The organism is Vandammella animalimorsus, assembly GCF_002285265.1.
In the GTDB taxonomy this organism is placed as follows: domain Bacteria; phylum Pseudomonadota; class Gammaproteobacteria; order Burkholderiales; family Burkholderiaceae_C; genus Lampropedia.
In genome coordinates this window covers 1-56,065 of record NZ_NSJB01000007.1, presented here as the reverse complement: position 1 = coordinate 56,065, position 56,065 = coordinate 1, and the positions used below count along the sequence as shown (strand labels likewise).

The 56,065-nt window shown below is 66.8% G+C and carries 50 protein-coding genes, 1 tRNA gene and 1 other RNA gene (1 of these 52 cut by a window edge); 26 read left to right on the top strand and 26 right to left on the bottom strand.

Annotation, left to right across the window (positions count from 1 at the left end):
• Both gshB and CK625_RS09625 read left to right on the top strand, forming a co-directional pair.
• Positions 1-442, top strand: the final stretch of a protein-coding gene (gene gshB / locus CK625_RS09630; protein WP_095540104.1) for a glutathione synthase. Its footprint begins 518 nt before the window's first position; the window shows 442 of its 960 coding nt (coding positions 519-960); the start codon falls outside the window, past its left edge; it ends in the stop codon at positions 440-442.
• Positions 443-703: 261 nt separating this feature from the next.
• Positions 704-1,477 carry a ferredoxin--NADP reductase gene (locus CK625_RS09625; RefSeq protein WP_095540103.1) on the top strand — a complete coding sequence of 258 codons (774 nt, stop codon included), beginning with the start codon at positions 704-706 and terminating at the stop codon, positions 1,475-1,477.
• A 63-nt stretch (positions 1,478-1,540) separates the two neighbouring features.
• Here the strand turns inward: CK625_RS09625 and CK625_RS09620 are convergent, their stop codons facing one another.
• Positions 1,541-2,695: an aminotransferase class V-fold PLP-dependent enzyme gene (locus CK625_RS09620; protein ID WP_095540102.1), complete on the bottom strand. Its 1,155-nt coding sequence runs from the start codon at positions 2,693-2,695 to the stop codon at positions 1,541-1,543.
• A 370-nt stretch (positions 2,696-3,065) separates the two neighbouring features.
• Here CK625_RS09620 and tkt point away from each other — a divergent pair, with 370 nt between their 5' ends.
• Entirely contained in the window at positions 3,066-5,105 is a 2,040-nt protein-coding gene (gene tkt / locus CK625_RS09615; RefSeq protein ID WP_095540101.1) for a transketolase, read from the top strand.
• A gap of 188 nt (positions 5,106-5,293) precedes the next feature.
• Here tkt and rfbC read toward each other — a convergent pair whose 3' ends face one another.
• The 14 genes from rfbC to CK625_RS09550 form a co-directional block, all read right to left on the bottom strand.
• A complete protein-coding gene (rfbC, locus tag CK625_RS09610) occupies positions 5,294-5,848 on the bottom strand; it encodes a dTDP-4-dehydrorhamnose 3,5-epimerase (RefSeq protein WP_095540100.1) in 555 nt (184 codons plus the stop codon).
• A gap of 15 nt (positions 5,849-5,863) precedes the next feature.
• Positions 5,864-6,751, bottom strand: a complete 888-nt coding sequence (gene rfbA / locus CK625_RS09605; RefSeq protein WP_095540099.1) for a glucose-1-phosphate thymidylyltransferase RfbA — start codon at positions 6,749-6,751, stop codon at positions 5,864-5,866.
• Positions 6,752-6,799: 48 nt separating this feature from the next.
• The gene (gene proC, locus CK625_RS09600; RefSeq protein ID WP_095540098.1) at positions 6,800-7,630 is read right to left on the bottom strand and encodes a pyrroline-5-carboxylate reductase; all 831 of its coding nucleotides are present in this window, start codon (positions 7,628-7,630) and stop codon (positions 6,800-6,802) included.
• Positions 7,631-8,186: 556 nt separating this feature from the next.
• Positions 8,187-8,360 (bottom strand): hypothetical protein, encoded by a 174-nt coding sequence (locus tag CK625_RS13930; protein ID WP_172425134.1) that lies wholly within the window; start codon positions 8,358-8,360, stop codon positions 8,187-8,189.
• 217 nt (positions 8,361-8,577) lie between these two features.
• Positions 8,578-9,126 (bottom strand): crossover junction endodeoxyribonuclease RuvC, encoded by a 549-nt coding sequence (gene ruvC, locus CK625_RS09595; RefSeq protein WP_095540097.1) that lies wholly within the window; start codon positions 9,124-9,126, stop codon positions 8,578-8,580.
• A 13-nt stretch (positions 9,127-9,139) separates the two neighbouring features.
• Complete coding sequence (mtgA, locus tag CK625_RS09590; protein WP_095540163.1) at positions 9,140-9,904, bottom strand: monofunctional biosynthetic peptidoglycan transglycosylase; 765 nt, start codon at positions 9,902-9,904, stop codon at positions 9,140-9,142.
• A complete protein-coding gene (gene aroE, locus CK625_RS09585; RefSeq protein ID WP_429001309.1) occupies positions 9,904-10,779 on the bottom strand; it encodes a shikimate dehydrogenase in 876 nt (291 codons plus the stop codon). Before aroE ends, mtgA begins: the two co-directional genes overlap by 1 nt.
• Positions 10,780-10,855: 76 nt before the next feature.
• Positions 10,856-11,740: an energy transducer TonB family protein gene (locus tag CK625_RS09580; RefSeq protein ID WP_429001307.1), complete on the bottom strand. Its 885-nt coding sequence runs from the start codon at positions 11,738-11,740 to the stop codon at positions 10,856-10,858.
• A 34-nt stretch (positions 11,741-11,774) separates the two neighbouring features.
• Positions 11,775-13,865, bottom strand: coding sequence for a ribonuclease catalytic domain-containing protein (locus CK625_RS09575; protein WP_095540095.1), 2,091 nt, complete (start codon positions 13,863-13,865; stop codon positions 11,775-11,777).
• 51 nt (positions 13,866-13,916) lie between these two features.
• Positions 13,917-14,567, bottom strand: coding sequence for an alpha/beta hydrolase (locus tag CK625_RS09570; protein WP_095540094.1), 651 nt, complete (start codon positions 14,565-14,567; stop codon positions 13,917-13,919).
• 57 nt (positions 14,568-14,624) lie between these two features.
• Positions 14,625-15,518: a UDP-2,3-diacylglucosamine diphosphatase gene (locus CK625_RS09565; RefSeq protein WP_095540093.1), complete on the bottom strand. Its 894-nt coding sequence runs from the start codon at positions 15,516-15,518 to the stop codon at positions 14,625-14,627.
• A 10-nt stretch (positions 15,519-15,528) separates the two neighbouring features.
• A complete protein-coding gene (locus tag CK625_RS09560) occupies positions 15,529-16,026 on the bottom strand; it encodes a peptidylprolyl isomerase (RefSeq protein ID WP_095540092.1) in 498 nt (165 codons plus the stop codon).
• A gap of 27 nt (positions 16,027-16,053) precedes the next feature.
• Positions 16,054-16,602 carry a peptidylprolyl isomerase gene (locus CK625_RS09555; protein ID WP_275250571.1) on the bottom strand — a complete coding sequence of 183 codons (549 nt, stop codon included), beginning with the start codon at positions 16,600-16,602 and terminating at the stop codon, positions 16,054-16,056.
• Positions 16,603-16,814: 212 nt separating this feature from the next.
• Positions 16,815-17,444, bottom strand: a complete 630-nt coding sequence (locus tag CK625_RS09550) for a tetratricopeptide repeat protein (RefSeq protein WP_172424649.1) — start codon at positions 17,442-17,444, stop codon at positions 16,815-16,817.
• 178 nt (positions 17,445-17,622) lie between these two features.
• Between CK625_RS09550 and cysS the strand changes: the two genes are divergently transcribed.
• From cysS to CK625_RS09525, 5 genes are all read left to right on the top strand, one after another.
• Positions 17,623-19,005: a cysteine--tRNA ligase gene (gene cysS / locus CK625_RS09545; RefSeq protein ID WP_095540161.1), complete on the top strand. Its 1,383-nt coding sequence runs from the start codon at positions 17,623-17,625 to the stop codon at positions 19,003-19,005.
• A gap of 144 nt (positions 19,006-19,149) precedes the next feature.
• A complete protein-coding gene (locus CK625_RS09540; protein WP_095540089.1) occupies positions 19,150-20,133 on the top strand; it encodes an acetyl-CoA carboxylase carboxyltransferase subunit alpha in 984 nt (327 codons plus the stop codon).
• A 20-nt stretch (positions 20,134-20,153) separates the two neighbouring features.
• On the top strand, positions 20,154-21,227 hold the full coding sequence (tilS, locus tag CK625_RS09535) for a tRNA lysidine(34) synthetase TilS (protein ID WP_238945612.1): 1,074 nt from the start codon (positions 20,154-20,156) through the stop codon (positions 21,225-21,227).
• Positions 21,228-21,318: 91 nt separating this feature from the next.
• The gene (locus CK625_RS09530; RefSeq protein WP_095540087.1) at positions 21,319-22,620 is read left to right on the top strand and encodes an aspartate kinase; all 1,302 of its coding nucleotides are present in this window, start codon (positions 21,319-21,321) and stop codon (positions 22,618-22,620) included.
• Between the two features lie 60 nt (positions 22,621-22,680).
• Positions 22,681-22,773: transfer RNA gene (locus CK625_RS09525), tRNA-Ser, on the top strand.
• Between the two features lie 392 nt (positions 22,774-23,165).
• Here the strand turns inward: CK625_RS09525 and CK625_RS09520 are convergent.
• On the bottom strand, positions 23,166-23,786 hold the full coding sequence (locus tag CK625_RS09520; protein ID WP_143326252.1) for a hypothetical protein: 621 nt from the start codon (positions 23,784-23,786) through the stop codon (positions 23,166-23,168).
• Here CK625_RS09520 and CK625_RS13740 point away from each other — a divergent pair.
• The 3 genes from CK625_RS13740 to CK625_RS09510 all read left to right on the top strand — a co-directional run bounded on the left by CK625_RS13740 (position 23,785) and on the right by CK625_RS09510 (position 26,419).
• Complete coding sequence (locus CK625_RS13740; RefSeq protein ID WP_143326251.1) at positions 23,785-23,973, top strand: hypothetical protein; 189 nt, start codon at positions 23,785-23,787, stop codon at positions 23,971-23,973. The genes CK625_RS09520 and CK625_RS13740 overlap by 2 nt on opposite strands.
• A 713-nt stretch (positions 23,974-24,686) precedes the next feature.
• Positions 24,687-25,451, top strand: coding sequence for a DUF3944 domain-containing protein (locus CK625_RS09515; RefSeq protein ID WP_095540085.1), 765 nt, complete (start codon positions 24,687-24,689; stop codon positions 25,449-25,451).
• The gene (locus CK625_RS09510) at positions 25,448-26,419 is read left to right on the top strand and encodes a hypothetical protein (protein WP_143326250.1); all 972 of its coding nucleotides are present in this window, start codon (positions 25,448-25,450) and stop codon (positions 26,417-26,419) included. Before CK625_RS09515 ends, CK625_RS09510 begins: the two co-directional genes overlap by 4 nt.
• A 378-nt stretch (positions 26,420-26,797) precedes the next feature.
• On the opposite strand, the gene CK625_RS09500 is transcribed toward CK625_RS09510, so the two are convergent.
• From CK625_RS09500 to ompA, 6 genes are all read right to left on the bottom strand, one after another.
• Positions 26,798-27,349, bottom strand: coding sequence for a tyrosine-type recombinase/integrase (locus CK625_RS09500; protein WP_238945611.1), 552 nt, complete (start codon positions 27,347-27,349; stop codon positions 26,798-26,800).
• 95 nt (positions 27,350-27,444) lie between these two features.
• Positions 27,445-27,817, bottom strand: a transfer-messenger RNA (tmRNA) gene (gene ssrA, locus CK625_RS09495).
• Between the two features lie 15 nt (positions 27,818-27,832).
• Positions 27,833-28,510, bottom strand: a complete 678-nt coding sequence (gene gph / locus CK625_RS09490) for a phosphoglycolate phosphatase (protein ID WP_095540083.1) — start codon at positions 28,508-28,510, stop codon at positions 27,833-27,835.
• A gap of 22 nt (positions 28,511-28,532) precedes the next feature.
• Entirely contained in the window at positions 28,533-30,257 is a 1,725-nt protein-coding gene (locus CK625_RS09485) for a hypothetical protein (RefSeq protein ID WP_143326249.1), read from the bottom strand.
• A 243-nt stretch (positions 30,258-30,500) separates the two neighbouring features.
• Entirely contained in the window at positions 30,501-31,226 is a 726-nt protein-coding gene (gene ubiG, locus CK625_RS09480) for a bifunctional 2-polyprenyl-6-hydroxyphenol methylase/3-demethylubiquinol 3-O-methyltransferase UbiG (protein WP_095540081.1), read from the bottom strand.
• Positions 31,227-31,368: 142 nt separating this feature from the next.
• A complete protein-coding gene (gene ompA / locus CK625_RS09475) occupies positions 31,369-32,058 on the bottom strand; it encodes an outer membrane protein OmpA (protein WP_095540080.1) in 690 nt (229 codons plus the stop codon).
• A gap of 236 nt (positions 32,059-32,294) precedes the next feature.
• Between ompA and gyrA the strand changes: the two genes are divergently transcribed.
• The 13 genes from gyrA (at position 32,295) to CK625_RS09410 (ending at position 48,404) form a co-directional block, all read left to right on the top strand.
• A complete protein-coding gene (gyrA, locus tag CK625_RS09470) occupies positions 32,295-35,039 on the top strand; it encodes a DNA gyrase subunit A (protein WP_095540079.1) in 2,745 nt (914 codons plus the stop codon).
• A gap of 83 nt (positions 35,040-35,122) precedes the next feature.
• Entirely contained in the window at positions 35,123-35,770 is a 648-nt protein-coding gene (locus CK625_RS09465; RefSeq protein WP_095540078.1) for an FMN-binding negative transcriptional regulator, read from the top strand.
• Complete coding sequence (locus CK625_RS09460) at positions 35,760-36,566, top strand: alpha/beta fold hydrolase (protein WP_095540077.1); 807 nt, start codon at positions 35,760-35,762, stop codon at positions 36,564-36,566. The genes CK625_RS09465 and CK625_RS09460 overlap by 11 nt, the downstream gene beginning before the upstream one ends.
• A gap of 39 nt (positions 36,567-36,605) precedes the next feature.
• Positions 36,606-37,724, top strand: a complete 1,119-nt coding sequence (gene serC / locus CK625_RS09455) for a 3-phosphoserine/phosphohydroxythreonine transaminase (RefSeq protein WP_095540076.1) — start codon at positions 36,606-36,608, stop codon at positions 37,722-37,724.
• Between the two features lie 64 nt (positions 37,725-37,788).
• A complete protein-coding gene (pheA, locus tag CK625_RS09450) occupies positions 37,789-38,886 on the top strand; it encodes a prephenate dehydratase (protein ID WP_095540075.1) in 1,098 nt (365 codons plus the stop codon).
• 46 nt (positions 38,887-38,932) lie between these two features.
• Positions 38,933-39,802, top strand: a complete 870-nt coding sequence (locus tag CK625_RS09445) for a prephenate dehydrogenase (RefSeq protein ID WP_095540159.1) — start codon at positions 38,933-38,935, stop codon at positions 39,800-39,802.
• Between the two features lie 101 nt (positions 39,803-39,903).
• Complete coding sequence (locus CK625_RS09440) at positions 39,904-42,054, top strand: bifunctional 3-phosphoshikimate 1-carboxyvinyltransferase/cytidylate kinase (protein WP_238945610.1); 2,151 nt, start codon at positions 39,904-39,906, stop codon at positions 42,052-42,054.
• A 160-nt stretch (positions 42,055-42,214) separates the two neighbouring features.
• The gene (gene rpsA / locus CK625_RS09435) at positions 42,215-43,903 is read left to right on the top strand and encodes a 30S ribosomal protein S1 (protein WP_095540074.1); all 1,689 of its coding nucleotides are present in this window, start codon (positions 42,215-42,217) and stop codon (positions 43,901-43,903) included.
• Positions 43,904-44,078: 175 nt separating this feature from the next.
• The gene (locus CK625_RS09430) at positions 44,079-44,420 is read left to right on the top strand and encodes an integration host factor subunit beta (protein WP_095540073.1); all 342 of its coding nucleotides are present in this window, start codon (positions 44,079-44,081) and stop codon (positions 44,418-44,420) included.
• A gap of 96 nt (positions 44,421-44,516) precedes the next feature.
• The gene (locus CK625_RS09425) at positions 44,517-44,870 is read left to right on the top strand and encodes a lipopolysaccharide assembly protein LapA domain-containing protein (RefSeq protein ID WP_095540072.1); all 354 of its coding nucleotides are present in this window, start codon (positions 44,517-44,519) and stop codon (positions 44,868-44,870) included.
• Positions 44,871-44,872: 2 nt separating this feature from the next.
• Complete coding sequence (locus CK625_RS09420; protein ID WP_095540071.1) at positions 44,873-46,138, top strand: tetratricopeptide repeat protein; 1,266 nt, start codon at positions 44,873-44,875, stop codon at positions 46,136-46,138.
• An 89-nt stretch (positions 46,139-46,227) separates the two neighbouring features.
• Positions 46,228-46,824, top strand: a complete 597-nt coding sequence (locus CK625_RS09415; protein WP_095540070.1) for a hypothetical protein — start codon at positions 46,228-46,230, stop codon at positions 46,822-46,824.
• Between the two features lie 41 nt (positions 46,825-46,865).
• Positions 46,866-48,404, top strand: a complete 1,539-nt coding sequence (locus CK625_RS09410) for a hypothetical protein (RefSeq protein ID WP_095540069.1) — start codon at positions 46,866-46,868, stop codon at positions 48,402-48,404.
• Positions 48,405-48,852: 448 nt separating this feature from the next.
• On the opposite strand, the gene CK625_RS09405 is transcribed toward CK625_RS09410, so the two are convergent.
• The 4 genes from CK625_RS09405 to lptA form a co-directional block, all read right to left on the bottom strand.
• A complete protein-coding gene (locus CK625_RS09405) occupies positions 48,853-50,085 on the bottom strand; it encodes a THUMP domain-containing class I SAM-dependent RNA methyltransferase (protein WP_429001308.1) in 1,233 nt (410 codons plus the stop codon).
• Between the two features lie 89 nt (positions 50,086-50,174).
• Positions 50,175-51,800, bottom strand: coding sequence for an RNA polymerase factor sigma-54 (gene rpoN, locus CK625_RS09400; protein ID WP_095540067.1), 1,626 nt, complete (start codon positions 51,798-51,800; stop codon positions 50,175-50,177).
• 9 nt (positions 51,801-51,809) lie between these two features.
• Positions 51,810-52,631 carry an LPS export ABC transporter ATP-binding protein gene (gene lptB / locus CK625_RS09395; RefSeq protein ID WP_095540066.1) on the bottom strand — a complete coding sequence of 274 codons (822 nt, stop codon included), beginning with the start codon at positions 52,629-52,631 and terminating at the stop codon, positions 51,810-51,812.
• Positions 52,632-52,644: 13 nt separating this feature from the next.
• Positions 52,645-53,316 (bottom strand): lipopolysaccharide transport periplasmic protein LptA, encoded by a 672-nt coding sequence (lptA, locus tag CK625_RS09390; RefSeq protein ID WP_095540065.1) that lies wholly within the window; start codon positions 53,314-53,316, stop codon positions 52,645-52,647.
• Positions 53,317-53,551: 235 nt separating this feature from the next.
• On the opposite strand from lptA, the gene metG reads away from it, so the two are divergent.
• Both metG and CK625_RS09380 read left to right on the top strand, forming a co-directional pair.
• Positions 53,552-55,690 carry a methionine--tRNA ligase gene (gene metG, locus CK625_RS09385; RefSeq protein ID WP_095540064.1) on the top strand — a complete coding sequence of 713 codons (2,139 nt, stop codon included), beginning with the start codon at positions 53,552-53,554 and terminating at the stop codon, positions 55,688-55,690.
• Between the two features lie 130 nt (positions 55,691-55,820).
• Positions 55,821-56,065, top strand: a 245-nt coding sequence (locus CK625_RS09380) for a transposase domain-containing protein (RefSeq protein WP_172425133.1), incomplete at its 3' end; no start/stop codon positions are given.

Sequence of the window (56,065 nt, the reverse complement as noted above, 5' to 3'; positions counted from 1 at the left end):
CTTCCGTGTCGGCCCCGATGGGCTGAACCTGGGCAGCATCATCGAAACCCTCAACGCCCATGGCAGCACCTCCGTCATGGTGCAGCGCTACCTGCCCGAGATCCGCCAGGGCGACAAGCGCCTGCTGCTCATCGACGGCCAGCCCGTGCCCCATGCGCTGGCGCGCATTCCGCAGGGCAGTGAAATCCGCGGCAACATGGCCGTGGGCGGCAAGGCCGTGGCCCAGCCGCTGAGCGCGCGCGATGCCGAGATTGCCGCGCGCCTTGGGCCGGTGCTGGCCGCGCGCGGGCTGCTGCTGGTGGGCGTGGATGTGATTGGCGAGTGCGTGACCGAGATCAACGTCACCAGCCCGACGGGCTTTCAGGAAGTCACCGCGCAGACCGGCTTTGACGTGGCCGCCATGTTCCTGGATGCGCTGCAGCGCCGCCAGCCTGGCTGGTGATGCGCTATCCTCTGGCGCTTTTGCATACGCTCGCGCCCGGCATGGGCGCGCCAGCCTGCCCACGCGATGAATGCCTGCGGTTGGCGGCGGCTTTTCCTTGTGGCCGCCCTGTCATCCGGCAGCAATCTCCCAATAGATAGACCCCTGAAAGGGCCCCGTGCCAGCCAGGCAGCGCCACCAGCTATGCGCTATGCGCCGTGCGCCCGGCCTGGCGGTTTTCTTGCGGGCAGCAGGCCCGCGCACCGACACCGATACCGCAAGATGAGTGCCTTTAACGAAGAACGCGTTCTCTCCATCCACCACTGGAACGACACCCTGTTTAGCTTCACCACCACGCGCGATGCCTCGCTGCGCTTTTCCAATGGCCACTTCACCATGATCGGCCTGCGCGTGGATGGCAAGCCGCTGCTGCGCGCCTACAGCATCGCCAGCGCCAACTACGAAGAGCATCTGGAGTTCTTCAGCATCAAGGTGCCCAACGGGCCCTTGACCTCGCGCCTGCAGCACATCCAGCCCGGCGACACCATTTTGGTGGGCAAAAAGCCCACCGGCACCTTGCTGCTGGACTATCTGCTGCCGGGCAAGCGCCTGTATCTGCTGGCCACGGGCACCGGGCTGGCGCCGTTTCTCTCCACCATCCGCGACCCGCAAACCTACGAGCGCTTCGAGCAGGTCGTGCTCGTGCACGGCACGCGCTTTGTCAACGAGCTGGCCTACCAGGAACTCATCACCCGCACGCTGCCCGAGCACGAAATCCTGGGCGAATACGTCAAGGGCAAGCTGCTGTACTACCCGACGGTGACGCGCGAGGACTTTCACCACCAGGGCCGCATCACCACGCTGATCGAGAACGGCAAGCTCTTTGCCGACCTGGGCCTGCCGCAAATCAACCGCGCCGAGGACCGCATCATGATCTGCGGCAGCCCGGCCATGCTGTTTGACCTCAAGACCTTGTTCGAGCAGCGCGGCTTCATCGAGGGCAACACCTCCACGCCGGGCGAGTTCGTCGTCGAGCGCGCCTTTGCCGAGAAGTGAGCGCGGCGCTGGGCGTGCTGCCCGTGCGCCCAAGATGCGGGCCTTGAACTGGCCCGCTGATGCTTAAGCCGTGGCCTCCGCGGCCTGCCGGGGCGCAATCTGCTGCAGCGCATCGCGCAGTTGCGCGACGCTGCGCTCGATGTGCTGCAGCTTCTCCAGCCCGAACAGGCCCAGGCGGAAGCTGCGGAACTCCTCACCCTCGCCGCACATCAGCGGCACGCCGGCAGCGGCCTGGATGCCCACCTGCAGGAACTTGCGCGTGTTCTGGATGTCCGGGTCGCTGGTGTAGCTGACCACCACGCCAGGCGACTGAAAGCCAGGCGCGGCCACGCTGGCAAAGCCATGCGACTGCAACAGTGCGCGCACCTGCGCGCCCAGCTCGATCTGCTGCGCGCGCAGGAAATCCCAGCCCAGCGCCTGGGTCTCCAGCATGGTCTCGCGCAGCCGCAGCAGGGCATCGGTGGGCATGGTCGTGTGGTAGGCGTGCTGGCCGCGCAGATAGCCTTCGGCAATGTGCAGCCATTTCTTCAGGTCGCAGGCAAAGCTGCTGCTGCTGGTGGCCTCGATGGCCTGGCGCGCGCGCTCGGAGAACATGACCATGGCGCAGCAGGGCGAGCTGCTCCAGCCCTTTTGCGGCGCGGAGATCAGCAGATCCACGCCGCTGCGCTGCATGTCCACCCAGATCGCGCCCGAGGCAATGCAGTCCAGCACCAGCAGCGCGCCCACCTCGTGCGCGGCATCGGCCAGCGTGCGGATGTAGTCATCGGGCAGCAGGATGCCGCTGGCGGTCTCGCAATGCGGGGCAAAAACCAACTGCGGGCGCTGCTGGCGGATTTGCTCGGCCACCTCTTGCGCGGGCATGGGTGCCCAGGGCGATTGCGCGCCATCGCCCAGCCGCCGGGCCTGGCAGATGATGGCCGAGCCGCCGAAGTGGCCGGCCTCGAAGATCTGCGACCAGCGGTAGCTGAACCAGCCATTGCGCACCACCAGCACCTTCTTGCCATGGGCGAACTGGCGCGCCACGGCCTCCATGCCAAAAGTGCCGCTGCCGGGCACCAGCGCCGCGCTGTGCGCGTTGTAGACGCTGTGCAGCGTGCGCAGAATGTCCTGCATCACGCCGACGAAGCGCTGCGACATGTGGTTGAGGGCGCGATCGGTATAGACCACGGAAAATTCGAGCAAACCGTCGGGATCGACGTGGGGCAGCAGGCCGGGCATGGATGTCTTGCAGGCAGTGGATCGGATGAGTGAGGGCGCGCAGCGTGTGGCCACTTGGGCCGCTTGGGTTGTTGGGCCGTGGCCGATATGCGCATGAAAGATGGCGCGCGCGCCAAGGCGCGGCAAGCATACCTTAGAACCAGCGCGGCTCAGCGTGGCCCGGCGCCGCTGGCGTGGCAGAGCGCCCGAGCTTGGCAATGAGCGCGGCGCGAGGAGTTGGAGCGCAGGCCCTAAAATACCGCGCCGCCTGCCGACGCCTGTGGCGCGCGGCTTTTTTGTTTTGGAGCCTCTGCCACCCCTTCGGTCGCCGCAGAGCTTTCTTTTTTTCTGATCGCCGTTTCGTTTCTCTCTTCTCTGGAGCCTCTCCCCCATGGCCAACACCACTGCGATGGCCAATGCAATCCGTGCATTGGCGATGGATGCCGTTCAACAAGCCAACTCTGGCCATCCCGGCGCGCCCATGGGCATGGCGGAGATGGCCGTGGCACTGTGGAGCCGCCACCTGCGCCACAACCCGGCCGACCCGCGCTGGGCCGACCGCGACCGCTTCGTGCTCTCCAACGGCCATGCCTCGATGCTGCTGTATGCGCTGCTGCACCTGAGCGGCTACGACCTGCCCATGCAGGAGCTGAAGAACTTTCGCCAGCTGCACAGCAAGACCGCCGGCCACCCGGAGGTGGATGTGACCCCTGGCGTGGAAACCACCACCGGCCCGCTGGGCCAGGGCGTGACCAATGCCGTGGGCTTTGCGCTGGCCGAGAAGCTGCTGGCTGCCGAGTTCAACCGCCCCGGCCATGCCATCGTCGACCACCACACCTACGTCTTCCTGGGCGATGGCTGCCTGATGGAGGGCGTCAGCCACGAGGCCTGCGCGCTGGCCGGGGCCTGGAAGCTGGGCAAGCTCATCGCGCTGTACGACGACAACGGCATCTCCATCGACGGCCAGGTCGCGCCCTGGTTCGTCGATGACACGGCGCAGCGCTTTGCCGCCTACCAGTGGGACGTCATCGGCCCCATCGACGGGCACGACGTGCAGGCCCTGGATGCCGCCATCGCCCAGGCCAAGGCCGTGCAGGACAAGCCCAGCCTGATCATCTGCAAGACCCACATCGGCAAGGGCAGCCCGAACCGCCAGGACAGCGCCAAGGCCCACGGCGAGCCGCTGGGCCATGAGGAAATCGCCCTGGTGCGCCAAAACCTGCCCTGGCCGCACGCGCCGTTCGAGATCCCGGATGAGGTCTATGCCGACTGGGACGCCAAGGCCGCCGGCGCGCGCGCCCAGCAGGACTGGCAGCAGCGCTTTGAGGCCTATGCCGCCGCCCACCCCGAGCTGGCCGCCCAGTTCACGCGCCGCATGGACGGCGCCCTGCCCAAGGACTTTCACCAGACCGTGGTGGACATGGTGGTCGATGCGCACACCAAGCAAGAGAAAGTGGCCACGCGCAAGGCCAGCCAGATCGCGCTGGAAGCGCTCACCCGCAGCCTGCCCGAGCTGCTGGGCGGCTCGGCCGACCTGACCGGCTCGAACCTGACGCAAACGGCCAGCACGCCTGCGCTGCGCCTGGATGCGCAAGGCGCAGTGCAGCGCAACGAAGCCGGCCAGCTCGGCCGCCACATCAACTACGGCGTGCGCGAGTTCGGCATGGCAGCGATCATGAACGGCATCGCCCTGCACGGCGGCTTCATCCCCTACGGCGGCACCTTCCTGACCTTCAGCGACTACAGCCGCAACGCCATCCGCATGGCCGCGCTGATGAAGCGCCGCGTCGTGCACGTCTTCACGCACGACTCCATCGGCCTGGGCGAGGACGGCCCGACCCACCAATCCATCGAGCACGCCGCCAGCCTGCGGCTGATCCCGAACCTGGACGTCTGGCGCCCGGCCGATACCGCCGAAACCGCCATCGCCTGGGCCGAGGCGCTGCTGCAGCACGACCGCCCCACGGCGCTGCTGCTCTCGCGCCAGGCCGTGCCCTATGCGCCCAAGAAGGACGTGGCCGACATCAAGCGCGGCGCCTACGTGCTCAGCGAGCCGGCCGACGTGGGCCTGAAGAAAGCCGCGCAGGCCGTGCTGCTGGCCACCGGCACCGAAGTGGCGCTGGCGCTGCAGGCGCAGCAGCTGCTGGCGCAGCGCAAGATCGCCGTGCGCGTGGTCTCCATGCCCAGCACCACGGTGTTTGACCGTCAGGACGTCAAGTACCAGACCAAGGTGCTGCCGGAAAAGCTGCCGCGCATCGCCGTCGAGGCCGGCGTGACGCAGTTCTGGTGGAAATACGGCTGCGCCGCCGTGGTGGGCATTGACTGCTATGGCGAATCGGCCCCGGCGGCCGATCTGTTCCAGCACTTTGGCTTCACCGCCGAGAACGTGGCCGACACCGTGCAGGCCGCGCTGCAGCGCCGCAAGCGCTGATACTGGCTTGCCCCCATGTACGCGGCGACCTTGCTGAGGGCCGCGTACATAGCCTTTGGCTTGCAATGGCAGCGCAGCGTGAAGGCTCAGCGCTCATGCATGAGCTGCTGTCCAGACTCGAATAGCCTCCGGGCCCGCCCAATCAATTCGGGCAGGCTTTTGGGTCTGCGTTGTGAATTCCGTGTCGTTCAGGCCAGCTCGGCCTGGGCCAGCGGCAGTGCGCGGGCGTCCTTTTCCGACAGCTGCGGCTGCTCGATGCCGTGCTCGGCCAGTGGCCAGGCGATGCCGATGTCCGGATCGTTCCAGGCGATGCTGCGCTCGTGCTCGGGCGCGTAGTAGTCGGTGGTCTTGTAGAGGAAGTCGGCACTGTCGCTGAGCACGACGAAGCCATGCGCCAGGCCCGGTGGCACCCATAGCTGGCGCTGGTTGTCCTCGCTCAGCTCCACGCCGACCCAGCGGCCAAAGGTGGGTGAGCCGCGGCGGATGTCCACAGCCACGTCGAACACGGCGCCGCGCACCACGCGCACCAGCTTGCCCTGGGGCTGCTGCAGCTGGTAGTGCAGGCCGCGCAAGACGCCTTTGCGGCTGCGGCTGTGGTTGTCCTGCACGAAGTCCAGCCGCAGGCCCGTGGCCTGGGCAAAGGTGCGGGCGTTGAAGCTTTCAAGAAAAAAGCCGCGTGCGTCGCCGAAGACCTTGGGCTCCAGGATCAGCACGTCGGGGATGGCCGTGGCGCAGGTGTGCATGGTGTGCTATGGGGTTCAGTCGCGAATCATGCGCAGCAGGTACTGGCCATAGCCGCTTTTGGCCAGTGGCTGGGCCAGTCGTTCGAGCTGGGCGCTGTCGATGAAGCCCTTGCGCCAGGCGATCTCCTCGGGGCAGGCGATCTTCAGGCCCTGGCGGCGCTCCAGCGTGGCAATGAATTGGCCGGCCTCCATCAGGCTGTCGTGGGTGCCGGTGTCCAGCCAGGCGTAGCCGCGCTTCATGATTTGCACGTTCAACTGGCCTTGCTGCAGGTAGGCCTCGTTGACCGAGGTGATCTCCAGCTCGCCGCGGGCGCTGGGGCGCACGGCCTTGGCGATCTCCACCACCTGGGCGTCGTAGAAGTACAGCCCGGTGACGGCGTACGAGCTTTTGGGCTGCTGCGGCTTTTCCTCGATGGAGACGGCCTTGCCCTGGGCATCAAAGGCCACCACGCCATAGCGCTCGGGGTCGTGCACGTGGTAGGCAAATACGGTCGCGCCTGCGCTGCGGCCATCGGCCTGGGTCAGCAGGGTTTCGAAATCGTGCCCGTAGAAGATGTTGTCGCCCAGCACCAGGGCGCTGGGCGCGCCGGCCAGGAACGACTCACCGATGAGAAAGGCCTGGGCCAGCCCATCGGGGCTGGGCTGCACGGCGTACTGCAGGTTCAGCCCCCAGGCGCTGCCATCGCCCAGCAGCTGCGTAAAGCGCGGCGTGTCCTGCGGCGTGCTGATGATGAGGATGTCCCGGATCCCGGCCAGCATCAGCGTCGAGAGCGGGTAATAAATCATCGGCTTGTCGTAGACCGGCAGCAGCTGCTTGCTGATGGCCAGCGTAGCCGGGTGCAGGCGCGTGCCGGAGCCGCCAGCGAGAATGATGCCCTTGCGGGCTGTTGTCTGGTGGGGCATGGTCGGGGCCGTGAGGCAAGTCTTGAAAGCCTTGTGTCCGCGGCAGGATCAGCCCAATTCACGCGCCATTTCGCGAGCGCGGTCGTGGCTGGCGCGCATGGCGTCGATGAAGTGCTGCTGCATGTGCTGGGCGTCCATGGCTTGGGTGGCGGCAAAGGTGGTGCCGCCCTTGGAGGTCACGCGCTGGCGCAGCACTTCGGGCGATTCGGGCGATTGCGCCGCCAGGGCCGAGGCGCCGGCGAAGGTGGCCACAGCCAGCTGATAGGCCTGCTCGGGCGTGAGGCCCAGTTGCGTGCCGGCGTCGCGCATGGCCTGCAGGAAATAGAACACATAGGCCGGGCCGGAGCCCGACAGCGCGGTCACGGCGTCCAGCAGCGGCTCTTGTTCGACCCACATCGTCTGGCCCACAGCCTCGGCAATGGCTTGTGCCTGGCTGCGGTCGGCTTCGCTGGCGCTGGCAGCAGCGAACAGGCCGGTCATGCCCTGGCCCAGCAGGGCGGGGGTGTTGGGCATGGCGCGCACCATGCGCACATCGCCCAGCCAAGCCTGCATGGAGGCGGTGGTCACGCCGGCGGCGATGCTCAGGTGCAGGCATTGCTGGCTGCTCAAGAGCGGGCGCGCTGCGAGCATGGCGTCCTTGAGCACCTGGGGCTTGACGGCCCAGACGATGGTGGCTGCCAGTGGCGCAGCGGCGCTGGCGCCCAGCGCCTGCAGCGTATCGGCGGTGCGGATGCCGAAGTCCTGGCTCAGAGCTGCGCGCGCAGCGGCATCGGGCTCGATGGCGGCCAGGGCGGAGGCGGCCCGGCCGTGCTGGCGCAGGCCGCCGATGATGGCGCGGGCCATGTTGCCGCCACCGATGAAGACGATCTCTGGTTGCATGGTCAGAACCTGTTCAAAACCTCGGTGCGAGTGGGCAAGACGCGGCTTGGGAGGGGCTGCAGGGCGCAAAACACAGCTACGGTTGCGGCCAGGGCGGGCTTTGCGGGCGCGCCGCAGGCAGCCCAAATCCGCGCTCTTGCCCGCTGTGCAGAGATTCTGAACGGGTTCTCAGGCTCTCCTGTGCGCACGGGCAATGTGGGGCTGCGGCAGGCTTGCGATTGGCAGCAGGCCTTGTGGGGCTTGTTGAGATTGGGTGTTGCGGCGGTGTTTTCGGTCAAAAAGCTGCAACTGCCGCGTTGAAAACGCTTGCAAGGTGTCCAGGCCTTGCAAGCGTTGTCGCCTTGCATTGGCGACTTTTGCCTCGAAAAAACCGCTTCGCAAACCAAATCTCAACAACCTCTGGTTGGCAGCTTGCAGTGCCAACGGTGCGCGGCGCCTCGTTGCAGTGAAGAAGGATTGCGGGCCTGCAGTGCAAGCGGCCTGTTTTTTAGGGCCTGCTCCAAAGAGGCGGGCTTGCCGCAGCAGGCGCGGGTGCTGCGGCCTGTCAGGCTGGGGCTCAGGAGCCGCCGCTGTGGGCGCGCTTGCCCGGGTTCTTCTTGCTGCGGGTGTGCACGCCGCGCTCCTTGCTCACGCGCTGGCCGCCGCCTTGCTTGGGCATGGCGTAGCCTTTGGGGGCGGGCAGTGGCGGGGTGAATTTGCGATCGGCTTCGGTAACGATTTTGTTGCCCATGACGGCTCCTGCGGAAGGGTGGGGCGGCGCGAAGCGGGCAATGCGCGCCGAGAACCTGATCGGTCAAGCGCTGCAGCTGCCCGTTGGCGCCCCAGCCTGGGGGCCAATGGCCGCGGGAAAACGCGCGATTCTAATGCATGGCGCAGGCCACGGGCCGGGCGCCGGTTTTCCAGGGCCTTGTGCCCAGCCCGTTGAGGACAGGTCCTTTGAACACGCTCTAGTAACTGCGCCCGGCGCGGTACATGGCGTGCTGGCGGCGCTGCAAGGTGGTGGTTTTCTGCAAGGCGCTGTGGGTGCGCTGGGCGTGGGCGTGGGTGATGGCCAGGCCCAGGGCGTCGGCGGCGTCGGTGCCGGGCAGGCCGGGCAGTTGCAGCAGGCGGCGCGCCATTTCCTGGATTTGCGACTTGGCCGCGCGGCCGTGGCCGGTGATGGCCTTTTTCATTTGCAGCGCGGTGTATTCGGCCACTGGCAGGCCCTGGGCCACCAGCGCGGTGACGCAGGCGCCGCGCGCCTGGCCCAGCAGCAGCGTGGATTGTGGGTTGACGTTGACGAAGACGATTTCCACGCAGGCCTGGTCGGGCTGGTACTGGCGGCTGAGCTGGGCGATGCCGTCAAACAGGATCTTCAGGCGCGCGGGCAGGTCGCCGCGCGCCACGGCGTTGGTCTTGATGGTGCCGCTGGCCACGTAGTGCAGCTGCGTGCCGTGCACGTCGATCACGCCAAAGCCGGTGGTTTGCAGGCCGGGGTCGATGCCAAGAATGCGCATGGGAAGATGGGGCTCAAGAGGCCGGCGATGGTAGCGCAATCGCCCGCATGCGCTGCACGATGATTTGAGTGCGGCGGTTCATGTAGGGGCTGTGCGGCGCCAGGCCCAGGCGCCGTGGCTGGGGCAGCATGACGGCCAGGCGGGCGCTTTGCGCGGCGTTGAGCTGGCTTGCGCTGGTGCCAAAGTAATGCTGCGCGGCCGCTTCGATGCCGTAGATGCCTGCACCCCATTCGACCTGGTTGAGGTAGAGGTCAAGAATGCGTTGTTTGGGCAGGGCCGCTTCGAGCATCCAGCTCAGCAGTAGCTCCTGGCCTTTGCGCAGCAGGCTGCGCTGGCCCGAGAGGTGTAGGTTCTTGGCCAGTTGCTGGGTAATGGTCGAGCCGCCCAGCAGCCGCGCCTGGCCCTGGGCATTGCGCCGCCAGGCCTGTTCGATGGCGCGCCAGTCGGCGCCGCCGTGCTGGAAGAACAGATTGTCCTCGGCGGCGATGACGGCTTTGCGTGCGTGGTCGTGGATGGCCTCGCCGGGCACGGGCTGGTGCAGCCAGCGGCGGCCCTGGGTGTCCTGCCGGCCCTGCAGGATGTGCCACAGCGCGCTGCGCTGGAAGGCGGTGGAGCCCGGCTCCAGCCAGCGCAGCGCCCAGCTGTGCGCCAGAAAGTACAGCTGCAGGCACAGCCCGGCCAGCAGCAGCATGCCCAGCCAGCGCCCGCCGGCCTGGGCCAGGCGCTGCGCCAGGCCTGGGCGTGCGCCGGCGGCGGGCGCTGGCTGGGCCAGGGCCATCAGGCTGCGCCGATCTGCTGGCGCAGCGCCGCCAGCACCGGCGCGCTGGGCGGGCGCAGGCCGCGCCACAGCGCAAAGGATTCGGCCGCTTGTTCCACCAGCATGCCCAGGCCATCGCGCGTGCGGATGCCTTGCCCCTGGCTGCTGGCCCAGTGCAGAAAGGGCTGGGCGGCCGCGCCGTACATCATGTCGTAGGCCAGCGCGCCGGGCGCCAGCAGGCGCGGCAGGTTTTGGATGGGCAGTGCAGCGCCCTGCAGGCTGCTGGCCGTGGCGTTGATGAGCAATTGCATGGCCGGCAGCGGCGTGTGGTCGATCTCGTCCAGCGCCAGGGCCTGCAGCTGCACGCCGTGCTCGGCGGCCAGGGCGGCGTGGCGCTGTGCCAGGGCCTGGGCGCGCTCGGCGCTGCGGTTGGCGATGTGCAGGCTGGCGGGGCCGGCTTGCAGCAGTGGCGCCAACGCGCCTGCGGCCGCGCCGCCGGCGCCCAGCAGCAGGATGTGCGCGCCGGTCAGACGCAGCCCAGCGTTGTCGCACAGATCGCGCACCAGGCCAATGCCGTCGGTGTTGAAGGCCTGCACCGGGCCTTGCGGGCCGTTGAGCACCAAGGTGTTGGCGGCCTGGGCCAGCTGCACGCGCGCATCGCAGTGGCTGGCCAGTTGCGCAGCCTGGTGCTTGAAGGGCACGGTGATGTTGCAGCCCTTGATGCCGTGCTGGCGCAGCGCTTGCAGGGTCTGGGCAAAGCCCTGCAGCGGGCTCAGGCAGCGGGCGTAGACCAGCCGCTGCCCGGTGAGCTGGGCGAAGTGCCGGTGGATGGCGGGCGAGCGGCTGTGGGCGATGGGGTTGCCGATGACCACGTAGGCGTCTTGCCCCTGGGCGATCAGTTCAGTCAGTTCGGCGGCCAGTTCGGCGGGTTCGACCTGCGCGGCGGCGAGGGTGGGGTCGGTGGGCATGGGCTCACTGCGGCGCGGGCCTGCTTTGCAGCTGTGTGGCCAGCGTGGCGTCGCGGCGGAATTCGAAGGTGGAGGTAAAGCCGATCTGGTCGGCCGTGCGCCGGATCTCGGGCGAGAAGGGGCCGAACGGCCCGGCGGCGTGCACGATGGATTGGGCGCGCACGTCCAGCGCCAGATTGCCCGAGCTGGTATCGACCTCGGCCGAGAGCACGCTGCCGTCGTGGTCGATCATCACGGTCAGGATCAGCTTGCCGTAGAGCTTGCGGCCGTTTTGCGTCGGGAAGTTGCTGGTGCCGCGCTCCTCGATGCTGCGGCGCACGTGGTCCAGGTACAGGGCCGTGACCGAGTCCTGCGTGGCCGGGCTGATGTAGCGCTTCTTGGGGCGCTCGTTTTCTTCCTTGACCAGGCGCTCGATCTCGGCGAGCTGCTCGACCAGCAGCAGGCGCTTTTCCTCTTGCGCGACTTCTTCCGGGGTGCGCTCGGTGCGGCGCGGGTCGGGCACGGGCAGTTGCGCGACCTGCTCGCGCAGCTCGGCCAGCAGGCGGTTCTGGCGCTCGCGCGGGGTCTCCTGGCGCTGCTGGGCGTCCTCGGTGTCGCTGCCGATGCGCGTGAGCGCCGCGTAGGGCGTGGGGCTGGTGGCGCGGCCGCTGTCGGCATCGCCGCCGCCGGCCAGCGCCACCTGGGCCACGGCCTTGCTTTCCTCGGGGCGCTCGTCGTCGCTGCGGGCATTGACGAGGATGACCTCCAGCGGCTGGGCGCTGAGCGTGCGCTCAAAGGCCTGCGGGCTGACGAAGCGAATCGTCAGCAGCACGGCATGCACGAGCAGCGAAGCGATCAGCGCGATCGAGAAGGCCGAGAGGTTTCTGAAGTGGGCGAGCAGCTTGTTCACGGCGGCCGATTATGCGTGGATATGGGCGGGGGCTTCAGGCCGCCGGCGCGCCGACGGCTGCGCTGTCGTCCTCTGGCGACACTTCCAGTGCGATGTGCAGGGCCGGGGAGAGCTCGGCGTCCTCTTGCTCGGCATCGTCGCCGCCGATGTCCTCGGCGCTGGCGGGGCCGTCCAGGCGGGCGATGACGCTGGCGCCGATGTCCAGCGCCAGCAGATCGGCCTGGCCCAGGCGCAGGCGCACGCGCGTGCCGCGCACCAGCTCGCTGCCGCCTGGCACGCGCAGCACCAGCGGCAGGGTGTCGGCGCGCGCCAGCGCGGGCTCGCCGTTGATGGCGTCGCGGATGATGGCCGCATCCAGCTCGGTGATCTGGTTTTGCTGCAGGTAGCGCAGCGTCCAGTAGCGCTCCATGTCGGACTGGTAGCGGTTGTAGGCGGTGTAGGCGGCGTCGAAGGCGCTGATGATGGAGAACAGCTCGGCATCCTTGGGCTTGAAGGGCGCGCTCAGTGCGGCCGTTTGCCCGCCTTGCACGGCGGCGATGATTTGCCACTGGTTGACCAGGTCCACATAGCGGCGCAGCGGCGAGGTGCTCCAGGCGTAGCTGGGCACGCCGATGCCCGCGTGCGGCAGCGCCTTGGTGCCCATGCGCACCTTCACGCCCGGCGCCAGGCTGTGCTGGCTGCGGTAGATGGCCGGCACGCCATAGTGCGCCAGCCAGCCGCCCCAATGGCTGTTGGCCACGATCATGGCCTCGGCGACGATCAGATCCAGCGGCGCGCCGCGCTGGCGCGTGGTGATTTGCACGGTTTCATCGCCCGTGGGCAGCTCGCCCTGTTGCCCCAGCAGGCGGAAGTTGTAGTCCGGGCGGCTGAAGTTCTCGGGCTTGCCGCGCACGTCCTCGCGGCGCTGCTTGAGCGCCTGGGCCAGCCGGTGCAAAAAGGCCAGCTGCGGCCGCAGCGCCAGCAGCTCGGCGCTGGCGGCGGCATCGGCTGCCTCGGTGGCCGGCTGGGCATCGGCCAGCCAGGCCTCGGTGACGATGTGGTCGATCTGGTCGTGGCGCAGGTTGTGGCTGGTCTGCACGCGCTCGATGCGGGTTTCGTAGGCCGTGGGCGTGAGGCTGGCCTCGTCGATGCGCACGTACAGCGACACGGCCGGGTTGGCGCGTCCGGCGTCCAGCGTGTATTGCTGCACCACGGCATCGGGCAGCATGGTCAGCTTGGCGCCGGGCATGTAGACGGTGGACAGGCGCGCGCGCGCCAGCTGGTCCAGCGCATCGCCGGGGCGGATGGCCAGGCCCGGCGCGGCGATGTGGATGCCCAGCGTGACCTGGCCGCTGCCCAGGCCCTGCACGGACAGCGCGTCGTCGATCTCCGAGGTGCTGGAGTCGTCGATGGAGAAGGCCTCCACGGCCGCCAGCGGCAACTGGGCATCGGGCTCGGGCGCGGCGATGGGGGCAAAGGCGTGGCCCTTGGGGAATTGCTCGAACAAAAAGCGCTGCCAGTGAAACTCGTAGCACGAGGCAATCGCGCCGGCGTTTTGCAGCAGCGTCAGCGGCGGCAGCTGGGTTTGGCGCGCGGCCTCGACCACGGCCTTGTATTCGGGCGCGTTCTTGTCGGGCTTGAAGAGGATTTTGTAGAGCTGCTGGCGCACCGGCTCGGGCGTCTGGCCGCTGGCCAGCTCGGCGGCCCAGGCATCGATCTGCAGCTGCTGCTGGCGCTTTTTCTCGATCGCCGCCAGGGCCTGCTTGAGCACGTCTTCGGGCGCTTTCTTGAAACGCCCTTTGCCGGCGCGGCGAAAGTAGTGCGGCGCCTCGTGCAGGCGCAGCAGCGCGGCCACCTGGTGGGCCAGGCTGGCCTCGGCGCTGAAGTATTCGCGCGCGAAATCGGCAAAGCCGAATTCGTCTTCAGGGGCAAATTCCCAGGCCAAATCCAGATCGATCTCGGGCGCCAGGGCCTGTGCGCGGGCCAAAAGCTCCTGGGGGCTGGGTTGGGCAAAGCTCAGCAGGGCGTTGGCTTTCTTGACCTTGACGCGCTTGCCGCTGTCGAGCTCGACCTGGGCAGAGGCATCGGCCTCGGAGAGGATGCGGCCGGCCTGGAATTTGCCGGCTTCTTCGAACAACAAATACATCGGCGTATTCTCGCACGCCCGGTTTGTCGCTTGGCGGCGGTGGCGGGGTTCTCAGGCTTGCAGATGGCGCAGCACCAGCTCGCGCAGCAGCGGCAGCTTGCCGGTGAACAAATGGCTGGCGCCGGGCACGACCAGCACCGGGTGGCTGCGCGGGCGCGCCCAGTCCAGCACCAGTGGCAATGGCACGCTGGCGTCGTGCTCGCCGTGGATGACCAGCGGCGCGCCAATGGCATCGGGCGTGGCGTAATGGCGCTGGGCATTGACTTGGCCGCAAGGCATGGCCGCCAGCACCAGCCGCGCAGCGGGTTGGCCCTGTTGTTGCAGGCGCGCAGCCAGCAGGGCTTGCACGAAGGCCCCGAAGGAAATGCCCAGCAGGGCAATGGGCAGACCCGGCTGCGCGCTGCGCACGGCCTGGTACAGGGCGTGCAAGTCCTGGGCTTCGCCCTGGCCGTGGTCGTACTGCCCGGCGCTGTCGCCCACGCCGCGAAAGTTGGGGCGCAGGGTGTTCCAGCCAGCCTGGCACAGGGCTTGGGCCAGAAACTGCGGCAGCTTGTGCCGGGCGCTGCCGCCCAGCAGTGGCTGCGGGTGGGCGATCAAGGCAATGCCGCGCGGCGGCTGGGCGCCGGCGGTATCGATCAGCACCTCCATGGGGCCGTGGGGCAGGGCGAAGTGCTGCACGCCGCTGTGGTGAAGATCGAGCATGGCAAAGGCCGGCAGGATGGAAGTGATGATGGGATAGGGGCTTTGAACAGGCCCTGGTTACGGCGCTGCAGCGTGGTCGTGGTCGTTGGCGGTGGAGCGGGCTGTCGTGGCCAAGTCGATGCGCGCCCAGTGCAGCCCCTGGTCGCTGCGCAGGCGCAGGGCCTGCAGGCGCGGCGGCTGGGCATCGGCATCCCAGTCAGAGAGCACGATGCGCGCCAGGCCCTGGCCCAGGGCGTGCTCGCCAGGGCAGTGGGTGTGGCCGTGGATCAGGGTGGCGCAGCCGCTGCGCTGCAGCCACTGGCAGGTGGCGGCGGGGTTCACGTCCACATAGCCGCTGCTGTCCTGCCCTTGCTTGCGTTGCTCGCTTTCGCTGCGGATGTGGCCGGCCAGCGCGCGCCGCGCCGCCAATGGTTGCGCGAGAAAGTGCTGCTGCCACTGGGGCTGGCGGCTCATGGCGCGAAACTGCTGGTAGGGCAGGTCGTCGGTGCACAGCGCATCGCCGTGCGAGAGCAGCCAGCGCGGTGCATCGGGGCCGCTGCCCAGCTCCAGCACGCAGGGGTCTGGCAGCAACTGCACGCCCGTGGCCTGGGCAAAGCCCTGGCCGATCATGAAATCGCGGTTGCCGTGCATGAGGTACAAGGCCTTGCCCGCCTGCGTGCAGGCGCGCAGCAGCTGGGCGGCCTCGGTCTCGAAACTGCCGGGCTCCAGCAAGGCGTCGTCGCCCACCCAGACCTCGAACACATCGCCCAGCAGCAGCACGTGCTGCGCCGGGGTGTGGCGCAGGTAGTGCGCAAACGCTGCCCAGGTGCCGGGCTGGCTGCGCTGCAGGTGCATGTCGGCCACGCAGTCGATCACCAGCGGCGCGGCGCCCTGCGGCGGCAGGGGCAGGCGCAGCTGGCCAATCTGCGGGGGCAGCGCTGGCACTGTCGCTGGCGGGCTGGCGGGCGCCATGGGGCTGCTGTTACAGCGCCACAGCCTTGGTGATGACCACGTCGTCCTTGGGCACGTCGTCATGGAAGCCGCGGCGGCCGGTGGCCACGGCCTTGATCTTGTCCACCACATCGGTGCCTTCGACGACCTTGCCGAACACGGCATAGCCCCAGCCGTCCTGGCCGGGGTAGTTCAGAAAGTCGTTGTTGTTCACGTTGATGAAGAACTGCGCCGTGGCCGAGTGTGGCGCGCTGGTGCGGGCCATGGCGATGGTGTATTGGTCGTTCTTCAGGCCGTTCTTGGCCTCGTTCTCGATCTCCGCGCCGGTGGGCTTTTGTTTCATGCCTGGCTCGAAGCCGCCGCCCTGGATCATGAAGTTGCCGATGACGCGGTGAAAGATGGTGTTGTCGTAGTGCCCGCTGTTGACGTAGGAGAGGAAGTTGGCGGTGGACTTGGGGGCTTTTTCCGCGTCCAGCTCGACGGTGATGACGCCGTGGGTGGTGTGCAGTTCGACCTTGGGATTGCTCATGGTGTGCTTTCAGTGAAGGGAGTGAAATCAATCGACCTTGGTGGCCGAGAGGATGGTGATGGCCTCGGCCGGCACGTTCTGGTGCGGGCCTTTGCTGGTGGTGGTTACGGCCTTGATCTTGTCCACCACGTCCATGCCTTCGACGACCTTGCCGAACACGGCATAGCCGGGGTTGTTGGGGGTGGCGTTGAGCGGCACGTTGTTGTTGACGTTGATGAAGAACTGGCTGGTGGCCGAGTTGGGCACCATGGTGCGCGCCATGGCGATGGTGCCGCGCTCGTTCTTCAGGCCGTTGTCGGCCTCCAGCACGATGGGCGCGCGCGTGGGCTTTTGCACCATGTCGGCGCTGAAACCGCCGCCCTGGATCATGAAGCCGTCGATGACGCGGTGAAAAATCGTGCCGTCGTAGTGCTTGTCCTGCACGTACTGCAGGAAGTTTTCCACCGTCTTGGGGGCTTTTTGCGGTTCAAGCGCGACAACGATGTCGCCCATTGAGGTGCTGAGCTTGACGCGCGGCTGGCTGGCGGCGGGCTGCTTGTCCTTGCCTTGGGCGGCTGCCGGGCTGGTCAGCAGCATGGCGGCGCAGGCGCTGAGGCTGGCGGCGGCCAGCAGGCGGCGCAGGGTCAGGCGTTTGGCTGGGCTGGTGTGCATGAGGCGGGTTCCTTGTGTGGTGGGATGGAGGGGAGGGCGGCAGGGTCGGCTGCGCAGTGCGGACTGCGCGGCGAGGCGTTGGCCGCGGGGTCTTGTGTGAACAGGCCCTATCGGCAAAGTTCCCCGGCGGGCTGCCGTCATGGCTTGGCCGGGGCGGCTGCGGCCGACGGCGTGCTGCTGTCAGTGGTGGCTTGCACAGCCTGTTGCAAGGCCTGCAGTCGCTGCGCAGTGCCCGGCTGCGGGGCCAGCTGCTGGGCGGCGCGCAGGTGCTGCAGGGCCTGCTGCACCAGCACATCGGCCAGGTTGGCGTGGGCCTGGGCGTAGTCGGGGTTGTTGCGCAGGGCCTCTTGCAGCAGGCGCTGGGCTTCGTCGAGCCGGCCCTGCCCGGCGCGGATCACGGCCAGGTTGTTCCAAGGCTCGGGCAGCTCCGGGTAGGTCTGGGTCAGCTGCGTGAGGCTGGCGTCGGCGGCCTGGGTCTGCCCCAGGGCCAGCTCGGCATTGGCCTTGAGAAATTGCAGCTGCGGGTCGCGCGGCGCGGCTTCGATGGCGCGTTGGGCCAAGCTCAGCGCCTGTGCGGCTTGGCCGCCTTGCAGCAGGCGGGCGATCTCCGTGTGCTCGACTGTCTGGGCCAGTGCCTGGCCTGCCAGCAGCGCAGCGGCCAGCAAGGCGGCGCTGGCCTGCAGCCAGGGCATGGTGGGCAGCACACGGAGCCGGCGCAGACGCGCGGCGGGCTGGAGGGGCGAGGCAATCGTCCGAAATGAAAACATGGGCGCGTAGTATAGAGACACCAGCCACGCTGGCACGCCGATGCCGCAGCGCCGCCCCAGCCCATGGGGCCTGCGGCAAAACCCCGGATAATCGCGCCTTTTGCCATTGACGAGGGCAGTGCCTGCCGGGCCGGTCGCGGCGCGCCAGGTGCCCTGGTTCGACAGGATGGTTTCTGCCATGGGTCTTCGCATTTACAACACGCTCACGCGCGCCGTGGGCGACTTCACGCCGCTGGAGCCCGGCCATGTGCGCATGTACGTTTGCGGCATGACGGTGTACGACTATTGCCACCTGGGCCATGCGCGCTCCATGGTGGCGTTTGACGTGGTGCAGCGCTGGCTCAAGGCCAGTGGTTATCGCGTCACCTATGTGCGCAACATCACCGACATCGACGACAAAATCATCCGTCGCGCCGCCGAAAACGGCGAAACCATCCGCAGCCTGACCGACCGCATGATCGCCGCGCTCAATGAGGACGCCGACGCCCTGGGCATCGAGCGCCCCACGCACGAGCCGCGCGCCACCGATTACGTGCCGCAAATGCTCAGCCTCATCGGCGCGCTGGAGGCCAAGGGCCTGGCCTACCGCAGCGGCAGCGGCGATGTGAACTACTCCGTGCGCAAATTCCCCGGCTACGGCAAGCTCTCGGGCAAATCCATCGAGGAGCTGCGCGCGGGCGAGCGCGTGGCCGTGCTCGATGGCAAGCAAGACCCGCTGGACTTCGTGCTTTGGAAAAGCGCCAAGCCCGAGGAGCCCGAGCAGGCCAAGTGGGACAGCCCCTTCGGCCCGGGCCGCCCCGGCTGGCACATCGAATGCTCGGCCATGGGCTGCGCGCTGCTGGGCGAGCATTTCGACATCCACGGCGGCGGGGCCGATCTGGCCTTCCCCCACCACGAAAACGAAATCGCGCAAAGCGAAGGCGCGCACGGCAAGCCACTGGCCAACGTCTGGATGCACAACGGCTTCATCAATGTGGACAACGAGAAAATGTCCAAAAGCCTGGGCAATTTCTTCACCATCCGCGACGTGCTCAAGGCCTTCGACGCCGAAACCATCCGCTTCTTCATCCTGCGCAGCCACTACCGCAGCCCGCTGAACTACAGCGATGCGCACCTGAAAGACGCGCGCGCCGCCCTCAAGCGCCTGTACACCGCGCTGGATGCCGTGCCGCCGGCTGCGGTGCAAATCGACTGGGCGCAGCCGCTGGCCGCGCGCTTCAAGGCGGCGATGGATGAGGACTTTGGCACGCCCGAGGCCGTGGCCGTGCTGTTTGAGCTGGCCGGCGAGGTCAACCGCAGCCAGGACGCGCAGCTGGCCGGCCTGCTGCAGGCCCTGGGCGGCGTGCTGGGCATTTTGCAACGGCCACCGCAGCAGTTCCTGCAAGGCGGCGTCGATGACGTGGACGCGGCCGCCATCGAGGCTCTGATCGCCGAGCGCGCCGCAGCCAAGGCCGCGCGCGACTTCGCCCGCGCCGACGCGTTGCGCGATCAACTGCTGGCCCAGGGCATCGTGCTCAAGGATTCGCCCCAGGGCACGACCTGGGAAAAAGCCGCGCCCTGATGCGCGCACCCTGCCGCACCCAACACAACCGCGCCCTACAATTGAACGCCTTTGCCAGCGCGCCCCCAGCAGTGTGCGCTGGCCTTGCCAGGCCGGGGCGTGGCCCTGCGCCTTGGCATTGCCCGCACTCGCCTTTTCTCGACCATGGCCAAGAAGAACTACCTCGACTTCGAACAACCCATTGCCGATCTGGAGCAGCGCATCGACGAGCTGCGCCTGCTGCACGAAGGCAATGAATCGGTCAACCTCAGCAGCGAAATCGAGCAGCTGACCCGCAAGAGCCAGCAGCTCACGCGCGACATCTTCAAGAACCTCTCGCCCTGGCAGACCACCAAGGTCGCGCGCCACCCCGACCGGCCCTACACGCTGGACTACGTGCGCGAGATCTTCACCGACTTCACCGAGCTGCACGGCGACCGCCACTTTGCCGAGGACGCCTCCATCGTCGGCGGCTTGGCGCGCCTGGACGAGCAGCCCTGCGTGGTGCTGGGCCATCAAAAGGGCCGCGACACCAAGGAGCGCGCGCGCCGCAACTTCGGCATGACCAAGCCCGAGGGCTACCGCAAGGCGCTGCGGCTGATGCAGCTGGCCGAGAAATTCCGCCTGCCCGTCTTCACCTTCGTTGACACCCCGGGCGCCTACCCCGGCATCGACGCCGAGGAACGCAACCAGTCCGAGGCCATTGGCCGCAACATCTTCGAGATGGCCCAGCTGCAAACGCCCATCATCAGCACCATCATCGGCGAGGGTGGCTCCGGCGGCGCGCTGGCCATCAGCGTGGCCGACAGCGTCATCATGCTGCAGTACTCGGTCTACTCGGTCATCAGCCCCGAGGGCTGCGCCTCCATCCTGTGGAAGACTGGCGAGAAGGCCGAAGAAGCCGCGCAGGCGCTAGGCATCACCGCGCCGCGCCTGCAGGGCCTGGGGTTGATCGACACCGTGGTCGACGAGCCGGCCGGCGGAGCGCACCGCGACCACAAGCAAATGGCCTACCAGCTCAAGCGCGAGCTGCTGGCCGCATTGGGCACGTTGCGCGAGCTGCCGCTCAAGGCCCTGCTGGAGCGCCGCTACCAGCGCATCATGAACTACGGCAAGTTCAACGAAACGGCCGTCAAAACCCGGCGCTGAAGCCCGGCCATGGGGCTTGGGTGAGCAATTGGATGGGGCATAGCGCCAAGCCATCGCCGCACAGGGCAGGCCCGGCCGCCAATGCTGCCGATGCCGCCGCAGCAGCGCCGGCAGTACAAGCGGTACAAGCAGTACAGAACACACAGGCATTCGAGCAGGCCCTGGCGCACTTTACCCCCAGGCTGCCGCTGGCCGTGGCCTTCAGCGGCGGGGCCGACTCCACCGCCTTGCTGCTGGCCTGCTGGCGGCGCTGGCCCCAGCAAGTGGCGGCCATCCACGTGCATCACGGCCTGCAACAGGCCGCCGACGACTTTGCCAGCTTTTGCCGCGACTTTTGCGCGCAGCACGGCATCGCCCTGCAGATCGAGCATTGCGACGCACGCCCCGGCAGCGGCCAAAGCCCCGAAGACGCCGCGCGTCAGGCGCGCTATGCCGCATTGGCGCGCGGCGCGGCGGCGCTGCGCCTGCAGCAAGGCTGGCCCCAACAGCCGGACATCGCACTGGCGCACCACGCCGACGACCAGGTCGAAACCCTGCTGCTGGCCTTAAGCCGCGGCGCCGGCTTGCCCGGCCTGGCGGCCATGCCTACCAGCTGGCAGCGCCAGGGCCTGCACTGGCACCGGCCGCTGCTGGCCGTGCCTGGCGCGCAACTGCGCCAATGGCTGCAGGCCCAGGGGCAGGGCTGGGTCGATGACCCCAGCAACACCGATGTGCGCTACACCCGCAACCGCATCCGCCAGCAACTGCTGCCCGTGCTGGAGCAGGCCTTCCCGGGCTTTCGCCAGACCTTTGCGCGCAGCAGCGCCCACGCGGCGCAGGCCCAGCAAATCCTGCAGGAACTGGCCGAGCAAGACCTGCGGCACATGGGCGCGCCGCCGGCCATCGGCGCCCTGCAGCAACTGAGCGCCGCGCGCCAGGCCAATGCGCTGCGCCACTGGCTGTGGCACAGCCACGCCACCGTGGCCAGCGCTGCGCAGCTGCAAGAGCTGCAGCGCCAGATCATGGCCTGCACCACGCGCGGCCATGCCATCGACCTGCGGCTGGGGCGCGGCCGCGTGCAGCGCCAGGGGCAGCACCTGCTGTGGATAGAATAGCCGGCTTTGCGCGGCGCCCTGTCGCAGGGCAAAGCGCCCACGGTGCAGCGGCGCAGCAGCGCGCGGCACCGCATTTCATTCATGTACGAAGATGGCACTGATTGTTCATAAATACGGCGGCACCTCGATGGGGACCACCGAGCGCATCCGCAACGTGGCCAAGCGCATCGTCAAATGGGTGAGGGCCGGCCACCAAGTGGTCGTCGTGCCCAGCGCCATGAGCGGCGAGACCAACCGCCTGCTGGCCCTGGCCGCCGAGCTCGAGCCGGCCGAGCGCAGCGCGCAGACCTGCCGCGAGCTCGACGCGCTGGCCGCCACGGGCGAGCAGGCCTCCTCCGCGCTGCTGGCCATCGCCCTGCAGGCCGAAGGCCAGCCAGCCATCAGCTTCACCGGCTGGCAAGTGCCGGTGCGCACCAACAGCGCCTACATGAAGGCGCGCATCGAGTCCATCGAAAGCACGCGCATCCGCAAGGAGCTCGATGCCGGCCGGGTGGTCATCGTCACGGGCTTTCAGGGCATCGACGAGCAAGGCCACATCACTACTCTGGGGCGGGGCGGCTCGGACACCTCCGCCGTGGCCATTGCCGCTGCCATCAAGGCCGATGAGTGCCTGATCTACACCGACGTCGATGGCGTCTACACCACCGATCCGCGCGTTGTGCCCAACGCCCAGCGGCTGAAGACCATCAGCTTTGAGGAAATGCTCGAACTGGCCAGCCTGGGCTCCAAGGTGCTGCAAATCCGCTCCGTGGAATTCGCCGGCAAATACCGCGTGCCGCTGCGCGTGCTCTCGAGCTTCACCCCCTGGGACATCGACCTGGCAGAGGAAGCCGCCTCGGGCACACTGATCACTTTCGAAGAGGACGAAAAAATGGAAAAAGCAGTCGTTTCAGGCATTGCCTTCACCCGCGACGAAGCCAAGATCTCGGTGCTGGGCGTGCCCGACACGCCCGGCATCGCCTATGCCATCCTCGGGGCCGTGGCCGAGGCCGGCATCGAGGTCGACGTCATCATCCAGAACCTCAGCAAAGACGGCAAGACCGACTTCAGCTTCACCGTCAGCCGCGCCGACTACGACCGCGCCGTCAAGGTGCTCAACGAAAAAGTGCTGCCCAACCTGGATCAGGGCGCCAGCCTCGACGGCAACAAGCAAATCAGCAAGGTCAGCATCGTGGGCATCGGCATGAAAAGCCACGCCGGCGTGGCCAGCACCATGTTCCGCGCCCTCAGCCAGGAAGGCATCAACATCCAGATGATCTCGACCTCGGAAATCAAGACCTCGGTGGTCATCGACGAAAAATACGTCGAGCTGGCCGTGCGCAGCCTGCACACAGCCTTCGGCCTGGACGGCGAGGTCAGCATTGACGTGCCCAAGCGCAACGACGAAAAGTAAGACAAAACCGCGCAACTTGCCAAAGCAAGCGAAAAAATCAGGCATAATCGCACGCTTTGCGGAGACGTGACCGAGAGGCCGAAGGTGCTCCCCTGCTAAGGGAGTATGCGGTGATGAGCTGCATCGAGGGTTCGAATCCCTCCGTCTCCGCCAAATACAAAGCCAAGTGATTGCTCACTTGGCTTTTTTTGTGCGCATCTCTGGCGCTGCGGGTTCGAAATTCGTGCCCAGTTGCGTAGCCTCGCGCTGAGGGGAAATTACACAGGAATACGGCCACGTCGGCCGAGCAGGTCGGTGTTTGCCCGATCTCGTACTGCGCGCCAAGCAGTGGGCCGCGATGAATTGTTCAGATCACGTTACCTGGATTTTGGCGGCACCGATCAGCGCCTTGGCACAAACAGGCGCCGTGGTCAACGGAAGCGGCGGCGCAGCGCGAAGTCGATCTGCTCGATGGCTGGGGCCGATCAGCTTCATGGCGCCGATTACACACAGATCGTTCAGGGGGCGACATGTGGGCATCATGCAGATCACAGGCAATGATGGAATCAAGCCGCCTCATGCAGCGAGGCCTGCTCACCCTGCAGATGATGGCTCGGAGATTGCCCAGGTCTTTCCGGCGGCGCTTCGATTTTGGCCAGGGTTTTTTCCAAGCCTCTTAATGAGGCATCAAGCCCGAGTTTGCCCATGCTGGTGCCGATGCCGTCCATGATCGGCATGACTTCGGCCAAGCTGGCAACGTCCGGCGGACGGCTGCTTTTGTTGATGCGGCAAAAGTATTGGATGATCCTGCCGTTTTCGATGGGCTTGACCCAGCCATAACGTCTTTCATCGGTCCGCAAGGTGTGGATGCCTTCGCCCCCCTCGGGAATGATGAGCACCCAACGGGCGCCAAAATGGCGGCCAAGCCGCGCCAAAGTCAGGCGAAAGTCATCCTGCCTGCCGATATTGCTCACTACAAAATGGGTCTGCGGTGATGGCCAGTGAAGGGTGAGCACCTTCACGCCGTAGCGGCGGCGCTCCAGGAACGCCCGCAGCAGGTCAGTTTGCCGTCGCGCTTCGGTGGTTTGGTCGTCCACGATGCCGATGATGGCGACATCGTGCTGTTGGGCGCTTGCCAGGATCTTGTCCAGAATACGGCGGGAAAAATCGTTGATTTCTTGAGTCATGACACGCTCCTTGTTGAATTTGACCGGCTGGGCAGGCGATGGCGTCAACACACAGGATTTTGTCACTGGCATCACGGGCATCACGGGTGTGCGGCTTGTTTCTGGTGTTTCAGATACGGGCGTCATTTCCGATGCTGACGCTGCTGTTATTTCGGCTGGATTGGAGCAGCACTTTGCGCTGCGCTAAAGGCGGTCGATAGTAAAGGCGGCTTGTTCACCAATCAATATGCGGGCGATCTCAAACCAGAAGTGCAACACTCTAAAACGGATACGTTGCACATATGGGGGCACGATAAAAGCAACTGCGGCCAGAGGCACGCATGACGCAGGCGTTGCTGAACCAGCAGGGTTTGAGCCACAGGGTCACGGCTGTTTTGATGGGTGCACAACCCGATACCAAAAACGCGCCTGTGTATGAGGCTCTTTAGAACAGCATTGCTCTTGAAGGCGCTTGCCATTTTCAAATGACTGTTTTGCATCGTGTAAATCATCTTTTGAGCCAGCCTGCCGTTGCATCAGCCCCCGAATTGGAACCAAACCTCCACTGATGCAAGCCTATGAGCCGACGGCTTCCCAATAGCCTGGGCATCGCGGCCGATGTGCTGATTGCGGAGGCGACCACAGGGTGTTCATCGAACACTGAGCTTGGCTTCTGCCAGGAACAATGTTGTCATGGGGTCATAGTCTTGGACAAGAAGTTGCATTACAACAGGGCAGTCTTTTCGGAAATCCAAAGATTTGATATGTTACAATTTTAACATTTCGCAGTTTTTATTGTTGCCTGAGCGGGTCGAACCGATAAGCCGCATAGTTCCGGTTGGAGGCTGTGGATTGGAGCAACTCGTTTCAAGCTGGTGATGCAACAACGCTTTTGTTTTTTGAGAAAGGAAGAAGGCCTGCATGGCAATCAAATACCGCGAAGACCCCGGCCTGAAGTTTCTGGCCATGTGCGACAACGATGATGTGTCCAATCTGGCGCAGATTCTGATTTATGACACCGATGGCGCGATGCGTCACACCAGCAGCATCCTGACCGATGAGGGCTTTGCCAAGCACCGGGATGATCCGCAAAAGTGGGTCAAGAGCTGGCAGATAGTGGCCGGTGAGCTGCAGTTGTATGGTGGCGACTCGGTGGTCAATCTTTTCCGCGGCACGGGTGTGCTGTACGAGGAAATTCTGTCCGACGTGTGCGAGCGCGTAGGCGTGAAGATGGGCGTCGAAGACAAAGAAATCGTGCAAAAGGAAGAAAAGCTCATCGAGTTTCTGGCCAACAAGGCCTGGGACAAGATGGATGAAGCCCAGCGGGCGGAGTTTTTGGAGAAGTTCCATCTGATCGAGCGCTGGAAGGAGGTCAGCGGCCTGTCGCCTGCGCGTTTGGCGCTGGCGTCGGGGGGCGCGATTGCCATGCTGCTGTACGAATATGTGGCAGGGGCCATGCTGGCTTCGCTGGGTGCAGGCTCGGCAGCCCGCTTTGCGGGGCCTGTGGCTGCGCAATTCATTGGTACGCGTTTGGGTGCAACTGCTTTTGCTGGCCCTTTGGCCGTGGTGCTTGGCGTGGCGCTGACGGTGCCCATGCTCTCTGGCGCAGCGTACCGTGTGACCATGCCAGCGGTGATTCAGATTGCCTACATGCGCAAGAAGTATTTGGAGAGGGACTTGTTTTGATTACGAACCTGACAGATTTGGTCACCAAGATCTGGGTCTTGGATGAAGGCTCCATCGGCGCCACCTTGCTGGAGGCCATGCAAAAGGACCAGGCGGTGATCTATGACGGCGTGGCATACTGGGCTGAAGGCAGTGGCAAGACGGGCATTATTCAGCACCTGAAGTTCACCGAGCACTCAGTGGACAACGCCAAGCAGCTCATGGAGCAGCTGCAGACGGTAGCGTCAGCTACGCAGAATGTGGCTCAGGCGGTGCAGAGTATGCAAAACGTGCTGATGGCCACACAAGTGCTGAGCAGCGTGGTGATCGTCGGCGCCATTGTGGTGCAGACCCAGTACCTGGGCCGCAAGCTGGATGCGATTCAGGACACGGTCGATGAAATCGCACAGACCCAGCATGAGCAGAGTCTGGTGTTCTACATGGACAAGATTAGCGACTACATGGGCTATGTGGAGTACGCGCGCAGTCTGCTGGAAGATCGCGCCATGGCAGCTGAAATCCGTGATGTGGCCAGCCCCTTGTTGGCGCATCTTGGCGGCAAGCGCAACCACATTGCATCGCTGGTGGACAACATTGCCGGTTATGTGAAGACCTGCGCAAGGGAGCGCAGCGAGAGCAAACACTTCAAGCTGATGCTGGACTTTATCCATATGCTGGTGGACATCCTGCCCGGCGCATTGCATGCCGAGCATCTGCTGGCCGCACGCATTGGCAAGCCCGCGCAGGCGCAGTCCATTTTGTGGAGCGGTAGCCAGAAGTACGAGCAGATGCTGGGCAGCTATCGCGGCCTGATGAACCAGCTCAACCGCGAGATGGTGGCCGGCACCCTGGGGCATCAGGGGGGGCAGGTGTTCATGGAATACAGGCCCAAGCTACAGGAGCTGCTGCAATCGCCTGTCAATCAGATGCTGTTGTTCAAGCAACAGGCCAAGATCGCGATGCAAAGCGCACCAAGTCTTGTGCTGTAACAGCGCCTACACAATAGCTGCAGGTGCGGTTTCACAGCAGGCGGCTACCTGCAACGTGCGACGTAACATGCCCGCCTCTGTTCCTGTGCTGGCTCTGGCCCGGCAGACTGTCGACTACCGGGCTCAGGGCATCGAGCTCGGGGCCTCTCTTCTGCAGGATGCAGTCGGTCGCACGGTGAGCGTTTCGCAGAACGCCAGTGCCCGGGCGTTGCTCGTCCACGCCTTACACGACCGGGTCAAGGCGCTCTGAAATACTGTCCACAAAAACAGGTTGATCGCTGCCGCGCTCAAGTCTTGGGCTGCTGCGGCACGGCGTAAGAACGTGAAGTCAGGGTGTCCCGGTTGTCCTCCGTCGGGTAAGGCGAGGCTGTCAAACCATCAGGCTCGCGTGCGCTGCAGCACCTTTGCGCCAGCGGCCAGCCTGCGCCCACCCAGCCAGGGGAACAGGTCACGCTCAAGTTGGCGCTTGGCCCGTGTGGCGTGGGCTGGGCTCCATTGGGCTTCTTGTTTCTCGAACCACTCCATGGCCACGGCCTGTAAGGTATCGCCTGCCGGGTTGCATGCCTTGAGCTTTTGCGCCTTGCGGGTCTGAATGGGGTCGATGCCCTCGGCCTTTTGCAGCCTGGCCGCATCACGGGCCTTGCGGGCATCGGCAAGGCTCACAGAGGGATAGCTGCCCAGCGCCAGCCGGGTTTCCTTGCCGCCAGCGTACAGCTTCATGAACCATCGCTTGCTGCCCGCTGGGGACACCTCCAGGTACAGGCCCCCGCCATCGGTCAGACGCGCCCGCTTTTTGTCTGGCGGGCACGCGGCATTTCGGCATTTGGCATCGGTCAGTATGAGCGTTCCCCGGTATCTTGTTCCCCGGTGGCCGGGGCAAAAATGGCTTTTGTTCCCCGATATGTTCCCCGGTCTTGCTCTGGCTGTCAATGTTCTTCCTTGTACTTCCCTGCTGTGTAATGCCTTGATTTGCCAATGAAAAAGGCCGCCAGGTGGTCTTTCCTGGCGGCCTTTGTACAAGGTATTGGTGGAGCTGGCGGGAGTTGAACCCGCGTCCGCAAGCCTTTGCCGGGCAGTTCTACATGCTTAGTGGTCTGTTTTGATCTCGCCGGGTCGATCGCGCAGCCACACGCTATCGATCAGGCCAGCATCCTTGGATCTCGCCACATGCCAAGATGCCCGGCATGCGGCCAGCTGATGTGAATTCACTTGCAGCCATCACCTTGCGGTTTTGGCCCAGCCCATCAGCGTGCTGTTGCAAGTCTCGCCGGATTTAGGCGGCGAGTGCGAAACGATCGTCGTTTGCAGTTAGTTTAGTGAATCGAGATTTACGAGCGTGACTCAAGCTCGGCATGCGCCACTCCAGATCCGTACCCACGTCGAAACCAGGACAGCCCCGAAGAAAAAGCGATTCTAGTCGATTCCCAGTTTTTGCAGAAGTTCCATCGGTGCCTGGATGCTGTGGTCGGCGGCCCATTGCGCGGGGTCTTCGCCTGGGGCGATGTAGCCGTACAGGGCGGCGATGGTGCCCATGCCGGCGCTGCGGCCGGCTTGCATGTCGCGCGGGTCGTCGCCGACGTAGATGCAGCGCGCCGGTGCGATGGCCAAGCGCCGGGCGGCTTCCAGCAGGGGCTCGGGGTGGGGCTTGGTGTGGGCGGTGGTGTCGCCGGCCACGAGCGCGGCGCAGTGCGCCAGCGCCGGGGTCTGGGCGACGATGGGGCGCGCAAAGCGCTCGATTTTGTTGGTGACGATGCCCCAGCGGATGCCGCGCGCCTGCAGCCGCTGCAGCATGGGCGCGACGCCTTCGAAAGGCTGGGTGCCTGCGCCCAGGCACTCGGCGTAGGTGTCGAAGAATTCATCGCGCAGCGCTTCGAATGCGGTGTGTGCAGGGCCTGTGTCCAGGCCGATGGGCAGCAGCCCGCGCGCGCCGCTGCCCACGTGGGGGCGATAGCGCTGCACGGGCAGGGCGGGCAGCCCGCGTCGGGCGCGCATCTGGTTCAGAGCCTGGGCCAGTTCAACGGCGCTGTCGATCAGGGTGCCGTCGAGATCGAACAAGACGGCGCGAATGTCTGGGTGGCGCAGCGGTGGCATGGCGGGTGTTGGGGCGGGTGCGTTATGGGGTGGTCACTGCCGGCAGGGCGGCGTTGGCGCTGCAGGTTTCGTCCAGCACGAGTTGAACCGTCTTTGTTGGGTGATCCAGCGCCTGGGCGCGCAGATAGCCGAAGAATGGGGTCGATGTGGAGGGTGACATCAATGTTTGGCTGAATGTGGGGCGCGGCAGCAGGGCATATCCAACAATGCGGCCATCTTGCTGGATGTGGATCAGGCGCGGGGTATGGCTGGTGCGGCGAGCGTGGGGCATGTCCTGAAGCTGGCCATTGATGCGCCAATACGCCGTTTGCGCAACCGCTTGGAGTTCGATGGTACTGGCGCTGCAGCGAGACTCTGGCGGGGGCAAAGGTGTTTGCCATTGCTGGTGTTTGGCCAGTAATGCGTAAGGCGGCTGGCCGTGCACGCCAAGGCCGTGGGCGATGTACCTTTGTGATTGCTCAATGCCGTACTCGGCAGAGAAGTGGATGAACGAAATGGCCTGGGCATCGCGGATGCCCAGCGCCATGGCCAGTGCGGCGCGTTCGCGTTCTCGGCGCATTGTGGCCAAATCGGGGGAGGTGATGGCGCGGAACTGGTAGGGCAGCAGCACGGCCAATGAGATGACGTAGATCACCAATGCAGTGCTGCGCATCGGCCATGGGGAGGAGAATCTGGCGGGCAGGCGTGCATACATCCAGAGCAGCAGTGCGATCCAGGCCAGCAGGGTCGATGTGGTATAGCGTGAGGCCATGGCGGCGACGAGGCCATAGCCCAGTCGGCCCAGTGCAGAGGCAAAGGCCGAGCCGCCGATGTAGACGATGAACATCAACAGCGCCCAGTGCAAGGCATTGGAGGCGCCCACGCCGAAATGGCGCATTTCATGCCACAGGGCCCACAGCGTCAGCACGGCAAACAGCAGGCCGATGGCCAGTGCTGCGCTGGATGCCCAGGGGCTGAGGTTGCTGATGTAGCGCACCGGGCTGCCAAAATAAATGAGTATGAACTGCAGCAGCTCCAGTGGGTGCTCAAGCAGATTGGCGCGCATGCCGTTGGGGTGCGGCGGTGTGTTCTCAAAGCCGTAGAAATACAGGCCTGTGGTGACAGCGCCCAGTATGCCCAGCGCCAGCGCTGCCCTGGGGCGGCGGCTGAGCAGCAGCCACAATGCCATGAGCGGCAGGGCCAGAATGCCATTGGCCATGGTCAGCGTGGCTGCCGCCCCCAGCAAGGCGGCCAGCCAAAACCAGCCAGCGCGCGCCGATTGCAGATAGCGCGCCAGACAAAGAAAAGCAGCCAGCGGCACCGCAAAGGCCTGGTAGACGTGGCTGACGAGCTCCCAAGTCAAGTTCTCGGCCTGTACCCAGGAAAACAGCGTGGCGCAGAGCAACAGCAGCCAGGCCTTCTTGGAGAGGATGGGGCGCTCGGCAATGAGCGGTGACTTGAACAGCTGCCAAAACAGTGCGATCAGGCAGCCAATCAGCAGGAAGTTGCACAGCAGCAGAAACTGGAAGCTGCCGAAGAAATGCATCTCGACCCAGTACAGCAGCCGAGAGAGCACGAAGCGGTGCTCATTGCCATGCTCCAGCCAGGCGCTGAGATCGCCAGTGGCGGCGTGCAGATAGAAGCCGTTGATGGCATGCCAGCTGTCCCACCAGGGCAGGCCGGTGTAGCTCTCGGTGACGCCGAAGATTGCCGTGCCCAACATCACGGTGAAATAGCACAGACTCAAGCAGGTCAGGATTCGGCGCATGGCAAGCTGCGTGGGAAATGGCATGGCTGTGGTGCTGTATTGGCTGGTGTGCGCAAGAGACCTGCACCCTCAAAGTCTCGGCGCATGGCAATTGGCGGGAAAGCGGATGGGGCGATGCGGCGCACGCAAACCGTGAGGGCGGGCTCGACTGTGCTGTGCGCCTTGCGTCCATCCCAAGCCACTTTCTGCTTGCTCGCGCTCAGACTTTGAACAGGCCCTTGGTCGGCGAGGGCGGGCCTGCCATCAGCCTGGCTTGCGTGCTGCCAGCATGTAGTTGACGTCGGTGTTGTCGCTGAGCCAGTAGCGGCCGGTCAAGGGGTTGTATTGCAGCCCCTTGCTGGCCTGTAGATCCAAATCGCTGCGGCGCAGCCAACTGCTCAGCTCGGCAGGGGTGATGAACTTGGCGTGCGAATGGGTGCCGCGCGGCAGCAGGCGCAGGATGTATTCGGCGCCGAGGATGGCAAACAGCCAGGATTTGGCGTTGCGGTTGATGGTGGAGAAGAACAGCCAGCCGCCGGGCTTGGCCATGTCGGCGCAGGCCTGCACGATGGCGGCAGGGTCGGGCACGTGCTCGAGCATTTCCATGCAGGTGACCACGTCGAACTGTGCGGGCTGCTCGGCTGCCAGGGCTTCGGCGCTGATGGCGCGGTATTCGATGTTGGGGGTTTGGGCCTCCAGCGCGTGCAGGCGTGCCACGCTCAGAGATTTGTCGGCCAGATCAATGCCCAGCACCCGCGCGGCGCCAGCGCGCGCCATGGCATCGGCCAGGATGCCGCCGCCGCAGCCGACGTCGACGATGGCCCGGCCTTGCAGACTGCCTGCGGTTTGCACGATCCAGTCCAGGCGCAATGGGTTGATGGCGTGCAGCGGGCGGAATTCGCCGTCAGGGTCCCACCATTTGTGGGCCAGGTCGGAGAATTTTTTCAGCTCGCCCGCGTCGGCGTTGTCTGGGAAGGGGGTGGAGTCCATGCGGCGATTATGCCCGCAAGCAGTGCTGCGAAAAGCGACTCAAGAAAGGGGGCTGTTCCCAGAGGAGGGCAGCGGGGCAGGGCGCAAAAAAGCCCCTGCAGGCTGGGCATGCAGGGGCTTTTGAATGGCGGCGGGGCCGGGATCAGCGCACGCGCTGCTCCAGTGCGGTGCCGACCACTTCGATTTCCACGCGACGGTTCTGTGCGCGGCCTTCGCGGGTCTTGTTGGTGGCCACAGGCTGCTTCTCGCCCTTGCCTTCGGCGTAGATGCGGTTGGCGTCGATGCCCTTGTTGACCAGGTAGGCCTTGACAGTGGCAGCGCGGCGCTCGGACAGACCTTGGTTGTACTTGTCGGAGCCGATGGAGTCGGTGTGGCCGGCAGCAACGATGACTTCCAGGCGGAAGTTTTCGGACTGCACGCGGCGGGCCAGCTCGTCGAGCTTGGCGCGGCCTTCGGGCTTGAGCGTGGACTTGTCGAAGTCGAAGAACGCGTCAGCAGCGAAGGTTTCCTTGATCCACTGGGGCTCAGGAGCAGGCGGAGGCGGGGGAGGCGTTTGCGGAGCAGGTTCCGGAGCCTTGGCAACCAGGGCGCCATCGCAGCCCAGAGCGGCGGTGGCGGGCGTCCAGAAAGCATTGCGCCAGCACAATTCGTTGGTGCCGTTGACCCAGATCAGCTCGCCGCTGCCGTTTTGCCAGTTGTCGATCACGTTGCCGCCATCGGCAGCTTGCACGCGAACTTGGGAGCCGTTGGCCAGGGTGGTCTGTGCGTGTGCGGCGGCTGTTGCGAGTGCAGCAGAGGCAAACAAAACCGCCACTTTGTTGAGTTTCTTCATAGTTCTCCTCTTGGGGGAAAGGGCCGCAGCCTCGCTGCGAAAAAAGAACGTTTTCGGTGCTTGCACCAAGAACGCTGGGGCCGATTGTGCCATAGCGCATTGCGCGCTTGCCACTGTTAATGCCCTGTGGCGCGGCACAAGGGCGCAAACTCGGCTGCTGTGTTGCTAGGCTGCAACATTGGGTGCAGGGCTACAATAGCCGGCTGTTTCTTATCTTGTGTACTTGCTGGGGTGTCATGACCGAATTTGCCAAAGAAACCCTGCCCATCAGCCTGGAAGAGGAGATGCGCCGCAGCTACCTGGATTACGCCATGAGCGTGATCGTGGGGCGGGCGCTGCCCGATGCGCGCGATGGCCTCAAGCCGGTGCATCGCCGGGCGCTGTATGCCATGCGCGAGCTGGGCAACGACTGGAACAAGCCCTACAAGAAATCGGCCCGCATCGTGGGCGATGTGATCGGTAAGTACCACCCGCACGGCGACAGCGCGGTGTACGACACCATCGTGCGCATGGCCCAGCCGTTTTCGCTGCGCCACATGCTGGTGGACGGGCAGGGCAACTTCGGCTCGGTCGATGGAGACAACGCCGCGGCCATGCGTTACACCGAGGTGCGCCTGACCAAGATCGCGCATGAGCTGCTGGCCGACATCGACAAGGAAACCGTGGATTTCGGCCCGAATTACGACGGCTCGGAGCAGGAGCCGCTGGTGCTGCCGGCGCGTTTTCCCAATTTGCTGGTCAACGGCTCGGGCGGCATTGCCGTGGGCATGGCCACCAACATCCCGCCGCACAACCTGTCGGAGACCATCAACGCCTGCCTGCACCTGCTGCACAAGCCGGAGGCGGACATCGACGAGCTGATGGAATTCATGCCCGCGCCGGACTTCCCCACCGGCGGCATCATCTACGGCATGAATGGTGTGCGCGATGGCTACCGCACCGGGCGCGGGCGGGTGGTGATGCGCGCCAAGGTGCATTTCGAGGACATCGACCGCGGCCAGCGCCAGGCCATCATCGTCGATGAGCTGCCCTACCAGGTGAACAAAAAGACCTTGCAGGAGCGCATGGCCGAGCTGGTGCACGAGAAAAAGCTCGAAGGCATCAGCCACATTCAGGACGAGTCGGACAAATCCGGCATGCGCCTGGTGATCGAGCTCAAGCGCGGCGAGGTCGCCGAGGTGGTGCTCAACAACCTCTACAAGCAAACCCAGTTGCAGGACACCTTCGGCGTGAACATGGTCGCGCTGATCGACGGCCAGCCGCGCCTGTGCAACCTCAAGGATTTGCTGCAAGTCTTTCTGGAGCACCGCCGCGAAGTCGTCACGCGCCGCACGATTTTTGAATTGCGCAAGGCGCGCGAACGCGGCCACGTGCTCGAAGGCCTGGCCGTGGCGCTGGCCAACATCGACGAGTTCATCCGCATCATCCGCGAATCGCCCACGCCGCCGGTGGCCAAGGCCGAGCTGATGGCGCGCAGCTGGGACAGCCAGATCGTCAAGCAAATGCTCACCCGCGCGCGCGAGGACGGCAGCGTGGTCAACGCCGACGACTACCGCCCCGAATCGCTGGGCCGCCAGTACGGCCTGGGGCGCGATGGGCTGTACCGCCTCTCCGAAGTGCAGGCCGAGCAAATCCTGGCCATGCGCCTGGCGCGCCTGACCGGGCTGGAGCAGGACAAGATCGTGGCCGAGTACAAAGAGGTCATGGCGCAGATCGAGGACCTGCTGGATATCCTCGCCAAGCCCGCGCGCGTGGCCGCCATCATTGGCGAGGAGCTGGCCGCCATCAAAGCCGAGTATGGCGAGACCAAGCTGGGCGCGCGCCGCAGCCAGATCGAATACAGCGCGCAGGATCTCTCCACCGAAGACCTCATCACCCCCACCGACATGGTGGTCACGCTCAGCCACACCGGCTACATCAAGAGCCAGCCGCTGTCCGAATACCGCGCCCAGCGCCGCGGCGGGCGCGGCAAGCAGGCCGCCAGCACCAAAGAGGACGACTGGATCGACCAGCTCTTCATCGCCAACACGCACGACTACATCCTGTGCTTTTCCGACCGTGGGCGGCTGTACTGGCTCAAGGTCTGGGAAGTGCCCGAAGGCTCGCGCGGCTCGCGCGGGCGGCCCATCGTCAACATGTTTCCGCTCGAAGACGGCGAAAAAATCACCGTCGTGCTGCCGCTCACCGGCGATGCGCGCACCTTCCCCGAGCACCTCTACGTCTTCATGGCCACGGCCAAGGGCACGGTGAAGAAAACCGCGCTGGCCGAGTTCAGCCACCCGCGCAAGAAAGGCATCATCGCCGTCTCGCTCGACGAGGGCGACTTCCTCATCGGCGCGGCGCTGACCGATGGCGCGCACGACGTGATGCTGTTCTCCGACGGCGGCAAGGCCGTGCGCTTTGACGAAAACGACGTGCGCCCGCTGGGCCGCAATGCCCGTGGCGTGCGCGGCATGAACCTGGAAGAAGGCCAGCGCGTGATCGCCATGCTGGTGGCCCAGGCCGAGGGCGACCCCAGCGCGCAAAGCGTGCTCACCGCCACCGAAAACGGCTACGGCAAACGCACCGCCATTGCCGAATACACCCGCCACGGCCGCGGCACCAAGGGCATGATCGCCATCCAGCAGTCCGAGCGCAACGGCAAGGTCGTCGCCGCCACGCTGGTTGGCCCCGAGGACGAAATCATGCTCATCACCGACACCGGCGTGCTGGTGCGCACCCGCGTGGCGGAAATCCGCGAACTGGGCCGCGCCACCCAGGGCGTGACGCTGATCGCGCTGGACGAAGGCGCCAAGCTCAACGGCCTGCAACGCATCGTCGAAAACGATGCCAACGGCGAGCGAGATGAGCGCGGCGAGGCGGGCGAAAGCGAGGACCAAGGCGCCGCAACCCAGCCACCGGCAGAGGGCCATGCTGGCGATGCCGCCCCCGATGCCGCTGGCGACGACGAGGCCAGCGATCCTGAAGGCGGCAGCGCCTGATGCGCTTTTCAGGGCTGCCGGGGCCGCTGGCCTTGGCAGCCCTTGCCGCATAGGCCGCCCCTTCCCCCAACCCCATTCAGGCCATGTACCAGCCGCGCCACTTCCAGCACAACGACACTGCCGCGCTGCACGCCTTGATGCAGGCGCAGCCGCTGGCCACACTGGTCACTCTGGCCGAAGGCGGCGCGCTGGAGGCCAACCACATTCCCTTGCACTTGAGCGCCGACGAGGGCGAGCTGGGCGTGCTGCGCGGCCACATCGCCAAGGCCAACCCGCTGTGGCGCGAGCACCCTGAAGGGGCCCAGGCGCTGGTGATTTTTCAAGGCCCGCAGGCTTACGTCAGCCCCGCGTGGTACGCCACCAAGGCCGAAACCGGCAAAGTTGTGCCCACCTGGAACTACATGGCCGTGCACGCCTGGGGCGCGCTGCGCGTGGTGCGCGATGCCGAGTGGCTGATGCAGCAAGTGCAGGCGCTGACGCAGCAGCAAGAAGCCGCCTTGGCCCAGCCCTGGAACGTGGGCGATGCACCAGCGGACTACATCGACGCCATGCTGCGCGCCGTGGTCGGCATCGAAATGGTCATCACCCGCCTGCAAGGCAAATGCAAGGCCAGCCAGAACCAGCCCGAGGCCAACCGGCAAGGCGTCATCGCCGGGCTGCAGGCCAACGGCACGGCCATGGCGCGCGAGATGGCCCAACTGATGCAAAGGAGCGCACCCCATGCCCCATGAGGTTTACGACGCTCGCCGCAGCCGCTATGTGGATGTGGGCGATGCCCGGCTGTTCGTGGCCGAGGCCGGCGACCCGGCCGGCGAGCCGCTGTTGCTGCTGCACGGCGGCCTGGGCGATGCCTACGACTTTCGCCGCATCGTGCCCGAGCTGCCGCAGCAGCTGCGCCTGATTGCGCTGGAGCTGCGCGGCCAGGGCCGCTCCAGCCGGGGCGCGGTGCCGCTGCGCTACGCGCAATACCAGGCCGACGTGCTGGCCGCGCTCGATCAATTGCAGATTGCCAGCGCCCGCGTGCTGGGCTTCAGCGATGGCGGCATCGTGGGCTACCGCCTGGCCGTGCATGCGCCGCAGCGCGTGCGCGCCCTGGTCACGGTGGGCTCGCAATGGCGGCTGCTGCCCGATGACCCCTCGCTGCCGCTGCTGCATGGCCTGAACCGGGCCGATTGGCAGGCGCGCTTTCCGGCCGTGGTGGCGCGCTACGAGGCCGGCAACCCCCAGCCCGATCTGGGGGCGCTGATCGAGGACATCCGGGCGCTGTGGCTGGACACCGACCCGGCCACCGGCTACCCCGGCGAGCAGGTGCGGCAGATCAGCGCGCCGGTGCTGATCGCCTGCGGCGACCGCGATCCGTACATGCCGCTGGACGAGGCCCTGGCGCTGCGCGAGCGCATCGCGGGCGCCGGGCTGCTGTGCCTGCCCTTTGCTGGCCATGGCGCCCACGTCGAAGCCAAGGCGGCCTTTCTGGCCGCCGCCAATGCATTTCTCACCCACCCCGAAGGCCGCCCGCGCCAGCGCTGAGCGCCGCAGGCCGCCACGTTTGTTTTTTAAACCCCGACCATGCCCACCAACGCCCCACGCCCCTACAACTTCTCCGCCGGCCCGGCCGTGCTGCCCGAAGAAGTCCTGCACACCGCCGCCGCCGAAATGCTCGACTGGCACGGCAGCGGCATGGGCGTGATGGAGATGAGCCACCGCGGCCCCGAGTTCATCGCCATTTATGAAAAAGCCGTGCGCGATTTGCGCACGCTGCTGGCCGTGCCCGAGCATTTCAAGATCCTGTTCATGCAAGGCGGCGGCCTGGGTGAAAACGCCTTCGTGCCGCTGAACCTCTCGCGCGGCGGCGTGGTGGATGTGGTCGTCACCGGCGGCTGGAGCCAGAAATCCCTCAAGGAAGCGGCCAAATACGCCACCGCCCGCTGCGCCGCCAGCGGCGAAGCAGGCGGCTTTACCGCCATTCCTGAGCCTGCCACCTGGCAGATCAGCAAGGGTGCGGCCTATCTGCACATTTGCAGCAACGAAACCATCCACGGCGTGGAATTCCACGAGCTGCCCGATCTGGCCGCGCTGGGCGCGGACATTCCGCTGGTGATCGACTGCTCCTCGCACATCGCCTCGCGCCCCATCGACTGGCGCCGCGTCGGCCTGGCCTTTGCCGGGGCGCAGAAAAACCTTGGCCCTTCGGGCCTGACCATCGTCATCGTGCGCGAGGATTTGATCGGCCACGCCCTGCCCATCTGCCCCAGCGCCTTCGATTACGCCACCGTGGCCAAGAACGATTCCATGTACAACACCCCGCCCACCTGGGGCATTTACGTTGCTGGGCTGGTGTTCGACTGGGTGCTGCGCCAGCAAGAAGGCGATTTGACGGGCCTGGCCGCCATCGAGGCGCGCAACATCCGCAAGGCCGGCAAGCTGTATGACTTTCTGGACGCCAGCAGCTTTTACCGCTGCCCCGTGCAGCCGGCGGCGCGCTCGCGCATGAACGCGCCGTTCTTCTTGGCCGATGAAAGCCGCAACGCCGATTTCCTCGCCGGGGCCCAGGCGCGCGGATTGTTGCAGCTCAAAGGCCACCGCTCCGTGGGCGGCATGCGCGCCAGCCTCTACAACGCCATGCCCGAGGCCGGCGTCGATGCGCTGATTGCCTATTTGCGCGAGTTCGAGCAGCACGCGGCATGATGCAGGGTGGCCCCTGCCGCCCAAGCCGATTTGTCCCCCCACCCCTTTGCATGAGCCAGAGACCATGACCGAACCCGTTGCCACCCCCGAGCTGCTGGCGCTGCGCCAGCGCATCGATGCGCTGGATCGCCAACTGCTTGAGACGCTGAACCAGCGCGCGCGGGTGGCGCAGGAGGTCGGCGAGCTCAAGAAGAAGGAAGGCAGCAGCTTCTTCCGCCCCGACCGCGTGGCCCAGGTGATCGAGAAGATGCAGGCGGCCAATGCCGGGCCGCTCAAGGATGGCCACGTCTCGGCCATCTGGCGCGAGATCATGTCCGCCTGCCTGGCGCTGGAGTCGCCCCAGCGCGTGGCCGTGCTCGGGCCCGAGGGCACGTTCTGCGAGCAGGCCGCGCTGCAGTACTTTGGCGGCGCGGCCGACATCGTTTATTGCAACAGCTTCGATGAAGTGTTCCACGCCACGCTCTCGGGCAATGCGCAGTACGGCGTGGTCGGGCTGGAGAACTCCAACGAAGGCGTGGTCACGCGCTCGCTGGACTTGCTGCTGCAATCGCCGGTGCACATGGTCGGCGAGGTCAGCCTGCAGGTGCGCCACAACCTGCTGCGCCTGCGCAGCGATGCCCAGGGCATCGAGGCCGTGCTGGCGCACCCGCAGGCGCTGGCGCAATGCCACGCCTGGCTGGCCAAGCACCTGCCCCATGCCGAGCGCAGGCCCGTCTCCAGCAACGCCGAGGGCGCGCGCCTGGCGGCCACCAACGAGGCCTGGGCCGGCCTGGCCAGCGAGCGCGCGGCCACGCAATTCGGTCTGCACATCGTCGCCCCGGCCATTCAGGACGATGCCTACAACCGCACCCGCTTTGGCATCATCTGCCTGCCGCAGACCATGCCCATGCCCGAGCCCAGCGGGCGCGACTCGACCAGCCTGGTCATCGCCGTGCCCAACCGCCCCGGCGCAGTGCACGACCTGCTCACGCCGCTGAAAAGGCACGGCGTGTCGATGACGCGCTTTGAATCGCGCCCGGCGCGCACCGGCCAGTGGGAGTACTACTTCTACATCGACATCGACGGCCACCCAGGCCAGCCCGAGGTGGCCGCGGCGCTGCAGGAGCTGCGCGGGCTGAGCGCCTTCTTCAAGCTGCTGGGGGCCTACCCCGTCAAGGACTGACAGCGCGCGCAGCGCCCGCGCTGCGCCGATTTTCCTCATGAGCTTCATGGCAAAGACATACAACCAACTTGGCCTGATCGGTTGCGGGCTGATGGGCGGCTCGCTGGCGCTGGCGCTCAAGCGGGCCCAGCTCGTGCGGCACGTGGTCGGCTACAGCAAGTCGCCCTCGACCACGGCGCGCGCGCGGCAAATGGGCGTCATCGACACCGAGGCCCAGTCGGCCATGCAGGCCTGCGCCGGCTCGGACCTGATCGTGCTGGCCGTGCCGGTGGCGGCCACGGCCGAGCTGTTCAAGACCATCCGCCAGTTCGTGCAGGCCGACGCGCTGACCATGGACCTGGGCTCAACCAAGCAGGACGTGGTGCAGGCCGCCGAGAAGCTGCTGGGCTGGAACGCCCAGTACTTCGTGCCCGCGCACCCGATCGCCGGCAAGGAGCGCTCGGGCGTGGAGCACGCCGACGCCGCGCTCTACCAGGGCGCCAAGGTGGTGCTCACACCCACGCCGGCCACCGATCTGAACAAGGTGCAGCAGGCCCAGGCGCTGTGGACGGCGCTGGGCGCGCAGGTGCAGGTGATGTCGGCGCTGGAGCACGACAGCGCGCTGGCCGCCGTCAGCCACCTGCCGCACCTGGTGGCCTTTGCCTACGTCAACAGCCTGCTGTCGCAGCGCGACAGCGAGCAGCTGCTGAGCCTGGCCGGGCCGGGCTTTCGCGACTTCAGCCGCATCGCCGCCGGCGATCCGGTGCTCTGGCGCGACGTGCTGCTGGCCAACCGCACCGAAGTCGCCGGCCGGCTGCGCGAGCTGGTGCTGTGCATCCAGCAGTTCCAGCGCGCGCTGCACGCGCAGGACGCCCAGGCGCTGGAAAAGCTCATCGCCAGTGCCAGCCGCGCGCGCGGCCAGTGGCAGCAGCACTGAAGCCTGCCCGCCGCTGCGCCGCCGGGCGCGTGCCGCGCCGCAGCCTCTCTTGCCCCTTTTATTGCCTTGCTGGCGCTGCCCTGAGCAGCGCCCCATAGCCCATGTTCTCCATTCCGTTTCTCGATCTCCCGCCGCTGCTCGCGGCGCATGGCAGCGTGGCGCTGCCCGGCTCCAAGAGCATCTCCAACCGCGCGCTGCTGCTGGCGGCGCTGTGCGAGGGCCAGAGCACCGAGCTGCACGGCCTGCTGGACTCGGACGACACCGAGGCCATGCTCGGCGCGCTGCAGGCGCTGGGCTGCAGCATCGAGCGCCTAGATGCGCCGTCAAGTGCGCCAGGTGCGCCAGATGCGCCAGATGCGCCAGATGCGCCAGGTGCGCCAGGTGCGCCAGGTGCGCCAGGTGCGCCAGGTGCGCCAGGTGCGCCAGGTGCGCCGGGCGCGCTGCGCATCACGGCGTTGCGCCGCGCCGCACTGCCGCAGCGCGCCGAGCTGCACCTGGGCAACGCCGGCACAGCCATGCGGCCGCTGACGGCCGCGCTGGCGCTGCTGGCCGGCGCGGGCCAGCAATTCACGCTCACCGGCGTGGCGCGCATGCAAGAGCGCCCCATTGGCGATCTGGTCGATGCGCTGCGCCAGCTCGGCGCGGACGTGGCCTACGCCGGGCGCGAGGGCTATCCGCCGCTGCGCATCGGCGCGGCCCAGGCCGGGGCGCAGGGCGCGGAGCCGCTGTGCATTCGCATTCGCGGCGATGTCTCCAGCCAGTTCCTCACTGCCATGCTGATGGCCTTGCCGCTGGCGGCGCAGCAGCGCGATTGCTGCATCGAGGTCGTGGGCGAGCTGATCTCCCAGCCCTACATCGCCATCACGCTGAACCTGATGCGGCGCTTTGGCGTGGCCGTGGCCAACGAAGGCTGGCAGCGCTTTACCATCGCGGCGGGCAGCCGCTACCAATCGCCCGGGCGGCTGGATGTGGAGGCCGATGCCTCCTCGGCCAGCTACTTCATCGCGCTGGGCGGCATCGCCTGCGACCCAGCCCAGGGCCAGAGCCTGACCATCCAGGGCGTGGGCGCCGATTCCATCCAGGGCGACATCCGCTTTGTCGAGGCCGCGCGCCAGATGGGCGTGCAGGTGCAGACCGGCCCCAACTGGCTGAAGGTGCAGCGCGGCCAGTGGCCGCTGCAGGCCATCGACATCGACGCCAACCACATCCCCGACGCGGCCATGACGCTGGCCGTGATGGCCTTGTACGCGCAGGGCACGACGCGCATCCGCAACATCGGCAGCTGGCGCGTCAAGGAGACCGACCGCATCGCCGCCATGGCCGCCGAGCTGGCCAAGCTCGGCGCGCGGGTGGACAGCGGCGCGGACTGGATCGCCATCACGCCCCCGGCCGATGCCGGGCAGTGGCGCGCGGCCACCATCGCCACCTACGACGACCACCGCATGGCCATGTGCTTCTCGCTGGCGGCCTTCAACCCGGCGCGCCTGCCGGTGCGCATCCAGGATCCGCGCTGCGTGGGCAAGACCTTCCCCGAATATTTCGAAACCCTGTTTGGCGTGGTGCAGGCCCATCCCGGCGCCGTGCCCGTGATCTGCATCGACGGGCCCAGCGCCTCGGGCAAGGGCACGCTGGCGACGCAGGTGGCGCAGCGCCTGGGCTATGCCGTGCTGGACTCGGGCGCGCTGTACCGCGCCGCCGGCCTGGCCGCGCGCCGCGCCGGGCTGGCGATCGAGCCCGCCCAGGCCCAGGCCCTGGCCGCGCTGGCGCGCGCCATGGCGCTGGTGTTCGAGGGCGAGCGCATCTGGCTGGATGGCCAGGACGTGAGCGACGCCATCCGCAGCGATGCCGCCAGCCGCGACGCCTCGCTGATCTCGGCCCTGCCCGAGGTGCGCCAGGCCCTGCTGGACTGGCAGCGCCAGGCCGCGCGAGCGCCCGGCCTGGTGGCCGATGGGCGCGACATGGGCACGGTGGTGTTCCCCCAGGCGCCGCTGAAGGTGTTTTTGACGGCCAGCGCCGAAAAACGCGCCCAGCGCCGCCATAAGCAATTGATTTCCAAAGGCTTTACGGCTACACTTGCCGACCTTCGCGCCGAGCTTGAGGAGCGCGACCTGCGCGATGCCACGCGCGCGGTCGCCCCGCTGGCCGCAGCCGCCGATGCGCTGATGCTGGACAACTCCGAGCTCAGCATCGCCGCCGCCACCGAACAGGTGCTGCAGTGGTGGGCGCAGCGGCAACCGTTTGCAGCCAGTTGAGCCAAGCCCCAAGCCTGTCGCGAAGGCCTCGTCCCAGCCAGTTTCTGGCTGGTTTTTTTCATCATCCCCCAGGGCCCCACAGGCCCACACTGCCGGCTGCCACGGTAGAAACGCCCAGCAATGGTGCTGGCGGAAGCGGGCTGCCCGGCCAAGGAAACACATGTCTGAATCTTTTGCCGCCTTATTCGAAGAGTCTCTGCAGCGCACCGAAATGCGCCCCGGTGAGGTCATCACCGCCGAGGTCGTGCGCATCGAGCACAACTTCGTGGTCGTGAACGCTGGCCTGAAGTCCGAATCCTTCATTCCGCTGGAAGAGTTCAAGAACGACCAAGGCGAGGTCGAAGTCCAGGTCGGCGACTTCGTCTCCGTGGCCATCGGCTCCATCGAAAACGGCTACGGCGACACCATCCTCTCGCGCGACACCGCCAAGCGCCTGGCCTCCTGGCTGGCGCTGGAAAAAGCGCTGGAGTCCGGCGAATTCGTCACCGGCACCACTTCCGGCCGCGTCAAGGGCGGCCTGACCGTGCTGGTCAACGGCATCCGCGCCTTCCTGCCCGGCTCGCTGGTGGACACCCGCCCGGTCAAGGACCTGACTCCGTACGAAAACAAGACCATGGAGTTCAAGGTCATCAAGCTCGATCGCAAGCGCAACAACGTGGTGCTGAGCCACCGCGCCGTGGTCGAAGCTTCGATGGGCGAAGAGCGCGAGAAGCTGCTGGCCACCCTCAAGGAAGGCGCCATCGTCAACGGCGTGGTCAAGAACATCACCGAGTACGGCGCCTTCGTCGACCTGGGCGGCATCGATGGCCTGCTGCACATCACCGACATGGCCTGGCGCCGTGTGCGCCACCCCTCCGAGGTGGTGCAGGCCGGCCAGGAGATCACCGCCAAGGTGCTCAAGTTCGACGCCGAGAAGAGCCGCGTCTCGCTGGGCCTGAAGCAAATGGGCGAAGACCCGTGGATCGGCGTCTCGCGCCGCTACCCGGCCAACACCCGCCTGTACGGCAAGGTCACCAACATTGCCGAGTACGGCGCCTTCGTCGAGCTTGAGCCCGGCATCGAGGGCCTGGTGCACGTCTCCGAAATGGACTGGACCAACAAGAACGTTGCGCCTTCCAAGGTCGTCTCGCTGGGCGAGGAAGTCGAAGTCATGGTGCTGGACATCGACGAGGACAAGCGCCGCATCTCGCTGGGCATGAAGCAAACCAAGGTCAACCCCTGGAAGGATTTTGCCCAGAACACCAATCGTGGCGACCGCGTCAAGGGCCCGATCAAGTCCATCACCGACTTCGGCGTGTTCGTCGGCCTGGCCTCGGGCATCGACGGCCTGGTGCACCTGTCGGACCTCTCCTGGAACGAGCCGGGCGAATCGGCCGTGCGCAACTACAAGAAGGGCCAGGAAGTCGAGGCCATCGTGCTGGCCGTGGACGTGGACCGCGAGCGCATCAGCCTGGGCATCAAGCAGCTTGACGCCGATCCGTTCACCACCTTCGTGTCCGTCAATGACCGTGGCCAGGCCGTCACCGGCAAGGTCAAGAGCGTGGACGCCAAGGGCGCCGAGATCGAGCTGGGCGAGGACGTGACTGGCTACCTGCGCGCCTCGGACATCTCCGCCGACCGCGTGGAGGATGCCCGCAACGTGCTCAAGGAAGGCGACGAAGTCACCGCCGTCATCACCAACATCGACCGCAAGAACCGCAGCATCCAGCTGTCCATCAAGGCCAAGGATGCGGCCGACCAGCAAGAGGCGCTCGACCATCTGGCGCAGCAATCGGCGGGCAATGCCGGCACGACCAGCCTGGGCGCGCTGCTCAAGGCCAAGCTCGGCGGCGCCGTCGAAGAGAAGTGATGCCGATGCCGTGACCGGCCAGCGCACGGGCCCTGCAACCCGCGGAGCCCATGCCGCCTGGCCACCGGCCGGCAGCAAGCCGGGCCGGGCCTGCGCGGGCCCGGCCCGCATTCATTGCAAGCCAGGCGGATACCGCCCAGGCTGCATGCAATGCCGTTATTGGACGCTGCGAGCCATGACCCGATCCGATCTCGTCGAAGAACTCACTGCCCACTTCAGCCAGCTGAGCCAGACCGATGCCGAATACGCGGTCAAGGTGCTGCTGGAGGCCATGGGCGATGCCCTGGAGCAGGGCCATCGCATTGAAATCCGCGGCTTTGGCAGCTTTACCGTCAACCGTCGCGCACCGCGCACCGCGCGCAATCCGCGCAATGGCGCGGCCGTGCAAGTGCCCGAAAAGCGCGTGCTGCACTTCAAGCCCGGCAAGGCGCTGCGCGAGGCCGTGGACCAGGCCGCCAAGCAGCAGGCCCAGCAGCAGGCCAGACAGCAGGGCGCCAGGCCAGCGGCGCTGGCATAGACCAGGCAGAGCTGCGCAGCAGCTGGGTATGATGGCTGGCGTTGCGCGCACCCTGTGCCTGCCGCCGCTGCCGTGCCAGACCCATTGCCCATTCCCATGAAATACCTCGTGTGGCTGCTTCGGGCAGCCTTTTTCTTTTTGTTGTTTGCGTTTTCGCTGAACAACCAGCACCGCGTGACCGTGCACGGCTTTTTCGGCCTGCAATGGCAGGGCCCGCTGGTGTTGGCCATGCTGGTGGCGTTTGCGCTGGGCCTGGCGCTGGGCCTGGCCACGGTGATCGGGCGCTGGCGCCGCTGGCGCCAGCATGCGGCGCCAGCGGCCATGCCCAGCATGTTCCAAAGCAGCGCCTACCAGCCCAGCATGTACCCGCCCACCATGCCCCCGGGCGCAGGCGTCATGCACCAGGGTGAGCCGCGCCGCAGCGCAGGCGCGCAGGGCGCACAGGAGTGAGCATGGATTTCGAATGGAGCTGGCTGCTGCTGGGCCTGCCGCTGGCCTTCATGCTGGGCTGGCTGGCCTCGCGCCTGGACTGGCGCCAGATGCGCGTGCTGCAGCGCAGCTCGCCGCGCACCTATTTCCAGGGCCTGACTTATTTGCTCAACGAGCAGCAGGACAAGGCCATCGATGTCTTCGTCGAGGCGGTGCAGTCCGACCCCGAGACGATTGAGCTGCACTTTGCCCTGGGCAGCCTGTTTCGCCGCCGCGGCGAATACCACCGCGCCGTGCGCGTGCACGAGCACCTGCTGGCGCGCGCCGACCTCAGCGCCGCCGATCGTGCCCGCGCGCAGTGGGGGCTGGCGCAGGACTACCTCAAGATCGGCCTGTTCGATTTCGCCGAGCAGGCCCTGCAGCCGCTGATCGGCACCGAGCTTGAGCCCCAGGCCCAGACGGCGCTGCTGTACGTCTATGAGCGCCTGCGCGATTGGCCGCAGGCCCTGGCGCTGCTCGAGCGCATCGACGCGCAGGCCGATGCCGCGCCTGGCGCCGATGCGGCCGATCGGCAGCCCAGGATGCTTGGCCGCCAGGTGCACTACTGGTGCGAGCAGGCCCAGCAGGCCGCCCGCGCGCGCGACTACCCGCAGGCCCGGGCGCTGCTGCAACAGGCCCAGGCGCAGGCCAGCGCGCTGGCCGCAGCCGATGGCGCGCAGCAGCATGTGCGCCCGGCCATGGAGCACATCCAACTGCTGCAACAGCAAGGCCAGCATCTGCAGGCCTTGCAGGCCGGGCTGGAGTTGGCCCGGCAGCAGCCCGAGGCCATGCCGCTGGTGGCCTCCTGCGTGCGTGAGCTGCTGCCCCGCGTCGATGCGCAGCAGCCCGCGCTGCAGCAGCTGCACGCACTGCTGCGCGCGCACTACCAGCGCGAGCCCAGCCTGGATGTGCTGCTGGCGCTGGTGGCCATCGAACAGCGCCTGGGCTGGCCGCAGGCCGCGCAGTGGTATGTGGAGCACGTGCGCCGCCGGCCCTCGCTGGTGGCGGCCGCGCGCTGGATGCAGGCCCAGCTCGATGGCCCACAGGCGGTCGCAGGCCAGCTTGGCATGGCCGCGCAAGAGGGCGGCGACAGTGCCGCCGCCGTGCAGGCCTCGCTGGACAAGGCGCTGCAACCGCGCCTGCACTACCGCTGCACGCAATGCGGCTTCGAGACCCAGCATTACTTCTGGCAGTGCCCCGGCTGCCAGAGCTGGGAGAGCTTCCCGCCCCGGCGGGTGGAGGAGCTGTAGCCACCCTGGCGCAGCGCCGGCCCCGGCCTGCCCCACAGGCCTTCCCCATTGGTTTTCTTTTGCTCTTCCCATCACCCAAGGCATTGCCCATGAAGAATTTGCACCGCCGGGCTGCAGCGCAGCCCGCCAACCCTGCCTGCTGCCGCCCTGTGCGTCGCAGCCCGCCCGCCATCTGGGCGATCTGCGCCGCCTGGCTGGCCCTGGCGCTGCTGGCCTGGCCAGTGGACGGCGCCGCCCAGGGCGTGAAACAGGCCGCAGCCAAGCCCGCCGCCCAGCCCAAGCGCATCCAGCCGCGCGATGGCTACTGGCGCTGGGACATGGGCGCGACCCAATCCAGCGCCACCTGCATGCCCGGCCTGGCCGAAAGCCTGCGCCAATTGCTGCCGCAAGAGCGCGGCGAGCAAGTGCGCTTTGGCAAACCCTTCCACCCCGCGCAGCTGGTGCAGCACCAGGCCGTGCGCTGGCAGCAGCCTGGCCCCAACCACTTCGTGGCCACGGCCCAGGGCGTGCAGGTGCAGGGCCTGGCCCTGCCCATGGACGTGCACTATGAGCTGCACGTGCTCAGCCCCACGCAGATGCGCGGCCAGGGCCGGGTGCACATGCCGCTGCTGCAGTCCTGCGCCATCTCGGCGCCCTTCAGCTTCGAGCGCCAGGCCAAGGCCCCCGGCGGCAGCGCCCGCCGTTGAGACCTGCGAGCGCCATGAACGCCACAACACAAGAGACAGCGATGCTGCAAGCACGGGCGGGCGCGGCGCAGCCCCCAGCCTCGCCGCGCCGTGCGCGCATCGCCGGCTGGCTGGCGGCCCTGCTGCTGGCCCTGACGCTGGCCAAGGTGTGCTGGGTGGTGCTGGGCGCGCCGGTGTTCGGCTATGCGGACAACTGGGATTTCGTGCGCCAGTCCTCCTGCCACGGCGTCTGGCTCATCGATGAGCAAGGTCAGCGCGTTTGGGGCGATATCGGCCGCGTGCACACCCGCCTGCATTTCGATGGCGAAAAGGCCAAGTACAACTGCACGCGCTCCAGCGACAACCTGTTTTCCAAGTCGAGCACCTGGGTGTTCGAGAAAGGCGCGGTGTTCGACATCCGCGTCATCGGGTTGATCAAGATCGTCGCCGTGGCCGCCATGGCCGCCGCCGTGCTGGTGGCGCTGGGCAGCGCGCCGCTGCGCCTGGCTGCGGCCTTCCTGCTGGCGCTGGTGCTGGGCGACTGGGTGCATCTGCTCTACTTCAACACCCTCTACCACGAGGTCTCGACCATTGCCGGCCTGTGCCTGGCGCTGCTGCTGCTGGCCGATCTGGCGCAGCAGCAGGGCAGGGCCAGCCAGCGCGGCAGCGGCTACTGGCTGCTGTGGGTGCTCATCTTGCTGTGGCTGGGCCTGAGCAAGCACCAGTACATGCCGCTGGCGGCAGTGCTGTGCGCGCTGGCCGCGCTGTGCCTGGCGCGTTGGCGCATCTGGCGGCCCGGCGCGCTGCTGCTGGCGCTGGCGCTGCTGATTCCGCTGGCCTACGGGCAGATGAACAAGCCCAAGGGCCTCAATGCCAAGATCCCCTGGGTCAACAGCACCAACACCGTGCTGGAGGCCGTGCTGCCCGCCGCAGCTGACCCGCAGGCCGCGCTGCAGACGCTGCAGCTGCCGCCCAGCTGCATGGCCGGCAAGGGCCTGAACTGGTACGCGCCGGGCATGGTCGAGAACCACCCTTGCCCGGCCTTGAAGCAGTTTTCCAGAAAGCGCCTGCTGCCGCTGTTCGCGCAGCAGCCGGCCACCTTTTTCACCCCGATGCGCATAGGCCTGGCCAGCCTCAGCCCCTTCCATGCCCACGCCGGCATCATCGCGTTCGAGGCGGCTTCGCCAGATGGCAGCAGCGCCGCGCTGCGCCGCCAAGTGGCGCGCGGCAGCTCGCTGTCCACGGCCTTGGCGGCCTGGCTGGGCTTGAATCAGGCTCCCTGGGCCTGGCAGGCGCTGTTCTGGCTGGCGGCGCTGGCCAGCCCGCTGTGCCTGGGCCTGGCCGTGCTGCGCCGCAGCGGCAGTGGCAGCGCGCGGGCCGCGTGCATGCTGCTGGGCCTGGGTGGCATGGTGATGTTCTACAGCCTGTTTTCCTCGGTGTTTGGCGATGGCTACGTCGAAGTGCCACGCCATGCCGTGGGCTTTCTGGTCGGGCTGTACGCCTGGCTGACCGGGCTGCTGTGGCTGGCGGCTCAGGCCCTGGCGCACTGGCGCACTGGCGTGGCAGCAGGCTCTGTCCAGGGGCAGGCGGTTGCCCGCTGAATTTGAGCCACGCCTGTGCAGCACCAGCCCCAAAGCGGGCTCTGCCGCCAGATCGAGGGCCGAGCGCAGCGATGGCCCGGGCAGAGCCCCCCTTCTGCCTGCGCCTGTGACGCTGGCCTGACAGGGCGGGCAGGCCCACATACAGTGGGCCTGCTTCGTTCATCAAATTTCGCTGCGGCTGTTTGAGCGTAGCGGCAAAGCCGCGCAGCGAGTTTCCGCAGCATCCGCCCTGGCAGGCCAGCGGCACAGGTCGCCCCGGCGCGCAGCGCCGGGGTCGCGGGCAGTGGGGTCGCCTTCTTTTGCCTCCTTTTCTTGGCGAGACAAGAAAAGGAGGTGCGCCGCCGGGCGCACATCCCGGCCTCGGGCCTCAACGCTCGTGCAGGCAGTAGCTATTGGATGCCATGTCTCGCAGGACGTGCGCAGCAGGTCCGCCCATCCATTGCGCCTTCTATGACCTGCGCGCCTGCAGGTCGAAGCGAAACAGCCGGCAGTCGATGGGGCCGTTCCACATTGGCACGCGGCGCGATTCCTTCAGGCGCAGCTTGCCCGGCAGCTTCATGTCCGGGCTGAGCAGCCAGGCCGTCCAGCCGCCGTAGTGGCTTTTCCAGTGCGCGGCCAGCTGGGCAAAGAAGGCTGCGCCATCGTCGTCGTCGCTGAATTCACGCGCTGAAAAGCCCATTTGCCTGCGCGCCTGCAGGTTGCGTCCGGCGCTGCCGGCGGCGTCGATGCGCGTGCCGTAGGGCGGGTTGAGCAGCAAGATGCCCGGCTGCGTGCAGGGCGGCAGGCGCTGCAGCAGGTCGCCGCCGCGCAGTTGCACGGCATGCGCCACGCCGGCGCGCTCGGCATTGCGGCGCGCGAAATCGACCATGCGGTGTGCGATGTCGCTGCCAAAGACGGGCGCGGCCGGCGCGCGGCGGCGCGCCAGGGCCTGCTCGCGCAGCGCTTGCCAGTGCTGCGGCTGGTGCGCCAGCAAGTGCTCGAAGGCAAAGCGGCGCTGCAGGCCGGGGGCGATGTCGCAGGCCATTTGCGCGGCTTCGATGGCGATGGTGCCGCTGCCGCAGCAGGGGTCGTACAGCGGCAGCGGCGCGTGCGACAGCGGCTGCCAGCCGGTGGCGGCGATCATGCTGGCGGCCAGGGTTTCCTTCAGCGGCGCATCGCCCTTGTCCTCGCGCCAGCCGCGCTTGAACAGCGGCGCGCCGCTGGTGTCGATGGCCAGCTGCTGGCTCTGGGCGTCCAGGTGCAGGTGGATGCGCACCTGCGGGCGCTGGGTGTCCACGCTGGGGCGCTGGCCCTGCCGGGCGCGAAAGCGATCGGCCACGGCATCCTTGATGCGCAGCGCAGCGAAGTTCAGGCTCTTGAGCGGGCTGCGCTGGGCCGTGGCCTCGATCTTGAAGGTCTGCGCGGGCGTGAACCATTGCTCCCAGGGCAGCTGGGCGGCCAGGGCGTAAAGATCGTCCTCGCGCTGGTAGGGGCCTTGCGCCAGCACGATGAGCACGCGCTGCGCGATGCGGCTGTGCAGGTTCAGCTGCATGGCCAGGGCCAGCAGTTGCTGGTCATCGCCGCCGGCGTGGATGGCCACGCCGGCGCGCTGCAGCGTCAGCGCCGCCTCGGGCAGGGCGGTGATGCGTTGCACCTCGGCGCCCAGCAGCGCCTCGGTGTGCGCGGCGCAGGGCAGAAACAGGTAGGGCGCAGGCTGCGCTGCCTGGCGCGCAGGCACAGGGTGGGGCGCAGGGGCAGGGCGGGGCGATGGGGGGCGGCTGGCGGTGGTGGTCACAGGCTTTTGCGCAGATTGGCGGGGGCGATGCGCAGCGCCTCGCGGTATTTGGCGACGGTGCGGCGCGCGCATTCGATGCCCTGCTCCTTGAGCAGGTTGGCGATTTGGCTGTCCGAGAGCGGTTGGCTGGGGTCTTCGGCGCCGATCCATTGCTTGATGAGGGCGCGCACGGCGGTGCTGGAAGCGCTGGCGCCGCTGTCGGTCTCCAGCCCGGAGCCAAAGAAGTACTTGAGCTCGAAAGTGCCTTGCGGCGTGGCCATGTACTTGGCCGTGGTCACGCGCGAGATGGTGGACTCGTGCATGCCCAGCTCCTGGGCGATGTCGCGCAGCACCAGCGGCCGCATGGCGGTGGGGCCGTGCACGAAGAAGTCGTGCTGGCGCGCGACGATGGCCTGCGAGACGCGCAAGATGGTGTCAAAGCGCTGCTGGATGTTCTTGATGAACCAGCGCGCCTCCTGCACGCGCTGCTGCAGCTCGGCGTGGCTGCTGCTGCCGCGCAGCGCCTTGGCATAGACCTCGTGCACGCGCAGGCGCGGCATGACGTCGGGGTTGATGCGCACCACGAAGCCGCCGCTTGGCGCGCCGCGCTGCTGGCCGGGCTGTCCGGGTGGCGCGGCGTGCACCAGCACGTCGGGCACGATGGCGTTGCGCTCGACGTCGGCAAAGCGCCTGCCGGGCTTGGGCTCGAGCCGGGCGATCAGCAGCAGCGCGTCGCGCACCTGCTCGGGCTCGGCCTGGGTGAGCTGGCAGAGCTGGCGCACGTCGCGCTTGGCCAGCAGCTCCAGAGGCTGCTGGCACAGCTGCTGCGCCAGGGCCAGCAGCGCGGGTTCGCAGTCGCAGTGCTCGTCGCGCTGCAGCGCGCGCAGTTGCAGTTGCAGGCATTCGGCCAGGTCACGCGCGCCCACGCCGGCCGGTTCCATGGTGTGCAGCAGGTTCAGCGCCAGTTGGAAGTGGTGCAGCAGCTCGTCCACGTCCGCCAGGCTGCGCGCCAGCGGCAGGGCCAGGTCTTCGAGCGTGTCCTCCAGGTAGCCGTCCTCGTTGAGCGATTCGATCAGAAAGTCCAGCGCGCAGCGGTCCACAGCGTCGAGGAAGAACTCCCCGGCCTGCTGGTGCAGAAAGTCGGCCAGCGAAATGTGCGCGCTGTTGATGTCGGCCGCGTCCACTTCGTCATTCGCGCCTGCCGCGCCGGGCGCGGGCGCATCGCTGCCCCATTCGCCATCGTTTGGGGAGATGTCCATGGAGCCATCGCCGCCCCAGTCCTCGGGCACGGCCTCGAACTCGCGCTCCTCGCTGCCCTGGGCCTGGCCGGCGGCGTCACTCTCTTCAGCAGCGCCGTCATGGTCGCCATCGTGGCCGCCGGGGCCATCGCGCTGCGGCTCTGGCGCGCTGCCGCCGGCGGGCGAGTCCTGCAGGCTGGCCTGGCCGCCATCAAAGCCGTCGCTGCTGTCGCTGCTGTCGCCGCCATCGCCTTCCTGCAGCTCCAGGAAGGGGTTTTCCTCCAGCATGTGCTCGACCTCTTGCTGCATCTCCAGCGTGGACAGCTGCAGCAGCCGGATCGCTTGCTGCAGCTGTGGCGTCAGCGCCAGGTTCTGCGAGGTCTTGAGGGAAACGCCCAGCTTCATGGCCGCGCCTTACATGCGGAAGTTCTCGCCCAGGTAGACGCGGCGCACGTCCGGGTTGTCGATGATGTCCTGCGCCGGGCCGTGCGCCAGCACGGCGCCTTCGCTGATGATGCAGGCGCGGTCGCAAATGCCCAGCGTCTCGCGCACGTTGTGGTCGGTGATCAGCACGCCGATGCCGCGCGCCTTGAGAAAGGCGATGCTGCGCTGGATCTCCATCACCGCGATCGGATCCACGCCGGCAAAGGGTTCGTCCAGCAGGATGAAGCGCGGCTGCGTGGCCAGCGCCCGGGCGATCTCGACGCGGCGGCGCTCACCGCCCGAGAGCGACAGCGCCGGCGCGCTGCGCAGATGATCGACGCGCAACTCCTGCAGCAGCTGCTGCAGGCGCTGCTGCACCTCGGCCTTGCTAAGCGGCTTGCCCTGGGCGTCGAACTGCAGCTCCAGCACGGCCTGCACGTTCTCCTGCACCGTCAGGCGGCGGAAGATCGAGGCCTCCTGCGGCAGATAGGACAGGCCCAGGCGCGAGCGCTTGTGGATGGGCATGTCGGTGACGTCATGGCCGTCGATGAGGATCTCGCCGCCGTCGCTGCGCACCAGGCCGACGATCATGTAAAACGAGGTCGTTTTGCCCGCGCCGTTGGGCCCGAGCAGGCCCACGACCTCGCCCGGCCTCACGTCCAGCGAAACGTCCTTGACGACCTTGCGCCCGCCATAGCTTTTTTGCAGGTGGCGCGCCACCAGGCCGCTGGCCGATGTGCTTGCCGGGGTGGCAGCGGCTGGCGTCGTGTTTGCCGTGTCTGGCCCGTGCGGGGCTTGTGTTGCTTGCGTCATGGCTGTGGGCGCTTCAGGGCGCGGTCTGCTGCAGCTGGCTGCTGGGCGCCAGCGGCGTGGCCGGGGCCTTGGCGCCACGGCTGCCACGGTCGCTGCTGCTGCCGGCCTGGCCCGTGGTGCTGGCGCCGATGACGGCGCGCACGCGCCCGCCCTGGCTGGCGGATGCTGCGCCGCCGCCGCGCGCAGCGCCATCGACGCTGAACTGGCCGCTGCCGTTGTGGTAGACGATCTCGCCGCCGCTGATCTCATCGTTGAGCTGCCCGCCCTGGTAGCGGCGCAGCTGCGCCCGGCCCAGCAGGCGCACCCGGTCGGCCTTGCTGTCGTACTCGATGCGCGTGGCCTCGGCCTCCACCGTCTCCTTCGGGGCGCCCTTGGGGGTGTCGCGCTGTTGGCTGAAGAAGGCGCGCCGCCCGCCTTCGGCCTGCACCGTGCCCTGCTGGCTGCCATCGGCGCGCTGCAACACGCTGAGCGAGTCGCCGCGCAGCACGATGCTGCCTTTGGTGACCACCACGCGCCCGGTGAACACCGTGGTCTGCTTGGCCTCGTCGTGGCGCAGCGCATCGGCCTCGATGTTCATGGGCTGGGCGCGGTCGCTGGCCAGCGCGTGCGCCTGGGGCTGGGGCAAGGCCAGCGCCAGCAGCACGGCGCTGACGGCGGCCAAGGGGAGGAACAGGGTCTTGCTCATTGCGGCATGAATTTTGCTTATGGGGTGCGCCAGATTCTAGAGCGTGTTATGCACTTTGCGCCCGGGCGGCCGCGCCGCGCCAGGGCATGGCGCGGCAACAGGCCATAAAATCGCCGCGCCCAGCAAGCGCGGCTTGGCATGGATTGAGCGGCCAGGTGTGCGCTGCGATTCGTGCAGGCCCTGCTTGCTGGGCGCGCTTGTTTTGCCAGGCCCGGTCTGCGCCCCGAATGAATCTATGAAGCCACGCACCATTTTCGTCACCACCGCCTTGCCGTATGCGAACGGCACCTTCCACATCGGCCACATCATGGAATACATCCAGGCCGACATCTGGGTGCGCTTTCAGCGCATGCAGGGCCACCGGGTGGATTTTGTCGGCGCCGACGATGCCCACGGCGCGCCCATCATGATTGCGGCGCAGAAGGCGGGGCAGACGCCCGAGCAGTTCGTGGCCGCCATCGCCGCAGGCCGCAAGCAGTATCTGGATGGCTTTCACATCAGCCACGACCACTGGCACTCGACCCACAGCCCGGAGAACACCGAGCTGGCCCAGCAGATCTACCGCGATCTGCGGCAGGCCGGGTTGATTGCCACGCGCACCATCGAGCAGTTCTTCGATCCGCAGCAGGGCATGTTCCTGCCCGACCGCTACATCAAGGGCCAGTGCCCCCGCTGCCACGCCCAGGATCAGTACGGCGACAACTGCGAGGTCTGCGGCAGCGTGTACGCGCCCACCGAGCTGATCGCGCCGTATTCGGCGCTCTCGGGCGCCAAGCCGGTGCTCAAGGAGTCCGAGCATTTCTTCTTCACGCTCTCGGACGCGCGCTGCGTGGACTTCCTGCAGGAGTGGACGCAAAACGGCCAGCATGTGCAGCCGGAGGTGGCCAACAAGGTCAAGGAATGGTTCACCGTGCGCAGCAACCCGGACGGCAGCACCAGCGAGGGCCTGGGCGATTGGGACATCAGCCGCGACGCGCCGTACTTCGGCATCGAAATCCCCGATGCGCCGGGCAAGTACTTCTACGTCTGGCTGGATGCGCCGGTGGGCTATCTGGCCGCGCTCAAGAGCCTGCTGGCGCAGCGCGGCGAGGACTACGAGGCCTACATGGCCAACCCGCAATTGGAGCAGGTGCACTTCATCGGCAAGGACATCGTCACCTTCCACACCCTGTTCTGGCCTGCGATGCTGCACTTCTCTGGCCGCAAGACGCCCGATCAGATTGCCGTGCATGGCTTTCTGACCGTCAACAACGGCCAGAAGATGAGCAAGAGCCGCGGCACCGGGCTGGACCCGCTCAAGTACCTCAAGCTGGGCATGAACCCCGAGTGGCTGCGCTACTACCTGGCGGCCAAGCTCAACGGTCGCAATGAGGACATCGACTTCAACGCCGAGGACTTCATGGCCCGCGTCAACGCCGATCTGGTGGGCAAGTACGTCAACATCGCCAGCCGCGCCGCAGGCTTTATCGCCAAGCGCTTCGATGGCCGCCTGGGCCTGCCCACGGGCGATGGCCATGCGCTGCTGCAAACCCTGCGCGCCAAGGCCGATGACATCGCCGACGCCTTCGAGCGGCGCGACACCGCGCGCGCGCTGCGCGAGGTCATGCTGCTGGCCGACCGCGTCAACGAATACGTGGACGCCAACAAGCCCTGGGAGCTGGCCAAGGACCCGGCCCAGGGCGAGCGCCTGCACGATGTGTGCAGCACCTGCATCGAGGCTTTTCGCATCCTCACCATCTACCTCAAGCCCGTGCTGCCGGCGCTGGCCGCGCAGGTCGAGGGCTTTTTGCAGGTGGCCCCCTTCCGCTTTGCCGATGCGCAAACGCCGCTGGGCGCGGGCCAGGCCATCGCCGGCTTCAAGCACCTGATCCAGCGTGTGGACGAAAAACAGCTCGATGCGCTGTTCGAGGCCCCGGCCGCGCCCGCCGCAGCGCCTGCTGAGACGAAGAAGGAAGCCAAGAAAAAAGCCGCCCCGGCCTTTGATCCCAAGGCCCCCGGCGGCGAGCCGCTGGCCCAGACCATCGGCATCGACGACTTTGCCAAGATCGACCTGCGCATCGCCAAGATCGTGCAGTGCAGCGCCGTCGAAGGCTCGACCAAGCTGCTGCAGCTGACGCTGGACGTGGGCGAGCAGGACGAGCACGGCCAGCCCAAGACCCGCAACGTCTTCAGCGGCATCGCCAGCATGTACCGGCCCGAGCAGCTGGTGGGCAAGCTCACCGTCATGGTCGCCAACCTGGCGCCGCGCAAGATGAAGTTCGGCCTCTCCGAAGGCATGGTGCTGGCCGCCAGACACGCCGATGAGGCCAGCCAGCCGGGCATTTACGTGCTCGAGCCCTTCCCCGGCGCGCAGCCGGGCATGCGCGTGCGTTGAGTGGCCTCTGCCGCGCCATGAAAAAAAGCAGCGCCCTGGGCGCTAATGCCGTTCACTTAACCCAGTGAACGGCATTTTTGTTGGATAGTTGCGGCAAACTTTCTGCCAAGTCATTTTTTCCTTGGCACAGATGCCCCGCAAACACCACCTTTACCCTGACTTTGGCTCACTCACCCGCAACCTTGACCCTCAATGGATAGCACAGGCCTTGGCAGCCACGGGCTGCGCCAGTGTGCGCAAGCGCAAGCTGCCTGCCGAGCGGGTGGTCTGGCTGGTCATTGCCCTGGCGATGTACCGCCACCAATCCATGGCGCAAGTCGTTGCCGACCTGGATCTGGCTCTATCCGATGAGATCAATCCCGACATCGCCAAGAG

What these genes read in the sequence shown, in the direction of transcription:
- CK625_RS09625 (WP_095540103.1), top strand. Translation starts at nt 704, where the DNA reads ATGAGTGCCTTTAACGAAGAACGCGTTCTCTCCATCCACCACTGGAAC.
- CK625_RS09620 (WP_095540102.1), bottom strand. Translation starts at nt 2,695, where the DNA reads ATGCCCGGCCTGCTGCCCCACGTCGATCCCGACGGTTTGCTCGAATTT.
- tkt (WP_095540101.1), top strand. Translation starts at nt 3,066, where the DNA reads ATGGCCAACACCACTGCGATGGCCAATGCAATCCGTGCATTGGCGATG.
- rfbC (WP_095540100.1), bottom strand. Translation starts at nt 5,848, where the DNA reads ATGCACACCTGCGCCACGGCCATCCCCGACGTGCTGATCCTGGAGCCC.
- rfbA (WP_095540099.1), bottom strand. Translation starts at nt 6,751, where the DNA reads ATGCCCCACCAGACAACAGCCCGCAAGGGCATCATTCTCGCTGGCGGC.
- proC (WP_095540098.1), bottom strand. Translation starts at nt 7,630, where the DNA reads ATGCAACCAGAGATCGTCTTCATCGGTGGCGGCAACATGGCCCGCGCC.
- CK625_RS13930 (WP_172425134.1), bottom strand. Translation starts at nt 8,360, where the DNA reads ATGGGCAACAAAATCGTTACCGAAGCCGATCGCAAATTCACCCCGCCA.
- ruvC (WP_095540097.1), bottom strand. Translation starts at nt 9,126, where the DNA reads ATGCGCATTCTTGGCATCGACCCCGGCCTGCAAACCACCGGCTTTGGC.
- mtgA (WP_095540163.1), bottom strand. Translation starts at nt 9,904, where the DNA reads ATGGCCCTGGCCCAGCCAGCGCCCGCCGCCGGCGCACGCCCAGGCCTG.
- CK625_RS09575 (WP_095540095.1), bottom strand. Translation starts at nt 13,865, where the DNA reads ATGTATTTGTTGTTCGAAGAAGCCGGCAAATTCCAGGCCGGCCGCATC.
- CK625_RS09570 (WP_095540094.1), bottom strand. Translation starts at nt 14,567, where the DNA reads ATGCTCGATCTTCACCACAGCGGCGTGCAGCACTTCGCCCTGCCCCAC.
- CK625_RS09565 (WP_095540093.1), bottom strand. Translation starts at nt 15,518, where the DNA reads ATGGCGCCCGCCAGCCCGCCAGCGACAGTGCCAGCGCTGCCCCCGCAG.
- CK625_RS09560 (WP_095540092.1), bottom strand. Translation starts at nt 16,026, where the DNA reads ATGAGCAATCCCAAGGTCGAACTGCACACCACCCACGGCGTCATCACC.
- CK625_RS09555 (WP_275250571.1), bottom strand. Translation starts at nt 16,602, where the DNA reads ATGCTGCTGACCAGCCCGGCAGCCGCCCAAGGCAAGGACAAGCAGCCC.
- CK625_RS09550 (WP_172424649.1), bottom strand. Translation starts at nt 17,444, where the DNA reads ATGTTTTCATTTCGGACGATTGCCTCGCCCCTCCAGCCCGCCGCGCGT.
- cysS (WP_095540161.1), top strand. Translation starts at nt 17,623, where the DNA reads ATGGGTCTTCGCATTTACAACACGCTCACGCGCGCCGTGGGCGACTTC.
- CK625_RS09540 (WP_095540089.1), top strand. Translation starts at nt 19,150, where the DNA reads ATGGCCAAGAAGAACTACCTCGACTTCGAACAACCCATTGCCGATCTG.
- CK625_RS09530 (WP_095540087.1), top strand. Translation starts at nt 21,319, where the DNA reads ATGGCACTGATTGTTCATAAATACGGCGGCACCTCGATGGGGACCACC.
- CK625_RS13740 (WP_143326251.1), top strand. Translation starts at nt 23,785, where the DNA reads ATGACACGCTCCTTGTTGAATTTGACCGGCTGGGCAGGCGATGGCGTC.
- CK625_RS09520 (WP_143326252.1), bottom strand. Translation starts at nt 23,786, where the DNA reads ATGACTCAAGAAATCAACGATTTTTCCCGCCGTATTCTGGACAAGATC.
- CK625_RS09515 (WP_095540085.1), top strand. Translation starts at nt 24,687, where the DNA reads ATGGCAATCAAATACCGCGAAGACCCCGGCCTGAAGTTTCTGGCCATG.
- gph (WP_095540083.1), bottom strand. Translation starts at nt 28,510, where the DNA reads ATGCCACCGCTGCGCCACCCAGACATTCGCGCCGTCTTGTTCGATCTC.
- CK625_RS09485 (WP_143326249.1), bottom strand. Translation starts at nt 30,257, where the DNA reads ATGCGCCGAATCCTGACCTGCTTGAGTCTGTGCTATTTCACCGTGATG.
- ubiG (WP_095540081.1), bottom strand. Translation starts at nt 31,226, where the DNA reads ATGGACTCCACCCCCTTCCCAGACAACGCCGACGCGGGCGAGCTGAAA.
- ompA (WP_095540080.1), bottom strand. Translation starts at nt 32,058, where the DNA reads ATGAAGAAACTCAACAAAGTGGCGGTTTTGTTTGCCTCTGCTGCACTC.
- gyrA (WP_095540079.1), top strand. Translation starts at nt 32,295, where the DNA reads ATGACCGAATTTGCCAAAGAAACCCTGCCCATCAGCCTGGAAGAGGAG.
- CK625_RS09465 (WP_095540078.1), top strand. Translation starts at nt 35,123, where the DNA reads ATGTACCAGCCGCGCCACTTCCAGCACAACGACACTGCCGCGCTGCAC.
- CK625_RS09460 (WP_095540077.1), top strand. Translation starts at nt 35,760, where the DNA reads ATGCCCCATGAGGTTTACGACGCTCGCCGCAGCCGCTATGTGGATGTG.
- serC (WP_095540076.1), top strand. Translation starts at nt 36,606, where the DNA reads ATGCCCACCAACGCCCCACGCCCCTACAACTTCTCCGCCGGCCCGGCC.
- pheA (WP_095540075.1), top strand. Translation starts at nt 37,789, where the DNA reads ATGACCGAACCCGTTGCCACCCCCGAGCTGCTGGCGCTGCGCCAGCGC.
- CK625_RS09445 (WP_095540159.1), top strand. Translation starts at nt 38,933, where the DNA reads ATGGCAAAGACATACAACCAACTTGGCCTGATCGGTTGCGGGCTGATG.
- CK625_RS09440 (WP_238945610.1), top strand. Translation starts at nt 39,904, where the DNA reads ATGTTCTCCATTCCGTTTCTCGATCTCCCGCCGCTGCTCGCGGCGCAT.
- rpsA (WP_095540074.1), top strand. Translation starts at nt 42,215, where the DNA reads ATGTCTGAATCTTTTGCCGCCTTATTCGAAGAGTCTCTGCAGCGCACC.
- CK625_RS09430 (WP_095540073.1), top strand. Translation starts at nt 44,079, where the DNA reads ATGACCCGATCCGATCTCGTCGAAGAACTCACTGCCCACTTCAGCCAG.
- CK625_RS09425 (WP_095540072.1), top strand. Translation starts at nt 44,517, where the DNA reads ATGAAATACCTCGTGTGGCTGCTTCGGGCAGCCTTTTTCTTTTTGTTG.
- CK625_RS09420 (WP_095540071.1), top strand. Translation starts at nt 44,873, where the DNA reads ATGGATTTCGAATGGAGCTGGCTGCTGCTGGGCCTGCCGCTGGCCTTC.
- CK625_RS09415 (WP_095540070.1), top strand. Translation starts at nt 46,228, where the DNA reads ATGAAGAATTTGCACCGCCGGGCTGCAGCGCAGCCCGCCAACCCTGCC.
- CK625_RS09410 (WP_095540069.1), top strand. Translation starts at nt 46,866, where the DNA reads ATGCTGCAAGCACGGGCGGGCGCGGCGCAGCCCCCAGCCTCGCCGCGC.
- rpoN (WP_095540067.1), bottom strand. Translation starts at nt 51,800, where the DNA reads ATGAAGCTGGGCGTTTCCCTCAAGACCTCGCAGAACCTGGCGCTGACG.
- lptB (WP_095540066.1), bottom strand. Translation starts at nt 52,631, where the DNA reads ATGACGCAAGCAACACAAGCCCCGCACGGGCCAGACACGGCAAACACG.
- lptA (WP_095540065.1), bottom strand. Translation starts at nt 53,316, where the DNA reads ATGAGCAAGACCCTGTTCCTCCCCTTGGCCGCCGTCAGCGCCGTGCTG.
- metG (WP_095540064.1), top strand. Translation starts at nt 53,552, where the DNA reads ATGAAGCCACGCACCATTTTCGTCACCACCGCCTTGCCGTATGCGAAC.